Annotated in this window: 50 protein-coding genes and 2 tRNA genes (2 of these 52 running past the window's edge); 22 read left to right on the top strand and 30 right to left on the bottom strand. The window is 43.7% G+C overall.

The features are described from left to right. Nucleotides 1–683 carry the 3' portion of an arsenic resistance protein gene (locus VPNCDNU1_RS07200; RefSeq protein WP_201797114.1) on the top strand. 301 nt of this gene lie to the left of the window's left edge, so only the last 683 of its 984 coding nucleotides appear in the window; the start codon falls outside the window, past its left edge; it ends in the stop codon at nt 681–683. Nucleotides 684–746: 63 nt separating this feature from the next. Here VPNCDNU1_RS07200 and VPNCDNU1_RS07195 read toward each other — a convergent pair whose 3' ends face one another. Beyond that, the gene (locus tag VPNCDNU1_RS07195; RefSeq protein ID WP_022550693.1) at nt 747–1,079 is read right to left on the bottom strand and encodes a YnfA family protein; all 333 of its coding nucleotides are present in this window, start codon (nt 1,077–1,079) and stop codon (nt 747–749) included. Between the two features lie 207 nt (nt 1,080–1,286). Next, nucleotides 1,287–2,231, bottom strand: a complete 945-nt coding sequence (locus tag VPNCDNU1_RS07190) for a LysR family transcriptional regulator (RefSeq protein ID WP_104399749.1) — start codon at nt 2,229–2,231, stop codon at nt 1,287–1,289. A 119-nt stretch (nt 2,232–2,350) separates the two neighbouring features. Between VPNCDNU1_RS07190 and VPNCDNU1_RS07185 the strand changes: the two genes are divergently transcribed. Then, nucleotides 2,351–3,037, top strand: coding sequence for a DJ-1/PfpI family protein (locus VPNCDNU1_RS07185; RefSeq protein ID WP_104399748.1), 687 nt, complete (start codon nt 2,351–2,353; stop codon nt 3,035–3,037). Between the two features lie 83 nt (nt 3,038–3,120). Here the strand turns inward: VPNCDNU1_RS07185 and VPNCDNU1_RS07180 are convergent, their stop codons facing one another. After that, nucleotides 3,121–3,573, bottom strand: a complete 453-nt coding sequence (locus tag VPNCDNU1_RS07180; RefSeq protein ID WP_104399747.1) for a GyrI-like domain-containing protein — start codon at nt 3,571–3,573, stop codon at nt 3,121–3,123. Between the two features lie 119 nt (nt 3,574–3,692). On the opposite strand from VPNCDNU1_RS07180, the gene VPNCDNU1_RS07175 reads away from it, so the two are divergent. Continuing rightward, the gene (locus tag VPNCDNU1_RS07175; protein WP_104399746.1) at nt 3,693–3,869 is read left to right on the top strand and encodes a DUF6435 family protein; all 177 of its coding nucleotides are present in this window, start codon (nt 3,693–3,695) and stop codon (nt 3,867–3,869) included. A gap of 127 nt (nt 3,870–3,996) precedes the next feature. On the opposite strand, the gene VPNCDNU1_RS07170 is transcribed toward VPNCDNU1_RS07175, so the two are convergent. The 11 genes from VPNCDNU1_RS07170 to VPNCDNU1_RS07120 form a co-directional block, all read right to left on the bottom strand. Further along, nucleotides 3,997–4,902 carry an AraC family transcriptional regulator gene (locus VPNCDNU1_RS07170; protein ID WP_104399745.1) on the bottom strand — a complete coding sequence of 302 codons (906 nt, stop codon included), beginning with the start codon at nt 4,900–4,902 and terminating at the stop codon, nt 3,997–3,999. Next, the gene (xylB, locus tag VPNCDNU1_RS07165; RefSeq protein ID WP_104399744.1) at nt 4,889–6,382 is read right to left on the bottom strand and encodes a xylulokinase; all 1,494 of its coding nucleotides are present in this window, start codon (nt 6,380–6,382) and stop codon (nt 4,889–4,891) included. Before xylB ends, VPNCDNU1_RS07170 begins: the two co-directional genes overlap by 14 nt. A 41-nt stretch (nt 6,383–6,423) precedes the next feature. Beyond that, nucleotides 6,424–7,233, bottom strand: a complete 810-nt coding sequence (locus VPNCDNU1_RS07160; RefSeq protein WP_104399743.1) for an L-iditol 2-dehydrogenase — start codon at nt 7,231–7,233, stop codon at nt 6,424–6,426. Continuing rightward, complete coding sequence (locus tag VPNCDNU1_RS07155) at nt 7,230–8,609, bottom strand: mannitol dehydrogenase family protein (RefSeq protein WP_104399742.1); 1,380 nt, start codon at nt 8,607–8,609, stop codon at nt 7,230–7,232. The genes VPNCDNU1_RS07160 and VPNCDNU1_RS07155 overlap by 4 nt, the downstream gene beginning before the upstream one ends. After that, nucleotides 8,599–9,708, bottom strand: a complete 1,110-nt coding sequence (locus VPNCDNU1_RS07150; protein ID WP_104399741.1) for an ABC transporter ATP-binding protein — start codon at nt 9,706–9,708, stop codon at nt 8,599–8,601. Before VPNCDNU1_RS07150 ends, VPNCDNU1_RS07155 begins: the two co-directional genes overlap by 11 nt. Next, the gene (locus VPNCDNU1_RS07145; protein WP_104399740.1) at nt 9,705–10,517 is read right to left on the bottom strand and encodes a carbohydrate ABC transporter permease; all 813 of its coding nucleotides are present in this window, start codon (nt 10,515–10,517) and stop codon (nt 9,705–9,707) included. Before VPNCDNU1_RS07145 ends, VPNCDNU1_RS07150 begins: the two co-directional genes overlap by 4 nt. A gap of 8 nt (nt 10,518–10,525) precedes the next feature. After that, nucleotides 10,526–11,386, bottom strand: a complete 861-nt coding sequence (locus VPNCDNU1_RS07140; RefSeq protein ID WP_104399739.1) for a carbohydrate ABC transporter permease — start codon at nt 11,384–11,386, stop codon at nt 10,526–10,528. Between the two features lie 92 nt (nt 11,387–11,478). After that, the gene (locus VPNCDNU1_RS07135) at nt 11,479–12,792 is read right to left on the bottom strand and encodes an ABC transporter substrate-binding protein (RefSeq protein WP_104399738.1); all 1,314 of its coding nucleotides are present in this window, start codon (nt 12,790–12,792) and stop codon (nt 11,479–11,481) included. Between the two features lie 335 nt (nt 12,793–13,127). Next, nucleotides 13,128–14,720 carry an ABC-F family ATPase gene (locus VPNCDNU1_RS07130; protein WP_104399737.1) on the bottom strand — a complete coding sequence of 531 codons (1,593 nt, stop codon included), beginning with the start codon at nt 14,718–14,720 and terminating at the stop codon, nt 13,128–13,130. 138 nt (nt 14,721–14,858) lie between these two features. Next, complete coding sequence (locus VPNCDNU1_RS07125; RefSeq protein WP_104399736.1) at nt 14,859–16,895, bottom strand: sensor histidine kinase; 2,037 nt, start codon at nt 16,893–16,895, stop codon at nt 14,859–14,861. Further along, nucleotides 16,885–18,372: a sigma-54-dependent transcriptional regulator gene (locus tag VPNCDNU1_RS07120; RefSeq protein WP_174715129.1), complete on the bottom strand. Its 1,488-nt coding sequence runs from the start codon at nt 18,370–18,372 to the stop codon at nt 16,885–16,887. Before VPNCDNU1_RS07120 ends, VPNCDNU1_RS07125 begins: the two co-directional genes overlap by 11 nt. A 317-nt stretch (nt 18,373–18,689) precedes the next feature. Between VPNCDNU1_RS07120 and VPNCDNU1_RS07115 the strand changes: the two genes are divergently transcribed. The 6 genes from VPNCDNU1_RS07115 to VPNCDNU1_RS07090 all read left to right on the top strand — a co-directional run bounded on the left by VPNCDNU1_RS07115 (nt 18,690) and on the right by VPNCDNU1_RS07090 (nt 23,708). Further along, nucleotides 18,690–19,541 (top strand): substrate-binding domain-containing protein, encoded by an 852-nt coding sequence (locus VPNCDNU1_RS07115; RefSeq protein WP_104399735.1) that lies wholly within the window; start codon nt 18,690–18,692, stop codon nt 19,539–19,541. Between the two features lie 2 nt (nt 19,542–19,543). Continuing rightward, nucleotides 19,544–20,242 (top strand): ABC transporter permease, encoded by a 699-nt coding sequence (locus VPNCDNU1_RS07110; protein WP_104399734.1) that lies wholly within the window; start codon nt 19,544–19,546, stop codon nt 20,240–20,242. An 11-nt stretch (nt 20,243–20,253) separates the two neighbouring features. Next, nucleotides 20,254–20,958: an energy-coupling factor ABC transporter ATP-binding protein gene (locus tag VPNCDNU1_RS07105; protein WP_104399733.1), complete on the top strand. Its 705-nt coding sequence runs from the start codon at nt 20,254–20,256 to the stop codon at nt 20,956–20,958. Next, nucleotides 20,936–21,520, top strand: coding sequence for a molybdenum cofactor guanylyltransferase MobA (mobA, locus tag VPNCDNU1_RS07100; RefSeq protein ID WP_104399732.1), 585 nt, complete (start codon nt 20,936–20,938; stop codon nt 21,518–21,520). The genes VPNCDNU1_RS07105 and mobA overlap by 23 nt, the downstream gene beginning before the upstream one ends. Continuing rightward, entirely contained in the window at nt 21,517–23,331 is a 1,815-nt protein-coding gene (locus VPNCDNU1_RS07095) for a bifunctional molybdopterin-guanine dinucleotide biosynthesis adaptor protein MobB/molybdopterin molybdotransferase MoeA (protein WP_104399731.1), read from the top strand. Before mobA ends, VPNCDNU1_RS07095 begins: the two co-directional genes overlap by 4 nt. A 110-nt stretch (nt 23,332–23,441) precedes the next feature. Beyond that, nucleotides 23,442–23,708 (top strand): DUF2960 domain-containing protein, encoded by a 267-nt coding sequence (locus tag VPNCDNU1_RS07090; protein WP_104399730.1) that lies wholly within the window; start codon nt 23,442–23,444, stop codon nt 23,706–23,708. An 89-nt stretch (nt 23,709–23,797) separates the two neighbouring features. Here VPNCDNU1_RS07090 and VPNCDNU1_RS07085 read toward each other — a convergent pair whose 3' ends face one another. The 5 genes from VPNCDNU1_RS07085 to VPNCDNU1_RS07065 form a co-directional block, all read right to left on the bottom strand. Next, nucleotides 23,798–24,100, bottom strand: a complete 303-nt coding sequence (locus VPNCDNU1_RS07085) for a c-type cytochrome (protein ID WP_104399729.1) — start codon at nt 24,098–24,100, stop codon at nt 23,798–23,800. A gap of 63 nt (nt 24,101–24,163) precedes the next feature. Beyond that, nucleotides 24,164–26,860: an arsenate reductase (azurin) large subunit gene (locus tag VPNCDNU1_RS07080; RefSeq protein ID WP_104399728.1), complete on the bottom strand. Its 2,697-nt coding sequence runs from the start codon at nt 26,858–26,860 to the stop codon at nt 24,164–24,166. 2 nt (nt 26,861–26,862) lie between these two features. Beyond that, on the bottom strand, nt 26,863–27,462 hold the full coding sequence (locus VPNCDNU1_RS07075) for an arsenate reductase (azurin) small subunit (protein WP_104399727.1): 600 nt from the start codon (nt 27,460–27,462) through the stop codon (nt 26,863–26,865). Then, nucleotides 27,459–28,676 carry a cytochrome-c peroxidase gene (locus VPNCDNU1_RS07070; protein ID WP_104399726.1) on the bottom strand — a complete coding sequence of 406 codons (1,218 nt, stop codon included), beginning with the start codon at nt 28,674–28,676 and terminating at the stop codon, nt 27,459–27,461. Before VPNCDNU1_RS07070 ends, VPNCDNU1_RS07075 begins: the two co-directional genes overlap by 4 nt. Before the next feature lie 10 nt (nt 28,677–28,686). Further along, the gene (locus VPNCDNU1_RS07065; RefSeq protein ID WP_237324103.1) at nt 28,687–29,769 is read right to left on the bottom strand and encodes a cytochrome-c peroxidase; all 1,083 of its coding nucleotides are present in this window, start codon (nt 29,767–29,769) and stop codon (nt 28,687–28,689) included. Nucleotides 29,770–30,161: 392 nt separating this feature from the next. Here VPNCDNU1_RS07065 and VPNCDNU1_RS07060 point away from each other — a divergent pair, with 392 nt between their 5' ends. The 3 genes from VPNCDNU1_RS07060 to VPNCDNU1_RS07050 all read left to right on the top strand — a co-directional run bounded on the left by VPNCDNU1_RS07060 (nt 30,162) and on the right by VPNCDNU1_RS07050 (nt 36,446). Then, nucleotides 30,162–32,456, top strand: a complete 2,295-nt coding sequence (locus VPNCDNU1_RS07060) for a HEAT repeat domain-containing protein (protein ID WP_104399724.1) — start codon at nt 30,162–30,164, stop codon at nt 32,454–32,456. A gap of 134 nt (nt 32,457–32,590) precedes the next feature. Beyond that, nucleotides 32,591–35,113, top strand: coding sequence for a PAS domain S-box protein (locus VPNCDNU1_RS07055; RefSeq protein ID WP_104399858.1), 2,523 nt, complete (start codon nt 32,591–32,593; stop codon nt 35,111–35,113). A gap of 4 nt (nt 35,114–35,117) precedes the next feature. Then, on the top strand, nt 35,118–36,446 hold the full coding sequence (locus VPNCDNU1_RS07050; RefSeq protein ID WP_104399723.1) for a sigma-54-dependent transcriptional regulator: 1,329 nt from the start codon (nt 35,118–35,120) through the stop codon (nt 36,444–36,446). 113 nt (nt 36,447–36,559) lie between these two features. Here VPNCDNU1_RS07050 and nagK read toward each other — a convergent pair whose 3' ends face one another. Then, entirely contained in the window at nt 36,560–37,468 is a 909-nt protein-coding gene (gene nagK / locus VPNCDNU1_RS07045; protein WP_101113902.1) for an N-acetylglucosamine kinase, read from the bottom strand. 165 nt (nt 37,469–37,633) lie between these two features. Continuing rightward, nucleotides 37,634–38,464, bottom strand: coding sequence for a tRNA-uridine aminocarboxypropyltransferase (locus VPNCDNU1_RS07040; RefSeq protein WP_104399722.1), 831 nt, complete (start codon nt 38,462–38,464; stop codon nt 37,634–37,636). 116 nt (nt 38,465–38,580) lie between these two features. Between VPNCDNU1_RS07040 and VPNCDNU1_RS07035 the strand changes: the two genes are divergently transcribed. After that, the gene (locus tag VPNCDNU1_RS07035; protein WP_104399721.1) at nt 38,581–39,369 is read left to right on the top strand and encodes a sterol desaturase family protein; all 789 of its coding nucleotides are present in this window, start codon (nt 38,581–38,583) and stop codon (nt 39,367–39,369) included. Between the two features lie 307 nt (nt 39,370–39,676). Here the strand turns inward: VPNCDNU1_RS07035 and VPNCDNU1_RS07025 are convergent, their stop codons facing one another. Next, nucleotides 39,677–41,710, bottom strand: a complete 2,034-nt coding sequence (locus VPNCDNU1_RS07025) for a methyl-accepting chemotaxis protein (RefSeq protein WP_104399720.1) — start codon at nt 41,708–41,710, stop codon at nt 39,677–39,679. A 108-nt stretch (nt 41,711–41,818) separates the two neighbouring features. Between VPNCDNU1_RS07025 and VPNCDNU1_RS07020 the strand changes: the two genes are divergently transcribed. Then, nucleotides 41,819–42,307 (top strand): NlpC/P60 family protein, encoded by a 489-nt coding sequence (locus VPNCDNU1_RS07020; RefSeq protein ID WP_104399719.1) that lies wholly within the window; start codon nt 41,819–41,821, stop codon nt 42,305–42,307. A gap of 120 nt (nt 42,308–42,427) precedes the next feature. On the opposite strand, the gene VPNCDNU1_RS07015 is transcribed toward VPNCDNU1_RS07020, so the two are convergent. The 3 genes from VPNCDNU1_RS07015 to VPNCDNU1_RS07005 form a co-directional block, all read right to left on the bottom strand. Beyond that, entirely contained in the window at nt 42,428–42,772 is a 345-nt protein-coding gene (locus VPNCDNU1_RS07015) for a DUF3802 family protein (protein ID WP_104399718.1), read from the bottom strand. A gap of 138 nt (nt 42,773–42,910) precedes the next feature. Beyond that, complete coding sequence (locus VPNCDNU1_RS07010; RefSeq protein ID WP_104399717.1) at nt 42,911–43,867, bottom strand: sensor domain-containing diguanylate cyclase; 957 nt, start codon at nt 43,865–43,867, stop codon at nt 42,911–42,913. Continuing rightward, entirely contained in the window at nt 43,867–44,829 is a 963-nt protein-coding gene (locus VPNCDNU1_RS07005) for a response regulator (protein ID WP_104399716.1), read from the bottom strand. Before VPNCDNU1_RS07005 ends, VPNCDNU1_RS07010 begins: the two co-directional genes overlap by 1 nt. A gap of 259 nt (nt 44,830–45,088) precedes the next feature. Here VPNCDNU1_RS07005 and VPNCDNU1_RS07000 point away from each other — a divergent pair, with 259 nt between their 5' ends. After that, nucleotides 45,089–45,949 (top strand): fructosamine kinase family protein, encoded by an 861-nt coding sequence (locus VPNCDNU1_RS07000; protein ID WP_104399715.1) that lies wholly within the window; start codon nt 45,089–45,091, stop codon nt 45,947–45,949. A gap of 375 nt (nt 45,950–46,324) precedes the next feature. Next, nucleotides 46,325–46,528 (top strand): CPXCG motif-containing cysteine-rich protein, encoded by a 204-nt coding sequence (locus tag VPNCDNU1_RS06995; protein ID WP_101113796.1) that lies wholly within the window; start codon nt 46,325–46,327, stop codon nt 46,526–46,528. 115 nt (nt 46,529–46,643) lie between these two features. Here the strand turns inward: VPNCDNU1_RS06995 and VPNCDNU1_RS06990 are convergent, their stop codons facing one another. Then, entirely contained in the window at nt 46,644–47,252 is a 609-nt protein-coding gene (locus VPNCDNU1_RS06990; protein ID WP_104399714.1) for a riboflavin synthase subunit alpha, read from the bottom strand. Nucleotides 47,253–47,354: 102 nt separating this feature from the next. On the opposite strand from VPNCDNU1_RS06990, the gene VPNCDNU1_RS06985 reads away from it, so the two are divergent. Both VPNCDNU1_RS06985 and VPNCDNU1_RS06980 read left to right on the top strand, forming a co-directional pair. Next, nucleotides 47,355–48,725: an MATE family efflux transporter gene (locus VPNCDNU1_RS06985; protein ID WP_104399713.1), complete on the top strand. Its 1,371-nt coding sequence runs from the start codon at nt 47,355–47,357 to the stop codon at nt 48,723–48,725. Between the two features lie 123 nt (nt 48,726–48,848). Next, entirely contained in the window at nt 48,849–49,862 is a 1,014-nt protein-coding gene (locus VPNCDNU1_RS06980) for a DUF3080 domain-containing protein (RefSeq protein ID WP_104399712.1), read from the top strand. A gap of 15 nt (nt 49,863–49,877) precedes the next feature. On the opposite strand, the gene VPNCDNU1_RS06975 is transcribed toward VPNCDNU1_RS06980, so the two are convergent. After that, nucleotides 49,878–50,720 (bottom strand): DNA ligase, encoded by an 843-nt coding sequence (locus tag VPNCDNU1_RS06975; RefSeq protein WP_104399711.1) that lies wholly within the window; start codon nt 50,718–50,720, stop codon nt 49,878–49,880. 522 nt (nt 50,721–51,242) lie between these two features. Between VPNCDNU1_RS06975 and VPNCDNU1_RS06970 the strand changes: the two genes are divergently transcribed. Together VPNCDNU1_RS06970 and VPNCDNU1_RS06965 are read left to right on the top strand one after the other, a co-directional pair. After that, entirely contained in the window at nt 51,243–53,198 is a 1,956-nt protein-coding gene (locus VPNCDNU1_RS06970; RefSeq protein ID WP_104399710.1) for a hypothetical protein, read from the top strand. Nucleotides 53,199–53,424: 226 nt separating this feature from the next. Beyond that, a complete protein-coding gene (locus VPNCDNU1_RS06965) occupies nt 53,425–53,664 on the top strand; it encodes an RNA recognition motif domain-containing protein (protein ID WP_104399709.1) in 240 nt (79 codons plus the stop codon). Nucleotides 53,665–53,748: 84 nt separating this feature from the next. On the opposite strand, the gene VPNCDNU1_RS06960 is transcribed toward VPNCDNU1_RS06965, so the two are convergent. The 3 genes from VPNCDNU1_RS06960 to VPNCDNU1_RS06950 form a co-directional block, all read right to left on the bottom strand. Continuing rightward, nucleotides 53,749–54,117 (bottom strand): hypothetical protein, encoded by a 369-nt coding sequence (locus tag VPNCDNU1_RS06960; protein WP_104399708.1) that lies wholly within the window; start codon nt 54,115–54,117, stop codon nt 53,749–53,751. A gap of 213 nt (nt 54,118–54,330) precedes the next feature. Beyond that, nucleotides 54,331–54,407 (bottom strand) — tRNA-Val (locus VPNCDNU1_RS06955). Between the two features lie 53 nt (nt 54,408–54,460). After that, a tRNA-Val gene (locus tag VPNCDNU1_RS06950) sits at nt 54,461–54,537 on the bottom strand. A 322-nt stretch (nt 54,538–54,859) separates the two neighbouring features. Here VPNCDNU1_RS06950 and VPNCDNU1_RS06945 point away from each other — a divergent pair. Continuing rightward, on the top strand, nt 54,860–57,193 hold the full coding sequence (locus tag VPNCDNU1_RS06945; protein ID WP_104399707.1) for a GGDEF domain-containing phosphodiesterase: 2,334 nt from the start codon (nt 54,860–54,862) through the stop codon (nt 57,191–57,193). Continuing rightward, nucleotides 57,180–57,671 carry the 5' portion of a GGDEF domain-containing protein gene (locus VPNCDNU1_RS06940; protein WP_104399706.1) on the top strand. The gene runs 522 nt beyond the window's last position, so only the first 492 of its 1,014 coding nucleotides appear in the window; its start codon is at nt 57,180–57,182; the stop codon falls past the right edge of the window. Before VPNCDNU1_RS06945 ends, VPNCDNU1_RS06940 begins: the two co-directional genes overlap by 14 nt.

The raw sequence follows: 57,671 nt of genomic DNA, 5'->3' as shown, positions 1-57,671 counted from the left end.
AAGCGCTGTTTTATACAGGTCTTGTCATTTACTTTATGGCGCCATGCACCGACTGGTATTTGGGCTTTACACGCCTTGCTAAAGGTAACGTAGAATTGGGAGCTACTTTGCTGCCAATCAATATGGTGAGCCAGCTTGTTTTGTTCCCAGTCTATCTACTTGCGTTCAATACAGTTATTGAATACAAAATTGACTTAACAGTTCTGCTTGAATGGTTTATCAAACCTTTGATCGCTGCCACTGTTTTGCGATTTGTTCTGCATCGCTTTATCGATAAATTATTGCCTATCTGTAATGCATTGATTCCGTTGGTGTTGATGCTTTTGGTTGGCCAGATATTTGCTGCCAACATCAACCAGCTAGCGGCACACTTGTCTATTGTTCCTCTATTGCTTCTTGCGATTTTCGTGTTCTTCATAGTGACATTTGCATTAGGAGAACTGGCGGCGAAGTTTGCAAAGCTAGAGTACACAGAGCATTGTTTGCTCACCTTCACCACCGGAGCAAGAAATGCACCTCTGATGCTTGGTTTAACAACGGTAGCCATTCCTGAACAACCGCTGATTTACGCGACCATCACGATCGGAATGCTGATTGAGTTCCCTCATTTAACCGCATTGAAAGCGATATTCCTGAAGCGTTTTAAATCAGAATCGTCCAGTAATTTAGCAACGTCCAGTTAAATACTAGAGAAGTCAATGAAGCCGCTTACGTTTGTTTAGCAAAGGGTAAGCGGCTTTTTACCATCACGCAGCTCTTGGAGCAAACATGATGATTGCCATACCTAACAGTGCGACTGACACCCCGACAATATCCCAAAGTGTTGGTCGGATCCCATCAACTAGCCACAGCCACACGATGGCAACAAAAATGTAAACACCGCCGTAAGCCGCGTAAACCCTGCCTGCCGCAGTCGGGTGAAGAGATAACAACCAAGCAAATAGAGCCAGGAAAATAGCGGCAGGTACCAAAAGCCAAACTGACTTATCTTCTTTTAGCCATAAATATGGCAAATAACATCCTAGTATTTCTGCAATCGCTGTGACAAAGAACAAGCCAAGTGTTTTTACTTCTAGCAACCGAATTTCCTCAATTTTTTAACACTGTTCATTCAACAATCATTTTGGTTTCGCCAGTGTTATGGACACTAGACCAAATAGTTCTGATGATCATCCATTGATTAACCCAATCTAATCGGAATCGAAGAGTAAGTGAAATAGCTTTACATTGGCGTGACTAAAAAGCACGACACTTAGGGTGCTCTTCTGCAAAGAAACGATATCCCATCAAGGTCGAACAGGTTTCAGAGCGCTAACCCAAGTGTGACGTGGGCTTTCGCCTTGATCCTGTATTGCCTCAACCACAAAATCTACAAATAGCTTTACCCGCAATGGAAGAAGTTCCCGCCGATGATAGAGAATGTAGACCCCTTCGTCTGCGGACCGAATACCAGGGAATAACGGGAGCAGTTCGCCACTGTTGATCCAGTCTCGGGCGATAAAATGCGGAATCTGCGTCAGTCCAAGCCCTTGAGCACAAAGTTCTGCCATCGATTCTCCGTCGTTAACGATTATATTCTTCTCTATTGCTTGTGCTTGAGCTTCATCTTCAGGAGAGAGTTTTAGCCCAAGTATCTTTCCCGTTTGCTTATAGCGAAAGCGAATCCAAGTATGCTGATGAAAATCCTCTGGTCCAATGGGTGTTCCGTATTGGTCGAGATACTCTTTACTTGCACAAATAAGGAAATCAATCGGGCTTAATTGCCTGGCAATTAACTGGCGATCCTGTACCGATCCGGAACGAATAGAGACATCAATGCCCTGCTCTATCATATCGACATAGGAATCGTCGTAATGAATTTCTAAATCTATGCTGGGGTATTGTTGGCGAAACTGCTTAAGTAAAGGCTGGATATAGCGGCGGCCATAAGAAACAGGAAAATTGAGTTTTAGCGTACCCGACGGCGAACTATTCAGATGCTGTAACTTTTCCTCACAGGCGATAAGTTCATCTAACACCAGCTTTGCTGTACGCGCATATTGGTGACCTGCCGATGTCAGGCTGAGTTGACGTGTTGACCGTTGAAACAACTGCACACCAATTTCAGCCTCTAACCTATGCAGAGCTTTGCTCACCGTTGATGGATCGGTGCCGTATTTTTTCGCGGCACCAGCGAAACTCCCTCTCTCTAATGTTGCAACGAAAAAGCGCAACGAGCGTATTTTGTCCATATCAAGTCTGTATCCATTCGTGAATTATATTCACTTTAGATGATAGAAGTTGGCACTTCAATCATCTAAATCGTTCGCTAAGATGGTTACAGCTATTTACTAAATTAAAGGATGACAAAATGTTTGATGGCAAATTGAAGGGTCGTATCGGAGCTCTGTTCACCGTTTTTCTCGCATTGTTTGTCTTGGTACCTACGGCATCAGCCGAAAAAAAGAAAATAGGTATCTTGGTCTATGATGGTGTGCTCACCTCGGACGTTACGGCACCACTTGAAGTGTTTGGTGTTGCAAGTCGACTAACATGGTTCAGTGACTATGAAGCGGTCACTATTTCTGTCAGCGACAAACCCATAGTCACCACTGAGGAAGGCTTAAAAATTGGTGTTGATGCATGGATTGGACAATTACCAGAGGTTGATGCGTTAATCGTCACATCGAGCTACGACATGGATCCGTTGATCGAAAACAAAGTGCTGATCGACTATATCGCTTCCACGTCAAAAAAAGCGGAATGGATGGCAAGTAATTGTTCTGGTGCTTACCTGTTGGCAGAAGCTGGTTTGCTGAATGGTAAACAAGCAACCACTTGGGCTGGTGGTGAAAAAGATTTTCAACGTGACTATCCAAAAGTGAAGGTATTGAGCGACACAAACTATGTCGTCGATGGAAATGTCCTCACATCCAATGGCAGTCTGGTGAGTTATCAGGCAGCGCTAAAGCTTTTGAATTTAATGACTTCACAATCTAAAGCTCAGGAAGTGGCTGATGCACTGCAGTATTCTCGCTTCTCTCATCAAACTTTTTAAGTGCTGATATTTGTTAGCGTAAAGAGAAGGTGCAGAACCTTCTCTTTAAATCTGTTCCCAAAAAGCGCATCCACAAAGTGTCCTTATTCCTTTTTGATAATAGGCACCCACCAACGAACGCCCATTTCACTGAAATGCCTGTACGGCATAGGAAAATAAGCGACAACATCGGGCTTGTCTCCATCCCTTTCGTAACCCGTAGCAGAAAACCATTCACCATAAATATACCTGTTTGTTTTCATAGCACTTCGATAAGTGCACTCAAACTCGGCATAAGTGGCAGTTGGCACTGTATGAACTTCAAATTCTTCTGAGTTGCTATCGGGAATAAACTCTACACCAAGTAGATCTAAAAATTCATCGAGTTTGTCTGCTTCACTAGGGAAATACACGGTGAGAAGCGGAGCGCCGGTTATTGTCCCCGGTCTGCCATTAGTCAACTGGCAGAGCGCTTTATACTCATTGCTTCCCTTAACGCCTTCTGTTGCAGCAAAAATAATGAGTACTACCCAGCCGATGAATGCCTCAACATGCAACGATACTTCCCTTTAACGCGGAAATGTTGAAAACCACAGTAACCTAGATTTTAGATTCGATTGAACCATTGCCTATAGCCGTGCGTAATATAAACAACCAATTTGATACGGACCTAAATATGTTTTCATTTTTTAAGAATAACTCGGCTAAAAAGCTCAAAAAACGGCACTCGATGCTCCTTGAGCAGGCAATGCAAGCTCAAAGGCGCGGAGACATCCGATCTTACTCATTACTAACTGCCGAAGCCGAAGAGGTTTTTGAGAAAATTAAAGGAATGAGCAACTCTAGTTCCTAAACTATTGCATAGCCAAAACGGACGGAGCCTTCTTAAATAATGTGGTTGATAGAAGCCCTGCTACATCATTTAAATCAAGAAAATTCGGCTTTGGCTATCTAGCCTCAGTGCATGAAAGTACTGAAACCTAGCCATCCACTGTATTTTTCTTTCTATACGCTAACGGGGTAAGACCTTTAATTCTTCTGAATTGGCGGCTGAAATTCGCTAAATTGGTGAAGCCAACCTGTTTGCTAATGTCAGCAATACTGTCTTTTGATTCAATCAGTTTGATGCATGCTCGCTGCACACGAATTCGGTTAACAAAATCGGTGAATCGGTGCCCTGTAGACTTATGGAAAAAGCGGGAAAAGTAGGACTCCGTCATGTCGATTAGATCCGCGACCTCTTTCACTTTGATCGGTTTTTTGTAGTTCAACATGACAAAATCGAGCACCAAATTGATTTTGCTGTTCATCATCTCCGAATCTTTCTTCAGCGTAGGCGGCAGTGTCGATAATATTCGCGTTTTTTGAACGTTTAAGAACACCATGAATTTCAAAAAGTTAATCAGCTTTTCTACACCCTGAGAGCAGCGGACGGCATTCATGTATTCCATGCTGACTTCCATTGGAACATCAATGAACTCGATACCCATTTTAGCTTGCTCTATTAGCCGCAAAAACTGAGAAAGTTCTGGGAAAATTTGTGTTGCTCGTTGAATGAGTTCGGGTTCAAAAAGAATCACCATATCGCGCAACTTGTGCGTTTCTCCTTCTGATAAATAACTTACCCAGTTATGAGGCAACCAAGGACCAACAAGCGTTAAGTGACCAGGAGAAAAAGGTCCTACATGATTACCTATCATCGCTTTCCCAGTGGTTTTAACGATAAGGTGTAATTCGTACTGTTCATGGACGTGCCACTTTATTCTGTGGTGAGGAACGCCGTGCTCGGTATAACCCACCGACTCTTTATCGAATTCAACAAATTCCCAAACAGGGCGTTCGCCGATACTTTCGTGGTTAAAGGGCTTAATTTCATACGTCGACATACGAAGCTCCTACTCTATTCGAACGTACAGATTCATATTCTTTATACAGCGTTCGAAATTCTTCATATTTTTTGTGATACACGTTGGCACAACTTGGATCGGGTGTGATTTCTTCAATCACCTTTGGTGAAGTGCAAACCGACTCGACTGAATCTCCGGTGTGGCAAATTTTAGCGAGCCTAGCCGCGCCAAACGCAGGACCGCTTTCACCACCTTCATATCGAATGATTTTTACGTTTAGGATATTGGCGACAATTTGTAACCATAAACGGCTTTTGGCTCCGCCTCCTATTGCACCAAGGTATTCCACTTGCGTACCACTTTCTTTGATCGCGTTTTGGCAATCCAATAAGGAAAACGCAACGCCTTCAAGAATGGCTTGCACCATATGATGCCCCTGCGTTGCCCAAGTCATATGGTGAAAGCTTGCAGTGGCAAACGGGTTATTGTGAGGGGTTCTTTCACCCATCAAGTAAGGAAGAAACAAAGTAGGCTGAGCTGGATCGTAGTGTGATTCAAGGTCGTTAATCAGCTCACCAATATCTTGCTGCGTGAGGTCTGCAAACCATTTTAGAGGGCTAGCACCGTTGAGCATGCACGCCATTTGAAACCAGCGGTTTGGAATAGCATGCGCAAAAGAATGGACCAATGCAGCCGGATACGGCTTATAGGTGTCGGTCGTAACAAAATACTGTGCAGACGTGCCCAATGAGATAAACGCATCACCTTGATTGATCGCCCCAATTCCCAAAGCGCCACAGGCAGCGTCTCCCCCACCTGCGCATACCATAACATCTGTGTTGAGTGCCGTAATTTCTGCCGCCTGCTGGGTTAGATTCCCCGTGGATTCTGTGCCTTCTTTTAAAGCGACCATCAAGTCTTGTGAAATACCTGAAAGAGTAAGCATTTCATCTGACCAGCAACGGTTTGCTTCATCAAGCCACAAGGTTCCCGCAGCATCGCTCATGTCGGTCGCCAATGTGCCTGTAAGCTTAAAACGTACATAATCCTTTGGAAGCATCAAGTAGCGAACGGATTTCAACACCTCGGGTTCGTTTTCTGCCATCCAGCGAAGTTTGGGGGCGGTAAACCCCGACATTACTGGGACACCCGCAATCATCCCTAGGTCTGGATTTTCTTCATTCATGGCAGCGGCATCAAGGTGTGAACGGCCATCGTTCCACAAAATTGCTGGGCGTACAGGCTCGAATGACTCGTTGAGCATCACCGCACCATGCATCTGCCCAGAAAGCCCAATGCATTTGATGTCACTAAATGGCGCAGGGTATTGGCTCTTCAGATCTTGCATAGTGCGTAGCGTGGCATCCCACCATAAGTCGGGCTCCTGCTCTGACCATAACGGATGAGGCGTTGATGCTGGGTAGGACTCGCTCGTTGAATCCACCACTTGCCCGTTTTCATCCATTAACAAGCTTTTAACTGAAGATGTACCAATATCAATCCCTAAATAGTGCGCCATTATCCTTCCTTTTGTTTTGGGTATTGCGTTATATCGTTCGGCTAATTCATCGCATTCCCGCCGTCGACATTAAATGTCTGAGCGGTAATATAGTCTGCCATCGGTGATGCCAAGAACAACGCCATACCGGCCATGTCTGCTGGGAGCCCCATCCTACCGAGTGGCACCTCTTCCCCAACTAACCGCTTCTTCTCACCAAGTGGGCGGTTTTCGTATTTCGCAAATAGGCTGTCGACGTGTTCCCACATTGGGGTATCAACAACGCCTGGAGATATACCATTCACGTTAATTCCCAGCTCTGCCATTGCCAACCCAGCGGACTGGGTATAGCTGATAACAGCCGCTTTGGTGGCGCAGTAATGAGCAACAAGTGGCTCACCTCGCCTACCAGCTTGGGAAGCCATATTGATCACTTTGCCTCCTTGCCCTGCCGATACCATTTCTTTTAATACCGCCTGCATGACAAAAAACATCCCTTTCACGTTTACGTTGTACAGTTTGTCGAATTGCTCTGGGCTTGAATCTAGGATAGGTCCCATATCAAAAATAGCCGCGTTATTGAACAATATATCTATACCGCCAAATTGCGCTTTTGTCTGAGAGATAGCTAACTCAATTTGATTAATGTCTGTCACATCTGTTGAACAGTACTGCACAGAGTTGGGATATTCTTGCATCAGTGTTTGCAACTCAGGTGATGGGGTTTCACCGAGATCCAATACCATGCACCTTGCACCATTTGATGCATAGATTTCACAAACCGATAGCCCAATTCCGCCATTTGCGCCACTGAGTAATGCCACTTTGTCATTAAGGATGAGTTGATCATTTTGATACGCGGTAATAGTCATTGTTGCTCCTCATACTCTTTGGAGAGGTCTTGGATCTTAGCTCGCATCTGCTCGGAAAAATTAGGGTATTGCGTGGTTAACCCTTGCCAAATATCTTCATTTTTCAAAAATATAGTTACGGGGTCACTACTTTCAAGCCATTGTTTTGCCTTGTTGAAGTGCGGATCTTTGTAGTTAAACGCCAATTTTCCATTATGGAATCTTTCAAGAAAACAGTACCAGTGAGCAATCAACTCGATCGCATATTTAGGCATGTGATTTCTTTCTAAATTGAAGCGCACAGTGGGTAATATGAACTGTGGGAACTTGCTTACGCTGTCCATTGCAATGCGCTCAATCGAATCGGCTATGTGGCTGTTACCAAATCGTTCTACGATTTTTTGGCGGTATTGCTCTAAATCCACTGGTGGGTTCGCGATGGTTGGGATTACTTCTGTTTGATGGTATCCCTTCAGCCATTCAGCCAATTCGCCATCAAACATGTTTTCATCGAACGTTTGATAACCCCTAAGTGCGCCCACATAAGAAAGCAAAAAGTGCCCACCATTTAAAATACGAATTTTGGTTTCTTCAAACTCGTGCACTTGGTTGGAAAAAGTGACGCCTACTTTTTCTAATGATGGGAAATCAGCAGCAAATTTGTCTTCGATAACCCACTGTTCAAAATCCTCTCCCATAATTGGACATTCGTCTTTTTCACCGACGACCATAGAAAGTTCTTGCGCTAAGTTCGTGGGTGGAACAGGTGTGATCCTATCCACCATACAACAAGGAAAGGTGGTGTGTTTGTTAACCCACTCCAACAATTCGTTATCTTGTGTTGCGGTAAGGTATTGCTTAAACGCGTTCTCCAACACGGTTCCGTTATCGCGTAAGTTGTCACAAGTCAGTACCGTGATCGCACCTGCATTCGATGTTGCTCGGGTTTCTAACGCATGCTTCAAATAGCCGTACACAGTTTTCGGTTGATCTTGATGGGCAATATCCCACGCCACTTCTGGGTCATTTAGGTTCAGATCGTTAGTATCCGTTAGGTAATACCCTCCTTCCGTAACCGTAATGGTGAGCGTTTTTGTGTCTTTGTCGGTGAATAGTTCATCAATAACACTAAGATTATCTGACGCATCAACAACACACTCTAACGCCTCAATTTTTCGGATTTCGATATCACCATAGGCGGATATTTTCTTTAGATGATAGTGCCCATTCTGTTTGCCGAGCACTTCAATCAAACCGCGAGATTCTGGGCGTAGATTTACACCGGTGTAATGCCATCTCTCGCTGGGCTCAACCAATCGGTTATAGCGGTCGATGTAATACGCTTGGTGACCTCGAAAAAACGATCCGACACCAAAATGAATAAGTCTATTTGGCATGATCGCTCTCCTCATAAATATTTAAGGCGAGATCATTGCCATCGAACAAATACACTTGATGTTTATCGAGATACAAACCCACTTCTTGCCCTAACGTTGGGCTATCTGCTGGAGTATGTTTTGCCACGACTGTTTCGCCATTTTCAATGCGGACGTAACTTAAGGTTTCCGAGCCGAGTTGTTCAATGACTTCCACAACACCAGAAATATCACCTTGCATTGGGTCGGTTAGCTTGACCGATTCTGGTCTAATTCCAAGCGTTTTGGCTCCTAAAACACCACCACTGTATTTATGTACAGGTAGCTGCATTCTCGCATTTTCAGTTAACTGCACGGTCAATTCTTGCGCTTCTACATGCGCTGTTCCCATACCCAATATATTCATTTTGGGCGTACCAATGAATGAAGCAACAAATAGGTTCGCTGGTTGGTGATAGAGCTCTAAAGGTGTTCCAATTTGAGCGACTTCCCCCTCTTTCATGATCACCACTTTGTCCGCTAAAGTCATGGCTTCGACCTGATCATGCGTTACGTAGATCATGGTGGTACCTAACTCATGATGCAGCCTAGAAAGCTCTATTCGCATTTCTACACGCAAAGCTGCATCTAAGTTAGACAAAGGCTCGTCAAACAAAAATACTTTGGGGTTACGAACAATCGCCCGACCAATGGCAACACGCTGTCTTTGCCCGCCCGACAGCGCTTTGGGTTTTCTATCGAGCAAGGGCTCAAGTTTCAGCGCTTTCGCGACTTTCAGTACTTTGGATTCAATTTCATCTTTTGGCGTGTTCGCCAATTTCAATGCAAAACCCATGTTTTCTTTAACCGACATGTGTGGGTAAAGCGCGTAGCTTTGAAACACCATGGCAAGGTTTCTCTTGGAAGGATGTGTCTCAGTGATGAGTTCTCCGTCCAAATGAATGCCGCCAGCGGACGACTCTTCTAACCCTGCGATGGTGCGCAGTAAAGTGGATTTTCCGCACCCAGACGGACCAACGAAAACAACAAACTCGCCTTTTTTGATCTCGAAGTTAATGTTTTTCAGCGCCAGTGCGTCGCCGTATTTTTTATCTAGTTGGTTAACGGTTAAATAACTCATTTTACTGCTCCGAACGTCAATCCTTGTACGAGTTGTTTCTGACAGAACCAGCCGAGCACGACAATAGGTGCACAAGCAAGAGTGGATGCTGCCGATAGTTTTGCCCAAAACAGTCCTTCTGGGCTGGAGTAAGTGGAAATCATTGTGGCAAGTGTGCCTGCATCTGCAGAGGTTAAGTTGATGGCCCAAAAGGCTTCATTCCAACTCAAAACAATCGACAGCAATGCGGTAGAGGCAATCCCACCAAATGATAGTGGAAGCAACACATGGCGAATCTCACCTAACGTTGTCGCACCATCAAGTCGTACCGCTTCCAAAATGTCTTTTGGAATGTCTTTAAAGTACGAAAACAGCATCCAAACAATGATGGGTAAGTTAATAAGAGTGTAAATGATGGTGAGCGCTAAACTGCTGTCCAGTAACCCTGCTTCCTTACACAATATGTAGATAGGCACCAGCACCCCAACGGCGGGTAACATCTTGGTGGATAGCATCCAAAGCAACATGTCTTTAGTACGCTTTCCAGGGTAAAACGCCATTGAGTACGCAGCAGGTATGGCAATAATCAACGCCAAAATAGTGGAACCAAAAGCGGTAATCACAGAGTTTTTAGCGAATTTTAAGTAATCACTTCGTTCTTGAACGATGCCGTAGTTTTCTACCGTAGGTTCAAAAATAAACGTAGGAGGAACGGCAATGGCTTGTTGTTCGGTTTTGAACGACGTAATTAACATCATAATGATTGGGAAAAACACGATAAGCGCGATCACCCAGCTCAATATGGCTCTAAATCGATGTGTCTGATTCATAAAACCTCCTAGGCGACTAAGTTTTTGCCAATGGCACGGATTAAGAAGAACGCGACGATATTGGCGAGGATCACGGCGATCAATCCACCTGCCGACGCGACACCAACATCAAACTGCATCAAGGCTTGCGCGAAGATCAAGAACGCTAAGTTTGTTGATTCATACCCCGGTCCACCGCTGGTGGTCACGAAGATTTCCGCAAACACAGAAAGCAAAAAGATGGTTTCAATCATCATCACGACCGCTATCGGTCGAGCTAAATGTGGCAGTGTGAGGTATCGGAATATCTGGAATCCCGTTGCACCATCAAGTACGGCGGCTTCTTTTTGCTCATTGTCCATGGACTGCAACGAAGTGATAAAAATCAGCAGAGCGAACGGCATCCACTGCCAGCTCAACATCGCAATAATGGAGCCAAGCGGGTAATCGGCTAGCCAATCAATGGGTTCTAACCCAACCGATTCCCAAATAGATGCGAGTACGCCATAAACCGGATGCATCATCAGATTTTTCCAAATCAGTGCATTAACGGTCGGCATAATAAAGAACGGTGAGATGAGCAAAACGCGCACAATGCCACGCCCTTTAAAGGGTTTGTCGAGCAATACAGCAAGTAATATTGCAAATACAACCGTAACAACGAGTACCATTCCGACCAGCGTGAGCGTATTTGTGACGGCGGGCCAGAAGGCTTCATCGGTATAGAAAAATTCAAAGTTCATTCCGCCGATGTAGTTATTTTCTCCCGGATACAACAAGTTGTATCGGATGACGGAAAAGTAAATGGTCATGGATAAAGGGACTACCATCCACAGCAATAAACTGATGAAGGATGGGAATACCAATAATTTGGGTAACCACCTTTGCATAAAGACTTCCTTGTAAATACAGATATGGGGGAAAAAGTGCCCCGAAGTAAACAGGAGCGATAACGCTCCTGTTAATACTCAAACAATACTGATTACTTGTAGTAACCTGATTTACGCATTTCGCGGTCGGCGGATTTGTTTGCAGCTTTCAACGCTTGTTCCACAGTAACGTTTCCAGCTAGTGCATTCGTGAATTGCTGACCAGCAGCGATACCAATAGCTTGGAATTCAGGAATCGCAGCAAACTGAACGCCCACGTAAGGTGTTGGAAGGAGCGTACTGTTCTCTGGGTTTGCAGATTGAATGGCTTTCAGCTCTGCTTCAGCGAAAACAGCGGCTTTTTGGAACTCAGGTGATTCGTAAGTAGATTTACGAGTACCCGTTGGTACGTTTGCCCACCCATTCTCTTTCGCAACCAGTTTGATGTAGTCTTGCGATGTTGCCCATTTAACAAATTTCTCTGCTTCAACTTGGTTTTTACTTCCTGCAGGTACTGCAAGAGACCAAGCCCATAGCCAGTTTGCACCACGGTTAGTTACCGCAATTGGTGCCTGCGCAAACGCAACCTTGTCTGCGACTTTGCTCTGCTTTGGATCCGAGATAAATGAAGCAGCGATGGTGGCATCTATCCACATACCACACTTACCTTCGTTGTATAACGCTAGAATTTCGTTGAAGCTGTTAGATGTCGAGCCCGGAGGTCCATATGTTGTCAAGAGGTCGATGTAGAACGACACGGCGTGGTTCCACTCTGGAGAATTTAACTGAGGTTTCCAATCTTCATCAAACCAACGTGCACCAAACGAATTGGCCATGGTTGTGATGAATGCAGCGTTGTCGCCCCATCCAGGTTTCCCGCGAAGACAGATACCGTAAACACCGTTATCTGGATCATGAATCGCACCTACTACGTCGCGAATATGTCCCCAAGAAGCGTTATCTGGAACTGTCATGCCCGCTTTGTCGACCAAGTCTTTGCGGTACATAACCATAGAACTTTCGCCATAGAACGGAACGGCGTACATTTTTCCGTCTACCGACAATCCAGAGCGAATTGCTGGCAGAATATCGTCGGCATTATAGTTAGCATCGTCTTTTATTTCGTTGAGCCAACCTTTTTTGCCCCAAATTGGAGCTTCATACATTCCAATGGTCATGATATCGAATTGCCCACCTTTGGTGGCGATATCGGTTGTCACACGTTGGCGAAGCACTCCTTCCTCCAAGGTAACCCAATTGAGTTTGATACCTGGATTAGCCTCTTCGTATGCTGTACTAAGCTTCTGCATTTCGATCATATGACCGTTATTCACCGTCGCGATCGTTAGCTCTGTTGCGGCCATAGCGTATGTACTTGTCATAGCGGCAAGAGCGATAGAGGCAGAAAGTAATGTCCTGGATTTCATGTTCATTCCCTCGACTGTTTTTAGTTTAATGTTAAGCTCGACTTTTTAACAAGCTCGTAACAATCACAATTCAAATTTAGTCAAAAGAGAAATTATTTGATGCAGAAAAGTACTTTTTTCCACTCGAATGTACTTTTTCTGATCTAGATGTCTCGAAAATGAGATGAAAATGAAGAAATTTAAACGAAAAAAAACGCTCAAGATTTTGAGCGTTTTGATTGAATTTGAGTGTTTTAATAGCTTCGGCAGAAGATAAATAACCTCTGCAAAGATTAGATAACATTAGCAGAGGATATATAGGCAGATTTTGTTCGAAAACCGACCCTTATGCTTTTCTACTCTTCTACACCGCGAGATTTTAGGAATTCAGCGTACGTTCCCTTGAAATCTGTAATTTTGTTGTCTTTGATTTCAATGATGCGTGTTGCCAAAGAATCCACAAATACGCGGTCGTGGGATACGAAGAACAACGTGCCCTTGTATTGCTCCAGAGCGTTATTCAACGATTCGATAGATTCCATATCCATGTGGTTAGTTGGCTCATCCATTAGAAGCATGTTTGGTTTATGCATCATCAGCTTACCAAGCAACATACGGCCTTGTTCACCACCAGACAGAACTTTTACCGACTTTTTGATGTCATCTTGCGAGAACAACATACGACCCAAGAAGCTGCGAATCACTTGCTCGTCGTCGCCTTCCTGACGCCACTGCCCCATCCAATCCATGAGGTTCATGTCTTCTGCAAACTCTTCTGCGTGATCCTGAGCGTAGTAGCCTACGTTAGAGTTCTCAGACCATTTGAATTCACCGCTGCGAGGTTCAATTGCACCTGCTAGTGTATTTAGCAGCGTAGTTTTACCTACACCATTCTCACCGATAATGGCAACACGCTCTCCAACTTCAAAAATAGCGTTGAAGTCTGTGAAGAGATCATTTTCAAAGCCTTGGGTAAGGTTTTCGATGATCAATGCATTTCGGAACAGCTCTTTGGATTGCTCAAAACGAATGAATGGGTTTTGGCGGCTAGATGCTTTTACTTCATCGAGCTTAATTTTATCAATCTGTTTAGCACGAGAAGTTGCTTGTTTAGCTTTAGAAGCGTTTGCAGAGAAACGTGCAACAAACGTTTGCAGTTCTGCAATTTGCGCTTTTTTCTTCGCGTTATCCGCTAATAGGCGATCACGCACTTGCGAAGCGGCTGTCATGTATTCGTCGTAGTTACCTGGGTATACGCGCAGTTCGCCGTAATCGAGATCCGCCATGTGCGTACAAACACTGTTTAGGAAGTGGCGATCGTGCGAGATGATGATCATGGTGCAGTTACGCTCATTAAGCGTATCTTCCAACCAGCGGATAGTATCGATATCCAAGTTGTTGGTTGGTTCGTCGAGCAACATTATGTCTGGGTCTGCAAATAGGATCTGAGCCAAAAGCACACGCAGTTTCCAACCCGGCGCTACTTCACTCATCAAACCAAAATGCTGCTCTAATGGAATACCCACCGCGAGAAGAAGTTCTCCTGCTTTGGATTCGGCCATATAGCCGTCCATTTCTGCGAATTCTGTTTCAAGATCCGCAACTTTCATGCCGTCTTCTTCGCTCATTTCAGCCAAAGAGTAAATGCGGTCACGCTCTTGTTTCACTTCCCAAAGTTCTTTGTGACCCATGATAACAGTGTCGATAACTGTAAATTCTTCATAGGCAAACTGATCCTGACTCAGCTTGGCGACACGCTCATTTGGGTCGTAGCTGACGTTACCAGAAGTTTGGTCGAGTTCTCCGCTAAGGATTTTCATGAAAGTGGATTTACCACACCCATTTGCGCCAATCAGACCGTAACGGTTGCCTTCGCCAAACTTAACTGAAATGTTTTCAAATAGTGGCTTCGCGCCAAATTGCTGTGTGATATTCGCGGTAGAAATCAAAACCTAACCTCTTAGATAAAAAAACGCGGTGCAACGGTACTTGGCAACGCGGTCTGATGCAAGTGTTAATTGGGCTCTAGAGCGTCAATCTTCGCTTGGTTAGGTGTATTGCTTGTTTGGTTAAGTACGCTTGGGATCCTAGTTCATAACAACTAAATCAACGGCATTCGATTTCAACGGTAAGTAAATTGAAAATTGACTCCCTAAACCCACTTTAGACGTCACTTTAATTTCCCCACCCGTTTGGCTTAGGATACTTTGCGAAACCGATAAACCAAGCCCAGTTCCATCTCGTTTAGTTGTGTAGAACGGATCAAAAATACGTTTTAGCTGCTCGTCTGGGATTCCACATCCTTGATCGACGACATGAACAATCGCGCCTTTTGATTCTTCATCTTCATCCATCCAGTCTTCTGTGCGAATGGTGAGAACCCCTTCTCCACTCATGGCATGAATGGCGTTCATTTCTAAGTTCACTAAAATTTGCAGCAAGTGATGGCGGTTTACTTCAACAACGGACTTAGCATTCAGCTCGGTAACAAACTGAACGTCTCGCTTTTTAGCGCCTGTTTTGACTAAAGTGAGGCTCTCTTCAACGATAGGGTTAACGTGTTGCCAAGTGATTTCGTCTTGAACACCACCTTGGCGGCTGTATTGAAGTAGGCTTCGCGTGATATTTCGGATGCGATCTATTTGATCAAGGATGGTTTGAATTTCTTCTTCTATCGAATCCGCTTTATCACCAAGCGCAAACTTTAGAAGTTCTACATTCCCTAAAATTACGGCTGTTGGGTTGTTGATCTCGTGCGCAATACCCGCAGTAAGCTCACCCAGTGCAGCAAGCTTTTCATTCACCACAAGCTTATCGCGAGTTTGATTGAGTAATTGGATGTGCAATTCGAGCTGTTCCGTCTTCTCTCGAAGTTTGGCAGTACGGTTTTGGACTTTTCCTTCAAGCTGATCTGCGGCTTGGCGAATTTCAGCATTTCGCTGTGCCAGCAAATCGAGCATATTGTCGAATTGCCGTGCCAATTGGGTTAACTCGTGTTCATCATCCAGACCTAACTGGCCAATGCGCTTGTCTCGCCCAGCTTGAACAGATTTAACAACATGGTGAATCCGCTCGATTGGGTGGAACAAATCGCGAGAACCACGGTAAACAATCATGCCTGAAATTAACAACAAAGCCAGAATAGTTAAGCTGATTTCACCGAGGTTGGTAATGTAAATTTTAATGAGAGGCCAAATGAGATAGCCGGTATACAGCATGCCTATAACATCGTTGTATTGGTTATAGATGGGTTGATAAGCGGTGATGTACCAATCGTCATACACATACGCGCGATCTATCCAGTTTTCCCCCCTTTCCAAAACGGCCTGTTTCACTTGAAGCGAAACCGTTGTACCAATCGCCCTTCCTTTATGAGCTTGGCTATCCAATGGTACGTTGGTGCTGATACGTAAGTCGTCCATAAACAGAGTTACTGTTCCGATTTGTGGCTGTAGTTCGCTTGGTTTGGCATAAATTAAATCGCGAATCTGATCAACTAAACCGGTACTGTTGTTAAGCAGCAACCCGCCATCTAAATAACCCAATACGTGTTGGTCTTCATCTCTTACTGGTAATACGCTACGGCTGATTAAGCCACGAGACTCGACGCCATTTCCATTCAGCAACGGAATCTCCGCTCGAACAGCAAGATCGTCGTCGTATTCGGCCATTTGGTCTGTATTGAATACTTCGAAAAATGACGCTTTTTGCGCAAGCAGTTGATGATTCGTTGCTTTGTCTATCGGTACCCAGCGTAGAAAATCCAATTGATACTTACGCTTTTGAGACCCGACCCACTCCTCAAGCTCTAATGCATCACGGTAAACCGACATTAAACGAACTTGAAACGGATAGGAGTTTGATAAGGACTTTACGCTTTGGAATTGACGTTCCTGGAGAATTTGGATGCTATTGTCAGCAACAGAAAGTTTTTCTGACACGTTAACCAAGGCATTTTGCCACGTGTAATGTGTAGACCAATAAAATGTGATACCCACTAACGCAAGCAGAGTGAGTAGAATTGGGGCAGACGTTAAAAACAGTAAGCGATAGCGAACCATGGATTTGAGCCGCAAGCGCCATAAGGTAAAAACGTTAGAAGTTCCGGCTTTATTATTCGGCATCGTCTGATCCTTCTAGTTCCCACTCTTTGTATTTTCTTTCTAACGTTTTTCTTGCAACGCCCAACTGGCGCGAGGCAGCCGACTTATTTCCATCGTGATGGGAAACCACCTGTTTTATGTGTCTTTTTTCGACTTCTTTTAAACTCCATTCATTGGGATAGCCCAGTATTTCGTCGCTTCGGTAATCTGGTAAACTTGGTAATGTTGTTTCTAGTGACGTTGTCACCGTTATACTTGCCTGAGCAGGTTGTGAGTAATCGGCGTTTAACTCTCGCCAATGATGTGCTGGCGGTTTTCCGAGCAAAATGCAGCGCTCCATTAAGTTTTTGAGTTCACGAATGTTGCCAGGCCAATCGTAGTCGTGCATGGCGAGTATGTCTTCATGCGCCCATTTGGGTTCCGGCATTCCTAACTCTTTGGCTAGCGTTTTGGTAAAAAAAGGCACCAAATCGATTAAATCTGTTTTTCTTTCTCTTAAAGGAGGCACATCGATTTTTAATACGTTTAGCCGATAATAGAGATCTTTTCGAAACGTCCCTGCATCCACTTCATCTTTTAAGTTTCTGTTGGTTGCTGCGACAATTCGCACGTCGACGCTGATTTCTTTCTCACTGCCAACTGGGCGAATGGTTCGCTGCTCTAACACGCGTAAAAGTGAAGATTGCATGGCGATGGGCATTTCACCGATTTCATCCAAAAACAGTGTGCCCCCACTGGCGACTCTGAATAACCCTTCCCGGCTTTTTTTTGCACCAGTAAATGCCCCTGCCGTGTGACCAAACAACTCGCTTTCCAATAGCTCCGGTGCAATTGCCCCACAATTGATGGGTACAAATGGCCCCGTTCGACCACTGGCCACATGAACGCCACGAGCAACCAATTCTTTTCCGGTTCCCGATTCACCTTCAACTAAAATGGAAGCCCGCGATGGCGCAAATTGTCCCATTAACTGCTTGAGTGACTTAGTTTTTTCCGAATGACCGATCATTTCACTGCTTATGAGGCGTTTAACATCACGAGTCAGCGCATGGTGGAGCCGTTGTGATAAACGCTTGTCCATACAGCGTTGAACCGATTGCAGCATCTGTTCTAGGTTAAATGGCTTTAGTATGAAATCTGTCGCCCCCAGTTTTAATGCACTTATTGCGGTTTCCAAATCGGCATACCCTGTCATGAATATGACGTCGCAGCGACGATCATCGTCGTTGAATGCTTCTGTCCACTCGATCCCAGAGCGACCCGGTAAATTAATGTCTAGGATGATTAAGTCGTAGTGGTTTTCTTGTCGCAATTTTTCCGCTTCTTCAATGCTGCCTTGGCAGTCGACTTTAGAAAACCACTTACCCAGCGCTTTCTTCAGTATTGTCTGCATGCCCACTTCATCATCTACCACCAAAACCGAGAACGCTTGATATTTTCCGACATGATTTGGATTGGCATCTTTGTTCTGCATAAATGGATCTTGGGATACTGACATATAAGGCTCATCTTTGGGTACGGAAAAACTGGGACAGAGTGTACCAATCGAGATCAATTGGAAAACTAAGTATGTGCGACATTTTGTCCTAGCTCAAATTTTTCGGATGGGGAGCGGTCACAAAACGGATGACTTCCCTCACAGAAACAAGGGGTTTTTACTCAAATCAACTTGGCACTGGGATTGCAGTGTCTTTTTGGTATCCGTTTTTCGCGTCGATTCGCCAAGGCTATCGATTCTTTGCTTTTGGCTCGTTCAGTATAGAGCGAACGGTACAAACCAATGCATTCAAAAATTAAAATAAATGGAATTAAGTAATGAATTACACTGCGACTGCCCTCGCCATTGCAGCGACTGTTTTTGCAACAACCGTCAGTTCTAATGTATTTGCCGACCAAACAAAGCCCCATGTTCGTTTGGCCACAACAACCAGTACTTATCATTCTGGTCTTTTAGATTATCTGCTTCCTGAATTTGAAAAAGAAACCGGATACAAGGTGGATGTTATCGCTGCAGGGACGGGTAAGTCACTGCGAATGGGACAAAATGGCGATGTCGACCTAGTGATGACACATGCCCCAAAAGCCGAAGCGAGTTTTGTTGAAAAAGGTTACGGCATTTTGCCTAGAGCCCTAATGTATAACGATTTTGTTGTCGTCGGGCCGAAAGATGACCCCGCCCGAGTTTATGGAGGGGATGACGTTGCCAAAGCTTTCAAGAAAATTGCGGACACTGAATCGACGTTTGTTTCTCGTGGCGACGATTCTGGTACACACAAAAAAGAATTAAACCTGTGGGCACAAAGTACGATAGAACCTAATTTTGGCGGCTACCGTTCCGTGGGGCAAGGAATGGGACCAACATTGAATATGGCTTCTGAGATGCAGGGCTATACTTTAACGGATCGTGGCACGTGGTTGGCTTATCAAAATAAAGTTGAACTGGGTGTAGCAATTGAGGGAGATAAGCGTTTGTTCAACCCGTATCAAGTGATTCTTGTGAATCCAAAACGATACCCAGACATCAATTATCAAGGTGCGAAGGTATTCAGCGATTGGTTGGTTAACCAGAAAGGACAAGCACTCATCAATAATTTTAAGCGGCAAGGAAAACAACTTTTCGTCGCTAATGCTAAGTCGGCTACACCGACCGAGGCGGAGAGCGAGTAACTATGTCGCTTTGGCAAACCACTCTAGAAGCACTTCAGCTGCTGATCAGCTTTGACCCGCAACTGTGGACGATTGTGACGGTTTCATTCAGTGTGTCGCTTTCTGCTTTGATGCTGGTTTTGATCCCTTCGCTGCTGTTTGCTTTTATCCTCGCTTATTGTGACTTTCTTGGGCGTTGGTTGATTCTGTCTTTAGTGAATACGCTTCAGGCAGTGCCAACCGTGGTTATTGGTCTGCTTCTTTACATGATGTTATCGCGAGCCGGACCATTGGGTGATTGGCAAATGCTGTTTACGCAAAAAGCCATGATTTTCGGCCAGATGCTGATTTGTTTCCCCATTTTAGTCTCAATGATGCATGGTGCATTGCAGGCGAGTGATCGTCGGGCTTTAGAAACGTCCTTAACGTTAGGCGTTTCCATTCCCCACGTTACGTTTACTTTATTGTGGGAAAACCGATTCCCGTTAATCGCTGCGACCATTACGGCATTTTCACGAATCATTACGGAAGTCGGCTGCTCCATGATGGTCGGTGGAAATATTATGGGGGTCACGCGCAATATCCCCACAGCAATAGCAATGGAAAGCCAAAAAGGTGCATTTGCTCAAGGCGTTGCTTTGGGTATTGTTCTGCTTTGTTTGGCGCTGCTATTAAACTTCTCTCTTTCCTCAGTGCGTGGGAAAGGGTATTTGCGGACGTAGGAGGCACACGGATGACGCTTAAACTGTCTGCTCGCAATCTCTCCATGAGATTTAAAGACCGAGTACTGTTTTACATTCCTGAACTCAAAATTGGACCCAATGAAGCGGTTTATCTTCAAGGTGACAACGGTGTAGGGAAAACCACGCTGCTTAAGATCATGGCAGGCTTGATTGAGCCAACCAGTGGAGATATCGATTTCCCGTTACCTTCCTTGTTAAAGCGTATGTTAGGCGCTCGAACACGCTCCGACATTATTTACTTGCATCAGTCCCCCTATCTGTTTGATGGCTCAGTGTTTCAAAATGTTGCGTATGGCGTAAAATACGCTTCGGAGAGCAAGCAAGAAAAACGCAATAAGGTTATTACTGCGTTAAGAATGGTCGGGCTTGAAACATTGGCTGACGAGCACGTATCTTTACTTTCCGGAGGAGAAAAACAGCGCGTTGCAATGGCAAGAGCGTGGATCCTTAGCCCATCAATTTTGTTGATGGATGAGCCAAGTGCCAGTCTGGATCAAGAATCGATAGAACGATTGGTGTTAATGTCAAAAGACTTATTAAGCCGAGGCGCCAGTTTGGTGATCACCAGTCATCAAAGCAATTCGTTAACTCGGTTATGCCAAAAACAGTGGTGTATCGAAGATAAGTCCCTGACAGAAAAGCCACTATTACAATTAATACAAGAGAAACAGTATGCAATTTCCAACGCCAATTAGTTGGGTTATTTTAGCTGGCGGTAAAGCAACACGTATGGGTGGGAAAGACAAAGGGTTAATCACCCTTAATGGTCGCCCTTTGATTGAACATGTTCACACCATTTTGAGCACCCAAACGCACGATTTATTGATCAACGCCAATCGCAACATAGAGGCCTATCATGAATATGCCCCAGTTGTTGGTGATGAATTTCAAGATTTTCCAGGTCCCCTTGGTGGTATTCACGCAGGTCTAAAACATGCAAATTGTGATTGGGTCGGATTTGTTCCTTGCGATAGCCCATGTATTTCATCCGATCTTGTTGCACGTTTTCAAAACGCCATTCAAGCCGACTCTGATATTTTAGTCGCGCACGATGGTGATCATTTACAACCCGTGTTTACCCTTTTCCATAAGCGTGTTTTGCCTAAGCTCGAAGCATTCCTAAAACGCGGCGATCGTAAAATTATTCTTCTGTATCAGGAGTGTGTGACTCACCGAGTCGATTTCTCTGATGCTGCGCAATGCTTTATCAACCTGAATACCCCCGAAGAGCTGGAACAATTTGGTACTGTATTATGACAAAACCTCTTCTTACCTCATTACCCATATTGGGATTTGCGGCATACAGCGGTACAGGCAAAACAACACTGCTTGAAGCGCTTTTGCCAAAGTTGACTGAAAAAGGTATCCGCATTGGTGTACTAAAACACGCCCACCATGATTTTGATGTCGATAAACCCGGGAAAGATAGCTACCGATTGCGCAAAGCCGGCGCCAGCCAAATGCTGATTAGCTCGCGCTATCGTTACGCTTTGATGACAGAAACGCCTGAAAACGAAGCCCATTTTGAGTATTTGATTTCAAGGTTTGATCAGACTCAACTTGATTTGATATTAGTTGAAGGGTGCAAAAACATTGCTTTCCCTAAAATAGAATTAAACCGAGAAGAAGTTGGAAAACCGTGGCTTCACCCAAGCGATGAAAACATCATCGCGATTGCAGCCGACCGATCTGTTAGTGCCGGCCTTCCTCAGATGAACATCAATGATCTCGATGCGATTACAAGCTTCGTGATTGATTATGCGAACGGCAAAAGGGATGAAAAGCAAGTGCATGACTTTCAACCTTCAAGTGCCCCCGTGTCTTCAGAAGCTTCAAGTTGCTGCGATATCGTGTCTCCTGCTTTCTTATCAGTCGCGCAAGGGCGCGAAGCCATATTGTCTGCTATCTCCCCTATTTCTGAAACAACTCAGATTCATGTAGAAAAGTCGTACGGTAATGTTCTTGCACAAGCTGTGTCTTCTCCTATCAATGTTCCGGCGTACACCAATTCGGCTATGGATGGCTACGCCATTCGCAGTGAAGATATTGGAAAGGATGCATTTCAGGTAGTCAGTGAAGTCATGGCTGGCAATGCCTATATGCAGTCGCTACAAGAAGGCGAAGCGGTAAAGATCATGACGGGCGCTCCCACCCCAATTGGGGCCGATACCGTCATCATGCGTGAGCAAGCCAACCAACAAGGTGACATTGTCACATTCTCTACATCTAACATTAAAGCCGGGCAAAACGTACGCCAAGCAGGTGAAGATTTGTCTGAAGGGCAACAAGTATTTGAGGCGGGAAAACGCATCGGTTCGGCTGAAATGGGAATGATCGCATCGCTCGGAATTGACCGTTGCCATGTTGTGCGCCCTGTTCGTGTTGCGCTTTTCTCTACTGGTGATGAAGTTCAAGCGCCAGGAAACGAATTAAAAGATAATTGCATCTACGATTCCAATCGCTACACATTAAAAGGACTTCTAGAGCAACTAGGTTGTGAAGTGATGGACCTAGGTATTTTGGAAGATGAACAACAGATTATCATGCAAGCGTTGCAAGATGCTGGGGAAGCGGCGGATGCCATTATTACATCGGGAGGCGTATCTGTCGGCGATGCGGATTACATCAAGCTCGCTCTAGATGCGCTGGGCCAGATCGATTTTTGGCGTATCAGCATGCGGCCTGGTCGCCCTCTCGCATTCGGAAAAATTGCGGAGAAACCTTTCTTTGGATTACCCGGCAACCCCGTTGCTGTTATGGTTTCGTTTATTAATTTTGTGGAGCCTGCTATTCGAAAACTGCAAGGAGAGCAAAACTGGACGCCGCTTAAAGTGCAAGCCATTGCAAGTGAAAACTTGCGTTCTCGCCAAGGTAGAACCGAATTCAGCCGTGGGATTTACAATGTAAACTCTAATGGGCAATTAGAGGTAAAAACCACAGGCAAGCAAGGTTCAGGCATACTCCGCTCCATGAGTGAAGCCAATTGTTTGATCGAAATTACGCCAGAAGTGGACACGGTCAAGATAGGCGAAAGCGTCACCATTATTCCGTTGCAAGGTAGAGTGTAGAACGACATCCCCATATATGGGTATATAAGAAAAAAGGATTTGGCATCATTCATCTCAATTGATAGAGTGTGCCCAAATTACTCAGGTCAAACCCTAGCAGGCAGAAATTTATGGCTCGCACCATTATTTATACCTATAAAGATGAAGAAAAAACGCTTCTATTTTCTTATGAGAAATTTCGTTCGATTCATGAAGCCGTCGCGGATGCAGAAGGTATCGACATTTCCAATTATTTGAAGATGGAACAACAGGTAGAAGCAGTCTCCGACACGAAAGCAGTACGCGATTACCGTGATAACCATTTTAGAAAGCTTGGTTTCGGTAAAATCACACTGGCGCAAAAAGAAAATCTTGGTGTTGGTAAAAAGAAAGGTTAAGACCTGCTCCCTCATTGAGGGAATTCATCGATTCGAATGTAAAAAGTGAGCTTCCATAAGCTCACTTTTTCTTTTTTGGATGGCTCTAGTTATTTCATTGATGAATAGAACGCCGCAATGTTCTCCATATCTTGATCACTTAGCGCCGCGACCATTGCATTCATCGTTGCCTCTTTTCGCGTCCCATCTTTGAATGCTTTCATTTGTTTAACCAAATACCCCGCTTTTTGCCCTGCCAAATTTGGGTACAGTTCGGTAGGTGATATCCCATTCGCTCCATGGCACGCCATACAAGTCATCGTTTTTGCTTTTCCCGCTTCAGCATCCGCAGCCAAAACACCGTTTGATTGCATTCCAATTAGCACAACCGTTAACCCAATCATTTTCTTCATATTCACTCATTCCTTTATTAAAAAAGAAGTACCAAAGCCCCTACGCTTTGGCACTTCATTGGGTTAAACGATATTTCTTGGTGCAAAAGAGAACGCTCTAAACTCACTTTTGTATTTGGATTCACCAATTTTTTTAATATTGGCTACACCCATTTTGAAGTTGTAGTTTCCAGAAATTTGGTCAACAACCCGTGTTGTAAGCGAATTCGATGGCTGACGCATATCAATCATATTGGCGTATAGCGCGCCCTTTTTAACCGCAGGAGTGACAATAGCAACCGCAGTCACCGCCGCTTTATCCAGCTTGATATGCCCGTTTTCCATCAATTTACTAAATTGAAAGTCATCACCATGAACGCCTAAGATTGTATCTTTAAAATTCGCGACACGGTCGGAATACATCATGACCTGATCACCCGACTCGATTCCCCTAGCCTTAGCATCATCTGGGTGTATCTCAACCCAATTTTCTGGCCAACGTTGAATCACGTAGGCACGTCTTTCGACGTCATCAAAACCCGATTGCCATATTTCGTTAATTCGACCATTCGAGAACCAAAGCTCCTCGCCTTTTGGCTGTAACCACGCATAGAAATCACTAAACAGATCCCATGGGTGTTTTTGCAAATTCACCTTTCCGGTTTGGCTGTTAAATGCAGTGAGTTGTTTTTTAAGTATATTCGCACCTTGTGGTCCATCGGTTAACCCTTTTTCTGCTAATTCTATAGCATTCATCTCAGTATCATGGAGACGTTTGGTGCCGACGAGTTGTTTCGTATCGTAGTTGTAGAAAACCGGCCCTTGAATACCATCGGTGCCGTATTCGCGTAACTTTTCGTGCAACGTTTTACCTTCTGCGTGAGCCGCCACTTTGATCATGTTGAAATCTTTACGACTTCCTCGGCTAAAGCGAGACGCTTCTTCTGCGACGTCGTTGGAATTGCTCCAATCGAACCCATCGTAGCCAATTCGTCTTGCCAGTTGGCTGATGATCCACCAATCTGGCTTTGCATGACCTGGAGCATCTGCAAACTTTTGGTACAAGCGTAATCGTCGTTCTCCGTTGGCTCGCATAAAGTCTTCTTCCCCCCACGTTGCAGCAGGAAATACGATGTCTGCAAACTTAGCCCCTATTGGGTCGCGCAGGTAAATATCTTGGTTGATGACAACCATACCGCCCGAATCGGCACGTTTTTTCAGCGTATCGATGATTTCTTGCTTATCGTAGGTGTAAACCTGATGAGGATTTGCAGTCGTGAGTTCCCAAAACTTTCTTTGTAACCCTTGGCTTCCACACATTGCTTGAATCCAAGTCGTACCGATAACATGAGCAAAGCGCGTATGCCCCGAATAGAGATAACGGTCGGTATCGATGGATCGACGACGACGACCGGGCACTTTTTCAGGAGACTTGTTACGCGGTAACTTACCGCCAGACTGTCCACCTCGTTGGTGTCCGCCCATTCTGCCAATCACACGCCCTTCACGCCCTCCCGCTCCAATAATGGTTCCAAGAGAGGAAATCGCATTGGTATTCCCCGTGTTGTTCGACCAATAAAACCCTTTTTCTATTGCAATGGAGGATTTCGGACGCTTTCCGCCCTCCGGTTTTGCAAGCATTTCTGCCGCTTGATAAATTTTGTTTACGTCGATGCCCGCCATTTTAGCTGCGTATCTAGGGTCATACTCTTTTTGTTTCAAATTCCATTTTTTGTAGTCTTCAAAACCATTGGTTTGGAACTTGCCCCAAGTGGTTCGCCACTGCCATGGTGTGTTTCGTGTACCTTGCCCAAAACCTGAGCTCGATTCCCACTTATTGTTCACCCAGTTTTGAATCCATTCGCTGTCTTCCCAACCGTTTTCGAGTATGACGCGAATGATGGCCCCTACGACCAAGTTATCGGAGCCTGGGTTTAAATCGATGTGTAAGCCGCCATGCTTTTTAAGCCAAGCGATTCCTGCCGTTTCACGCGGATTCAAAATTACCGTTTTCATACCTCGCTGGACTGCGGGCATTATGTATTGTGTAAAGATGATGGTTTTCGTTTCGTACGGATCGGTACCACACAGCATGAGAGTATCCGCAGCTCCCCAATCGTCATAACTTGGCCCGAAGTTATCAAACCCAGCATCACGAAAGCCCGGTGTAGAGGTTACATCCGAAGGCGTATCGTGGAACGTAAAGTTAGCGGTGTTGATATGCCGAAGAGCGTACTTAGTAATGGCGTAGGTGTTTTCAATGTATTGATAAGAAAACGTTTTAACGCCGTAAGCGTTTGAGCCGTGGTTTTCAATTACGTGACGCCCGACTTCTGCTGCAATATCCAGCGCGAAGTCCCAAGGCACTGGCTGTAAACTACCTCCGATTCTCACCAAGGGTTGCGTTAAACGATCGCGAGTCCCTGTAGATGGGTTGTAAAGCTTTTGTGCCAGCAAGCCTCCGCGCATCGACGAATCACCGGTTTTGTTTACGGCTTTTGCGTCTTTATCGGGCACCACAATAATGTTGTGAGGTTTACCTTGATGCATAACAACATTGTGTTGCGCGGGGGCAACCCATGCTTGTAAGGGTGCGCTTGGAAAATCGATACCAAAGGCATTTTCACTCGCTTTTGACCCACCACTGTTTTGTTCTAATGGCCAGCGATAAACTTTGTAGCCGCAAGCGACAACGCAATAGTCGCAAGCGGTCGTGATCACCTCTGCGTTTTTTGGTGGCAGCGGTGCATGATCTTCTGGGATATAAAAGTTAGTCGTCATGGTTATGCCTCCTGCACCGTAATGATGTTGTCTGTTCGACCGAATAGCAGCCCCATAATGCCGACGGCGTATATGTCGTCGCCTTCTAGTTCTAGCAATACTTGAGGCAGGCTTTCGTACGCTTGTCCCGACACTATGATGCCGTGTCTTCGCATATCAAACGTTGAAAGGTGGAATGGACATTGACCCAATACTCGATGCTCATCGACTACTTTATATTGCCCGTTCAGTGGCCCTCCTTGGTGAGTACACATAAGGGAGAAACCTACAACATCCTGCTTTGGACCTAGCCCTCCGCCTGCTGGCACACCCATTTTCACCAAGATACCTTGCGAGTTCATGCCGTTATCTGGGTAATTAAAATAAACAGGCTCATTGGTTTTCAAGTCACTCAGTTTTCCTAGTAATTTACGTGGATATCCCACCACCCGAGCTTTTGTTTCCACCGCTTGTGCCGAACCCGGAAACAAAGTGATAGGCATCACACTGGCTGCGCCTGCTGTAGCGCCGGAGTACATTAGAAAATCGCGGCGCGACATCATGCATTTTTTGTGTTCCGACGCGCTTTCTGATTTTTTGGTTTTGCTTTTGTTAAAGATCATTTTTTCACCTCCGCTAATTCTTCCTCGCTGAACAAGCGTTGATATTTCGGCAACGTTGGGTAATCCATCATGATACGTTCGCCAGTGAATGCACCGAGAAAGGCAAGTAACTGCTTTTTCTCATTTGCATTTAAACCTAGCGGTTTGATCAATGTACTCTTGGTTTGAACGAAATCCGTGGTTCTTCCATCTTTTGCAACACCCCCACGGTCATAAAATTCAATAACATCCGCTAAGGTTGCAATAGTGCCATTGTGCATATAAGGCGCGGTGTATTTGGTGTATCGGATGCTAGGTGTACGGAATTTCCCTTTCATTTCTTTACGTTTACCTCGGAAATAAATGCCGGGATCCGCTTTGGTTGTGCGGTACATTTTTTCGTTGGAGCCCTTCGCGTAAAGTTCGTATCGGAAAGTGATTTGTGCCATTGGATCGCTTTCCCAACGCTTATTTGTGGGGACACCAATGTTGTAGTTTTTCTGATCGGAAGCTAACGAACCATTGTGGCAAGCAATGCATTTAGCCTTGCCTTCAAATAGTGCTTTTCCTTTTATCTGTTCATCGGTTAGTGCGCTTTCATCGCCCATTAAATAGTTATCTAGCGGTGTGTCAGTTTGAACGAGCGTTCTTTCAAACGCTGCAATGGCCTTCCATGCGTTGCTCACTTTGGGATAGTTGTCGCCAAATACCGCATTGAAGCGCTCGACATATTCAGGAACAAGAGCTAAGCGAGCTTCCATAAGGTCGTCTTCACCATTACCAGCGACACCACCTTTTGCGGCGCTTTTGGCTTGACCTTCCAATGATTTAGATGATCCTGCCCAAAATAGCTTTTGGTAATAGGCGGAGTTAATAATGGTTTGGCTATTGCGCCAGTGCACCGTACCGGGGTAACCCAGAGATAGATCAGCAGGAAAATCCCAGCCTAGTGCAGGGTTGTGACACGCTGAACAAGGAGTGGACGTATCACCGCCTAATCGACCATCAAAAAACAAGAGTTTTCCAAGCTCGACTTTCTCTGGTGTTGTTGGGTTGTCAGCCGGTGTGGGCACATCGCCTAACGGAGCAAGAGCGGGATAACTAATCCCATTCAGCACGATGGGTTTTAAACTTTTTGCTATATCATCTGCACTTTGATTGGCAAATGCTGAACTCGCGTTTGCGGTTAGCGTCAGCGTGCTAATGATAGATAAGGTGATTGCTTTAGTTTTCATCTCATCCTCCTTAATTTTTCACGTTGCGCCAATCTGAGATCAGCTGGTAGTTGTAATCATTACCCTTCCAAACATGCTTGTCTGATGTTAGAGGTTCGCTAGATAGGGATTTCAAAAAGGTCAACAAGTCCGATTGCTCTTGCGCACTCAAATTAAGAAGTTCAAGCCTCTTATCTTTATTGCTGTCTTCACCACCGCCTTGGTTATAAAATGCGATGACATCTTCTAGCGTTGCAAGCATGCCGTTATGCATATAAGGCGCGGTAAAAGTAAGCTCACGCAATGTTGGAGTAACGAATTTGCCTTTGTCGGTTCCATCCGCTTTATGCGTTTGAACATGGGCACCTACATCTCGTTTGAGGTTCATATAGTTCTCTATTCCCATAAACATATTGAACGCGATGAAAGTTTGGTGACGCATTGGGTCGCGGAAAATGTCGAGATTCTCTGGTACACCTGTGTTGTAAGGCTTCCCATCTGTAAACAACGGACCACTGTGGCAAGCACTGCACCCGCCTTTTCCTTTGAAAATTTCAAACCCTTTTTGGGCGCTAGAACTGAGTTTTTGCTGATCAAACGGCGTGGTGTTTGAAGTTAAAGTTTTTAAATATTCCGGAATGGCTTTGCGGACGCTTCCGTTTGAAGGCTCTCCGTATCCAGCCTCTTTGAACATTTTTATGTAAGTTGGATCTTGTTTTAACCGTTCTTGCATCAAACGCATGTCCATGTTCATCAACCAATCTTCTGTGATGTTTTCACGTGTCACATCATTTAGATTGGTTCCGATTCTGCCATCATGGAACCAAACCTTTTTGTAGGCAGTGTTGATTAAGGTAGGCACATTTCTAAAGCCTTTACTTCCTGTATAGGCAGGTCCAAGTGCTTCAGGGTAGGAGTATCCATTTTTAGGTTGGTGACAAGATGCGCAAGACAGCGCTGTATTTCCCGATAACCGTGTATCAAAGAATAGGCGTTTTCCCAATTCTGCTTTAGCAGCGTCGATTTTTAGCGTTGGCAGCGGACCGAAGTTAGTGGCATCGGCTTGGCTCCATGCTGAAAATGACAAACTGACTGTAGCAGCAAGGATCAACATGCTTTTCATTGTTTTGCTCCTTAGCTTCCAGCTAGAACTGCGCATTTATGTACGTCGTTAGCGCAGCATTATTATTTTTGCCATCTTCACAAGAGCATTTTTTGTTCCACTTTTATGGCGCTAATTTTTGTCTTTAAATTCAGCTTGTTAAAAGATACTTGAGCACGATCACACACCTCCTTATTGAACGTTTTGTTAAAAGTGAGTAGCTAAAACTGAACGTTTCATTCAACTACACAGCAGCGTTGTATAGGGGATTCACCGAAATAGACTTTAACTCTTTGTTTATTAGCTTTTATTTTTTGTATTTCGTTTAGGCATGGAAACTGCACATCTCACTATCATCTTCATCCTTAATAAACCTTTCATCCTTAAAAAAACGGGAAGTGATAATGAATAACCTGACTGATGTGAGCTCTCGTAGCGAAGCCAATTTACTGGAAGTTAAAAATCGCTCCGTTGAAATACTCAACCACTTTCTTGAAACTGGTGACGAAGCACTGCGTTGTTATAGCGCTAGAGCGTGCGGTGAAATCAAAACGGAAAATACGACTCAAGCACTTAACCAATGCTTATACCATCCAGATCCTGATGTGGTTATCGATGCCGCCGCTGCTTTAGCTGAAATGCAATCTGGTGATATCCACGCTATCGCGGATGTAGCACGTCATCATCCAGAAGGCGATGCTCGACTTGCTGCGCTTAAGGCGCTCGGACGCCATACGTCATTCCACCAAGTTGAATCAATAATTATAAGTTTTGCTATAGGGCGAAACGAAAGTGACGATTGGGGAGTGAGTACAGGGTGGGATGACTGGTGGGACCTACAATTGATTGCTGTAAAGATTCTATCGGAGCAACATAAACCACAATACCTCGATATTTTCCTAGACATTCTAGAGCAAGACCCAGAGCCCGAACTTGAATTCGCTCTCTATAAAGGGATAGCAAGAATAAATGCGCAATGGGTAGTATCTCAACTTCCGACAGCAAAACGCATGAAGAAGCGGAAACTGTTAAAAGCCTTAGGAGAAAACGACCAACAGCTTTCGAAAGCATTTCTATTTAAACATCTTAAAGATGAAGACTCTCTTTGCCGTTGTATCGCCATTGAAGCAATAAGCAAGCTCGGAGCGAATGAATATTTCTGGGACGTGTTGGAATGCATCAAGGATGAAAACGTCGATGTTCAGAAAAGCGCACTGTTTGCGATAGAGCAGTTCAGTGCATCGAATAGAGTCGATACTAAGCGCCTTATACAATACATTAACGGCTGTAACGAATACGCCCGAATAGAATTGTTTAAGCTTATCTGCCACGCAGATTTGTCTGGCTCGGATGTAAGAGATCTTATCGCTTTGCTTTCAGCGAATACTCCAGAGCTTGCTATCAGCTTTATAGAAAACATAAACACGGAAAGCCTCAATACCGAGCACATTACAGAATTAGAGCCACTTATTTCAGAAATTTTGACGTTCAATACGTTGGATATACACCACCATATCCGGCTGATCCGAGCACTTGATCGCTTACCATCAAGCATTGAAAGTCTACTCCCTTTACTGGAACGTCGTATCAATGAAGTCGATCAAAAACAAAACCACACATTTGAAGCCTGCATAAGGCAAGCATGTATGGACGTTGTTAGCCAATCGAATCTGCCCGCCTGTCAACACATCATTAAGACAACTCTATTTGGTCTTAATGCGTACCCTGACAAAATAGAAGTTACTCAACCTGTAGAATTGGAAGAAAGTGAACTTAACGTCCATTCTGCTTTGAAGGATCATGATGTTCCTGAGCAACTGCCCACAGAAAACGCTCCTATTTCTACGTTGAATGCTATTTTCCAAGCCAATTTGGAACAAAAGCTAGTACCAGCGCAATCAGAAGATGAGCAACAGGTCAGTATTGTTGAAATGGTTGACAACCTCGACGACCAATATGCAGAATTTGCGAGCGTTGTTAAATCAAATTTTTCCACAGCGGACAATCTGCAGCTAAATCGGAAGAAAATCGCGCGCCTACCCGAGTTTGAAAACAAAACGTTAGCATTGCGTGCCCTAGGTCAGTCTCGCCAATCAGAAGCCGTTGGTTGGATCATTGAATCCATACTCGGCGCATCTGATGAAAATATGCACGAAATTTTCCAAGCTTTGACGTTACAAATGCAACAAAATCCAAAACAGAAAGAGTGTGAAAATGGCATTGGTGCTGCTGCAAATGTGTTGATGTCAGGGCACGAGATCATTCAACAAAGTGCGTTGAAATACCTTGCTAATACAACCACATCAAAAGCCGTTACGCTGATCATTGAAGCATTAGGGAATCCGAGTGAGCACGTACGAATCGCTGCACTATATGCACTCGAAAATCACGGTAAAGCGCTGGGTCTATTATTCAAGCCCCTAGTAAAATCAGCCGCTAAAGTGGCATTGAACGATCCGGCATCCGGAGTTCGAAAGCAAGCGCTGAAGCTCGTGTGTTTGCTTTGGGAATATGGTGATGAAATATCCCCCATGTTAGACCTTGCACTGAAAGACGATGAATGCCATCCCGTCGCCGTTATCCATTTTCTATCCTTTAAATATGAAGCGCTCTATCAACTCAATCAACAAATAGGCTCATTGCCCAATTCACAGAAGCCAAATGCTATAAAATTGATTGGGGCATTAGCGAAAGCTTAAGGTGTTGCCGAAAGTATGGGGAGAAACACATATTCCATGTGCAAAAGACCATAGAATGATAATGGATATTGTGAGATCTGCGGATCTTTCAAAAGTGAATGCCTTCTGCAAGGGACGCTTCGTCAGTAAAATTTATGAAAACAGACTCCCACCGCCCAAACATTAGTGCTTTTCTAAAAGAGTGGATAGTTTGGGCGCTGCCTGTCTATATCGTTTTAGCGGTATGGATGAGCCTGCACTACTTGATCAGTATCGATAACGATAAGCAATATGCACTTCACAATGAAAGAGTGATCGTCGACCTTATCGACGAGGTACTGGGGGAAACCCTATTTCGAATGTCCGCGGATGCAAAGAACCTTAGCTATGTCACACAGAACATTGTCGAAACACAGCCTCAGCCCTATAACGCTCTAAAAGATTACTTTGTACAGTTAAGCCTAAACAACCACAGCTATGATCAAATTCGATTTATCGACACAAAAGGCTTGGAACGCCTACGTGTTAATAACATTGAAGGACACGTAACTGTCGTCCCTCCTGATCAGCTTCAAAATAAATCTCACCGATATTATTGGAAACACTCCTCTACGCTAGATGCTGGCGAAGTCTACATCTCTCCTCTCGATTTAAATGAAGAAGCTGGGGAAGTGCAAACACCTTTAAAGCCGACCATCCGTGTTGGTACCCCTGTATTTACCAGACAGGGCGCTCGATTGGGCAGCATTTTGCTGAATTACAAAGGCAACCAGTTAATCAATAAACTCTTAGCTGTTGCTCCAAGTTTCACGAACCATGTTTACTTGTATAACCCACAAGGGATTGCGGTAATTCATCCTGTCGACTCGCAAGGTAGTCGCTTCGCTGTTTCACCTAATCGGGATATTCCATCGCATATCATTGAGTCGATACTCCAGAATCGTCGAGGGCAACAATTGCAAGAAAGCAGTTATTACACCTACTCAATGATAGGTGCACCGAATAACGGCAATTGGACGATTGTATCGGTCTTCCCTATCGAGAGATTTAATCTCTCACGCCTCGATTTTCATGACCGCTATAGCATGCCCTACTTTCTGCTTTTTTTAGTTATCACTGTTGCCATCTTTCTAGTGAGTCGATTTCGTGTTCAGACTCGATTCTTGCGCCAGCAACAACGTTATGAACAACAATTTCGCCATACTTTAGAAAACATCCAACTGGCCGCTGTCAGCATTAATCAGCAAGGTAGTATTACATTCTGCAATGACTTTTTTCTCAATATGGTGGGGTATAAAAAAAGTGAGGTGGTTGGTCATAAATGGATTGAACGCTTTATCCCCGCTGAGCTTCACCAACAAGCAGAAGAAGCCTTGAATGAAGCAATAAAGCAACAAACCCACCAGCCACACAGTGAAAGCGTTGTGCTGAGTAAAACTGGGGAAATCCATTTGGTGTCGTGGACATCAACCTTCACCGAGACCAATGATCAGCAAATCTCGCTCACTTTGCTTGGTGAAGACATTACTGAACAAAAAATGGCGCAAGATAAAATTCAGCGTCTTAGCCATGCTGTTGAAAGCAGCCAAAACTCAGTAGTTATCACGGATTTAAAAGGTCGGATCCTTTATGTAAACCCTGTATTTTGCGAGCTTTCAGGCTATACGCGTGAAGAAGTGCTTAATCGCACGCCTAGCTTTCTTCAATCCGGAGAAACAGACAAAGCGGAATACCTAACCCTCTGGAAAACACTGCAAGCTGGAAAAGAGTGGCGAGGTGAATTCCACAACAGAAAGAAAAATGGAGAACTGTTCTGGGAGCGAGCTCGGATCTCCCCCGTAAAAGATATTGAAGGTCGCCTGCTCTATTATGTTGCGGTGAAACAAGATATTTCAGAAGAGAAAAGACTCGCACAAGAAGTAGAAAAGCAGACACGCGAACGCATTCATCATGAAAAACTGGCAGCAATAGGTAAAGTCGTCAGCATGATCGCACACGATCTTCGTAATCCTTTAAGCTCTATAAAAATGGTGCTTCAGATTCATGCGCGAAGCCAACAAAATGAAATGTTCGACATTTCCTTGGAGCAGGTACGCTATATGGAAGCGATACTTGAAGAATTATTGGCCTACTCAAAGCCTGATCAACTCAAACCTGATTGGATAGATTTAAATAAATTGCTCGAATCCTTAGTTGCTGGCCAACAAAAACAGGCAAAAGTTAGCAATGTAAAGATTAATTTAGCACTTCAACCTAACCTTCCTACCTTGTTTGCCGACCCTCTAAAATTAAGACAGGCTTTACAAAACCTTCTATTGAACGCTATTCAGGCGTCTCAATCTGAAACGGTGATCCAGCCTAGAGTGAAAGTGAGTTCTAATGTGATGTTTACTGAATCTGAAACCCACCTTTTGATTGATATAGTGAACAATGGCCACGTAATAGACCCATGTTTAACCGAAAAAGTATTCGAGCCCTTTTTTACGACAAAAGCCAAAGGAACGGGGCTTGGATTAGCCATTGTAAAACGCATTATTGACGCGCATACAGGAGATGTTCAACTCACCCCACTCGTGAGTGGCACGCAAGCAAGGATTCGAATACCAGCCTCACCCACAATATTAAATCAACGAAAACAAGAAAAACGAGAAGAGCATAAACAAACACAGGAAGTTTAATTTAATGAGCAAGTTGCTGATCGTCGATGACGATACTGGAATTAGCCGAACTTTACAGCTCCATTATCAATCACAAGGTTATACAGTGGAAGCTGCACACCGCGTTGATACGGGTGTAGAGATCGCCAAAAAGCTGCAACCGGACGTTATCGTTCTAGACATTCGAATGGAAGGAAAGTCCGGTATTGAAGGAATCGCCGACTTTAAATCTATTTGCCCAGATGTACGCATTATCATGATTACCGCCTACCACGATATGGAAAGCACTATCATGGCAATGCAAAAAGGGGCAGACGAATACATCCACAAACCCATCGATATTGACGAACTCGATAAAGCCGTAAGAACCGCTCTGGAGTATCACGCTTCGACCTCCAAAGATGCTGTAACGATTCCAGACACGTTAGGCCGTTCTATGGTTGGTTCATCTCATGCGATGAAAGAGATATATAAAACTATTGGTCGTGTCGCACTCACAAATGCTTCTGTCATGATTACTGGTGAATCAGGGACAGGAAAAGAGATGGTTGCGCGTGCCATTCATAACGCGGGTCGCCCCAAAGCCTCTCCATTTGTCGCGTTAAACTGCGCAGCATTAGTAGAGAACTTATTAGAATCTGAAATGTTCGGGCACAAAAAAGGGGCATTTACAGGGGCGATATCGGATCAGCCCGGAAAATTCGAACTTGCCAGTGAAGGTACTTTGTTTTTGGATGAAATTGGTGAACTCTCACCACAAATTCAAGCAAAATTACTTCGAGTTCTACAAGAAAAAGAGATGACGCCGCTGGGCGGTAAGAAGCCAATAAAAACGTCTGCCCGAATCATTTCTGCTACCAATATCGATTTTGCTCAGGCAATACAAGATAAGGCGTTTCGCGAAGACTTATTCTACCGTTTACAAGTGGTGAAAATTCATATTCCGCCACTGAGGGAGCGTCCAGAAGACTTGCAGGAATTGATTCCAGCCTTGCTTGTAAGGGCAAACAAGGAGCTGGGAACCAAAGTCACTAAAGTTGCCCTCGATGCTATGGGATTACTGTGCAGTTATCCTTGGCCTGGCAATGTTCGTGAACTAGAAAATACGCTCACCAAAGCTGTGGCGCTTTGCCCTGGAGACATTCTGACGAATGAGTTATTTGAAGAATTGAAGCAAAACTTGCCGGAAATTAAGGAGCAATACCCATCTTCATCCCTGAGTTTGCAAGACATGGAGTATCAGCATGTGTTGAACGTACTTGACTCGGTTGATGGCCATAAAGGAAAAGCGTGTGATATTTTGAAAATTAGCCGACCGAGATTACAAAGGATCTTGGAACGTCTAGAAGCTTAAATAGCTCGCCACGGGTTAAAGAACGTCCAACAAAAAAGTGAGCCTTTGAGCTCACTTTTTCATTTAGCTTAAACCGCACTTTATTTTGTGACTTAAAAAATATGGCGCTAACGTTATTTAATATTCAAAAACGCTGCACCACGTACGCCGCCCGAGTCACCGTGTTTCGCTTTAATGATCTTTGGTGGCTTTGCAACAGAAAGCAGGTATTTAGGAATACGCTTTGGCATCTCTTCGTAAATAAGTTCGAAGTTCGACAACCCACCACCCAATGCGACGACATTCGGATCGAAAGACGTAAATAAGTTACCAAGACAGATAGCCAGTAACTCCATGAATCGCTCTACATGTTCAACAGCTTTGGCTTCGCCTTCAGCATGCAGTTTGATCAATTCAACCGCTTTAATTCGCTCACCGTAGTAGTGCTCGTATAGCTGCTCGAAGCCACGACCAGACAAGTAATTATCTAAGCAGCCTTTCTTGTCGCAACCGCAGCCAAATAAAGGCGCATTTTCACCTAAATGAAACCAAGCATCGATAGGCAAGCGAGCGTGCCCTACTTCACCTGCTACGTGATTGCGCCCAGAAAACACCTTGCCATCAAAAACAAACCCACCACCAAAGCCAGTACCGAGGATCAAGCCCATTACGGCAGGCTCATCTTTTAATTCATCGTCCCATGCTTCAGACAACGCGAAGCAGTTCGCATCGTTGTCGATTTTCACTTTACGACCAATTTTCGCTTCCAGATCTTTACGTAAAGGCTTTCCTTTAGCCGCTGGCACGTTTGTTGTGAGTACCGTTCCGTCATCTGCGTCTTCCATTCCAGGAATGCCGATACCAATGGTGCCTTCTACGCCCAGTTCAGCATCATATTTGGCAACAAGCCCTGCGATAGTTTCAACCAACTTTTCATAGTCGTCACCTGGAGTGGGTACACGTTCTGTTGCTTTACGATCTAACTTTTCATTAAATGCGCCAAACTCAATTTTGGTGCCACCGACATCAAAGCCGTAGTACATGTTTCTCTCCTGAATCCCAAAAATTAATGCATGCTCGATGTAAGCAGAAGTTGCCCGATGGACAGTACGATCTGACGGAAAGAGCATAAAATTATCTAGCTACGCATTATCCATAAACTGACCGAACAGTCCGTGATACAACACAAATTAACGTTGTCAGTAAGGCTAAGTGGCGACTCTCTGCTCAATGTTTTTGGTATATTCAGCATATTTTGCCAACATTGGTTTTGATAGGTCGTGTTTTAGGCGGGTTTTACTCAGTAGGTAACCTTCTTTAAAGGCCTCAAACCAGAGTGCAAGTATTTTAGCAGAGTTTGAATCACCCAGCATGTTGATCACCAAACTAGCGACTTCTGCAGTAGCGAGGTGCTTTTCATTATCTGATTTTCTCATCATATAATTTGATACGGTGTCTGGGTTTACAGACAAAACAGGCAAGTTAGCAAGGTAATCGGACTTTCTAAACATTTTGCGAGCCTCTCTCCAGCTTCCATCAAGAAAGATGAGAAGAGGCTTCTTACCTGGAATGCTGTTCACCTCTTTTGGTATGCCTTGTACTTTTGGTATGCCTTGTTTTTTTGGTAAGGCTTCCTCTGTAAGTTTTTCTTGCTTAACAAGGTCTTCTACTTGAATGAGCCTTGATTTTTCATCGACATAGTCTTCAGGGAATATTATAACGGGTTGGTATCTGTCATCTTTTAGTAGAGTTAACAATGCCTGTTCAGGTTCAGTGCGTGACCATTGAAAAGCATGGGTATCTTTCAGGGTATCGGCGATGAGTCGCCCAGTATTACTAGGCTTAAGGATTTCGTTGTCGGACATGATGATCAACGCTGCAATATCCGATTGAATATTGGGCTGATGTGAACAAATACAATGCTTCTCTGTAACTTGGCAGAATTGACACCGCACGACTTTTGAACCACGAGCATTAAAAGGCTTGGTTGCTCTGTCGAGCCGAGATTGATAGAGGTGATGAACCTGATGTATGCGCATGGTAATGGAGCCAGTAGTACAGGAAATTTGGCAGATTATACCCAAACAACATCAAGATGCTAGATTCCGTAAGTAACCTAAACTCGAGATAAGTAAGAATATAAAGGTAGGAATGAATGGAAGATCCAGCGATTATTCGGTTGAGCTTTTTTATTGGCGGATTGATTCTTTTCGCTTGTTGGGAGTATTACGCTCCTAGAAAGTCGCTGACCCAAAGTAAATTAACTCGCTGGGGAAACAATTTAGGTTTAGTTGGGCTGAACAGTATCTGCTTGGCGGTTATCATGCCAATAGTGGCGTTTGATAGCGCATTGCAAGCCCAGCAGTTTGGATTTGGATTGTTTCATTTCTTCGAAATTCCGGCTTTAGTTAACATTCTTCTTTCGGTGTTAATTCTCGACTTTGCTATCTATGTTCAACATGTGTTGTTTCATCGTCTGCCTTTTTTATGGCGACTGCATCGAATGCATCACGCCGACCAAGATATTGATGTGACAACTGGCAGCCGGTTTCACCCGATTGAGATAATTTTGTCTATGTGGATCAAAATTGCGCTAGTCCTAGCGTTAGGGGTTTCTCCCATTGCAATTGTCGTGTTTGAAATTGTTCTTAATGTGAGCGCAATGTTCAATCACAGCAATGGAAAGCTCCCTCTTAAATTGGATTTTTGGTTGCGAAAGTTTCTTGTTACCCCTGACATGCACCGCGTTCATCATTCTGTAGAAGTGAAAGAAACCCATTCCAATTTTGGCTTTTTCTTGTCGGTATGGGACCGGTGGTTTGGCACTTACCGAGATCAACCGCAAAAAGGACACGATGAAGTTGAAATTGGGCTTCCTTTATTCAGAAAACCCAAGGAACAGCAGTTATGGAAGATGCTAACTCAACCGTTTAGGCATGATTAGGGTCTGTTGATCTTTCGCGGTTAAATTTTGTTCGAGTTCTATGCCTTTTAATCGCGACGCAAGGTGTGACGCCTAGTCATTCTAAGCAAATACCTTGCAACAAAGAGTAAAATGCATAGAAGCGAACCCTTTGGGCAGCATTTGTGGCTTATTTCTACTGCGTTATCGCTCATTGATGTAGAGCGACTACACCGAATAAGCTCTGCCTTGTATAAATCACCCACAAATTGCTGCAAAAATCATCTCGAAAGATCAACAGACCCTAGAAAGTAACGTGTAAATATCGTCCCTATTAACAAAAAGAAATTTAAGCGAAATCATACTTGTGTAACATAGCTTGCTGATGACCACCAATGTCTGCTACTTGCTCTGAACTCTTTATCATTGAATCCAATTGGATTGTGGTGTTTTCCCCAAGTTCGGATATGGATTGAATGTTGTTGTTTACATTCGTCGTTGAAAGCTCTTGCTGCTCAGTAGCTACCGATATCTGCTCTACTCGCAGCTTTATCGCCTCAACTGACACTTCTATTTTGCTGAACGTATCTTTAACATCCATGCTCGATTTCATAGCCTGAGACATTTCTTTTCGGCTTTCGATAACAGCATCTTTGGCAGCTGCAGCGGCTTGGTGTAGCGCTGCCATCATTTCTCTGATGTTCGTTGTTTGATGACTTGTATCACTTGCCAGTTTTCTTACTTCATCCGCAACAACCGCAAAACCTCTTCCCTGCTCACCTGCCCTTGCAGCTTCAATTGCAGCATTCAACGCGAGTAAATTGGTGTTTTCGGCAATGCCGCTGATCAAGTCTACGAGTTCGGTAATTTCCCGAACTTTACCGTCTAACTCTGCCATGGATTCTTCGTTCGTTGTTAGCGTTCTATCCAAACTTGCCAATCTGTGTGCATTCTCCTCTATGACTTTTCCCCCTTGAATGGAGTCAGAAGTCGCGATCCTTGATTCTTCATACGATTCAGAGGCGACCTTAGCAATTTCTCGTATCGCACTTTGCAGCTCACACACGGTGGACACCATCTCATTCAGGGAATGATTTTGTTTATCTAGACTCGCTTTTGTTTCCTCAGCCGCAGAATGGCTGACCCCAGCCGTTTGGTATAAGGTTTCACAATTTGTTGTCACCATTTTGAGTGAGTCACCCGTCGACTCGATGACTTTGTTAAGTTGCGAGGCAATTACATGCATTTCAGCGGGACCGACACGTTGAACAGATGAGTTAAATTTGTGCTCCGTCAGTAAGTTAAGTGAGCGCGTTATATTTCGGACCCCTTTATTGATCCAGCGCCTCAGAATAAAGCCTGTTAATACGATGACCAACACCAGAACCGACCCAGCAAGCATAAGCAAGAGTTGTACGTTCTCCATAGTGCGTTCTACTTCTGTTTGACTTTTTTTGATGAGCATTCGCGCGGTAGCGGAAATTTTAGCGAGCATCTCTATCGTTTGGTCGGCACTGTGCGTAACGTCTTTAATCCATCGCTTTTGGTTTTCTACATTTTCGCGTTTTACTAGAATTTGTTGCAAGACTCCCCCTTCTGAAAACCCTTCTTTCACCATTTCATAGGGTGCAGTTAAACTCGCAAACTCTTTAATGTCTGGGTACCATTCAGCGAAATCTTCATACGCTAGATTGATTCCAGCGATTCGATTCTTCATCTCTTGGTATTCCGACGTCGCTTTCTCTAGGTCCTCTGCCATCATCATCACGAGAAAAGTGCTTTCCATAGAGCTCGCGCTGGCGATAAAGCGATTAGCAGCGTCTGATGCCTCTGGGTTATCTTGAATCAAGAATGACGATACTCGGTTCATTTCAGGGCCAATTGAACTCACTCCGTACCGAAATGTGGGGATAAGATCATTTAATGTAACTTGAATAGCGAATATATCTCGTTGAACATTAAGCACTTGAATAGAGTTTTGCCTTAGTGATTCAACAGATTGGATGAGCTGCTCTTTCTGATGGTTAGAAACCACACCGCCAAAGGCATCGGAGAGGTTGAATAAGGAGTCTAGCTCCTCCTGACTTTTTATCGTAAGCGCATCCAGTTCAGATACCGCAGAGGTAAGTTCACTCTCATTTTCGCTTTGCATTCCTTGATTTAAGCGCTTAACTTGAGTCAGTATCGTTTGAGTAAGCTCTGCATTATTCATTGCTAGAGGCAGTGCCTGCTCGGATAACTGGCTAAACTCTGAACCAACGGTGTCTATTCCGTGTTGGCTGATACTTGAGAGAGAAACTACCATAAAAGTAGTAACGGCTAATACAGCTACAATGGCTTGAATTAGTGAAATTGAAATCCGGTTCGATTTGGTCTTTCGCATATGAGCGTTCCAGTAGAACTATCCTTAGTGGTCTTTATGCGAAAGAGTTTATGGCTTACTCATTACAGCCATATTTCAAAGATAATATAATCAACAATAAGAACGAGTATGTGTTTTAAAAGAGTTATTTCAACGAAACTTCTGATAGTAAGTGTGTTCTTGGCGGGTTGTTCAACGCCACGGCCTGATTTTTCAACCGACGCTTATGAGCCAAATAGTAAGCAAAGTACAGCCACGCAACGCGCGCTAAGCGATGTGTATGTTAGGTGGGAAGGCGTGCCTTATCGATTTGGGGGAAATGATCGCTATGGCATAGATTGCAGCGCGTTCACCAAAGTCGCGTTCAATGAAGCTTTTGCTATGTCTCTACCAAGAACGACGGAAAACCAAAGCAAAGTTGGAAAACAAGTTTCTTATAACGATGCCAAACCCGGTGACCTCGTTTTTTTCAAAACAGCGTACAAACAACGGCACGTTGGTGTGTACATGGGTAACAAAGCATTTATGCATGCCTCTACATCGAAGGGGGTCATTATTTCACGCTTGGATAACCCCTACTGGGCTAACGCTTTTTGGCATTTCCGAAGAGTAAATTAGCTAACCTCAGCTTTGGATAAGATCACAAAGGGGCTGGTCAAAGACCAGCCCCTTTTCGTATCCAATTAATTACATACATCTGTTCACGTATGTTTTCTTTATTGCGCCATTACGGCCAAGCTAATCGTATATTGCTACAGCTGTATCAAACAGGTTTTTAACAAGCGCGATATATTCATCTAGAAAGCCAATTTGCTCGTTTGTGGCTTTCTTGTTCCATGCGCCAGCAAGCACTTCACCTAAATCTTCAACAACAGCATCCGCTTCTTTAAGTAGTTTAAAACGTACGCTTGAATGCAATTCAGGATTTTGTTCAAAGATAGCCATAATATTGGTCGCAATGAGATCCGTAACGACATCCTCGATACTCTCATCTCCAGTATCACCTTCGACTTGGGCAAAAATGTCTAGGTTCATTGTTAAATGCTCAATAAGAGCAAGATAGCCATCAGTTTCTACTACCACTATTCGTCTCCACCGTGTTGGTGTCTTATTGCTTCTACTTAAATTCTAAGACATATCTGATGAATTTGATATAACAACAAGAACAAATGACCAACAAAAAGCACGCTTATTTGATCTCGTTACGGTTATTTAAATAGGTTAAGTATGGATTGTAGACTGATTTCGTCCATTTTGTTTTGAGCTGTATAGTGCTTTGTCAGCGGATTCTAGCCACGCTAAATAATTTTCCATTTCTGGAGTAAACTCACTGATTCCTAAGCTTACGGTAAACGAGATATCGCCTTGCTCTGTAGCCACCAGAGTTTCCTCGATACGCTTTCTGAGCCTTTCAGAAAAGTAGTAGGCTTGATCAGAGTTTGTATTGGGCAGCAACACCGTAAACTCTTCACCACCATACCGACCACAACAATCCGCCTGCCTTGCTGTCTTTTTTAACAAGTGGGCTGTTTGACGAATAACACTATCACCTGAACTGTGTCCATAGGTATCGTTGACCTTCTTAAAGTGATCAATATCGAAGATAACTAACGATGCTGGCGTATTTAAGGTTTGACACTGAATGAATTGCTCACTGAGGCACTGTTCCCAATGCGCCCGATTGTATAACCCTGTTAAACCATCTGTTCGGCTAAGGTGGCTGAGTTTTTGGTTGGTTTCTCGTAGATGCAATTTCTTTTTCGCGATATCAGACACATCGTGAATCATTAGACAGATATGAGTGACTTCACCCGTAAGAGCTTTGAGTGGCGTGATGACAACATTTTGATACATCACCGACAAACCGTTTGATACAGGGGAGAAGTTGTTGAATTCAAAAAGGTAAGGTCTGTCTTCCCAGCTTGAGAATCCTCGCATTTTGAGCTTTACCGATGCTTCAATCTTCGACTTCAGCCATTCAGAAGGAAGCTGTGGGAAGAGATCAAATAGGTTGTGCCCCATCATAATGTCGGCAGTAATGCCACTGTATGACTGCATGAAGCTATTCCACGTGCAGACATTGTAATTCCTATCGAGAACGACGAGCCCTGAATCCATGTTATCCATCACTTGTAAAGCCCAATGAAAATCTGAGATATCAAGCGTTATATCTGACATTACAGTGTCTCCAGTATACGTTTAATTTTGCCAACCGATCGCGAATCAATAAGGAATAGCACTTCACATTCAAAGTTAATTGATTCGGCAAAATACGTGTACTCAATAGTAAATAACTCGCCCATTCCACCGACATTGAGAGAATTGATTTCTTGGTGAAAATGATCGATAACCGCAGGCTGACGCAACGCAAACTGTGTACACATCTGTTCACCAAGCGAAACGAGATAAGACGCCACTAATAAATTGGCGATATTGATGACCACCTCATTGTAAGAAGATTCTTTAACCTGAAATCCAAGGCTTTGCCCCATTTCCTCTATTTGGTTGCCTCGCATACAAACTAAAGCTTCACCGTGTATGCCCCCACCAACAAAGCGTTGAGCAACTGCTATTGCGCCTTCTCTATGCAGTACATCTTCTAATGTCATGGCCAGTTCACCAGAACTTAATAAGCCGACATTGGGTATCGGGATATGGATAAACTCGCCTAAATGATCGGATATGATCGCAGCGCCTCGACCTAAAGAGATATTGGTTAGCTCTTTGAACTTTGTCATTGGATCAAGCTTAGGAAGAGGATCAGAGGAAGCGCTTTGAGAAAAGGTCAGTCCAATGCGTGGAAATAAGGGTCTGGCGATTTCAGGATTGAGAGGTTTCTCTATAAATTCATAAGCCCCAAGGTTTCGGCAACGCTCTTTTGCGGCTTGTTGTACGTCACCAGAGACAACAATAACTTTTGTCGGATAATTATTTACTGGTAGTGCGGAAAGTACTTCATAACCATCAAGAACTGGCATTGTAAGATCCAGAAACATAACGTCGATGTTCTGCACTTTCAGTATGTCCAGAGCTTCTTGACCGTCACCAGCAAACAGTATTTGTTGGTGCTCAGAATTCGCGATACAACGAGCCACTGACTTTCTAGCCAGAGCCGAATCGTCACAGATAAGTACTTTCATAACAAACGCATGGGATTATTTTCCTGAATCAACATCACACTATAGTGTATTGATTTTACAAACCTATGCTTTAGTTTAGTTTTTGTGCTCAAAATCTGAGTTGCTTCACATCTGCTAATGAAAAGAAGATCTTGATCAGATCATTTGATCTTATCGGCACCAAGTGTATCGGCTATATGTGGCATATATAACAGTAACCACAAAAAGTTATGGGCTAATATTGGTGTGAGGCTATTTAATTTATTAATAGGGACCGGATATGTGGCAATCCATTGCGCAGCAACTTTCTGAAGTACTCGTTTTTGATTACAAAATTTCCGAAAAAGTCCGTTTGAGCGGCGGTGACATTAGCCAGAGCTATATGATTAGCGATGGAGAACAACGTTATTTTATTAAAGTTAACGATCGATCATTCCTACCTCGATTTGAATTGGAATCGGAAGGTCTTACCGCTCTAAAACAATCCGACACACTGTTTTTGCCAGAAGTCGTTCACGTTGGTCATTGCAAAGATCACGCATTTCTTATCCTTAACTACATACCCTGTAAGCCCCTAGAAAGTGCCAAAGCAAGCTATCGGTTTGGTTTGCAGCTTGCTAAACACCATAGTTGGGGAGATCAACGCGAGTTTGGCTTTGATGCAGATAACTACGTTGGTGCGACGTTACAGCCTAATTCCTGGCATAAGAACTGGGCTCGTTTCTTTTCTGAACAACGTATTGGTTGGCAACTTCAATTAATGCAGGAAAAAGGCGTGGAATTTGGGCAACCGGATGAGATCGTTGCCACTGTATACGAGCGTCTTGCGACGCACCACCCTACCCCCTCTTTACTCCATGGTGACTTGTGGAGCGGAAACATATCGAATACGCCTGTCGGTCCAATGCTGTACGATCCTGCGCCTTATTGGGGAGATTCAGAATGCGACATCGCTATGACGGAGCTCTTTGGCGGATTTATGTCGGACTTTTATCAAGGCTACGAAAGCTTAAGACCACTCGATTCAGGCTATCACTCGCGTAGAGACATTTACAATCTTTACCACATTTTGAACCATTGCAACCTGTTTGGTGGAAGTTATCTAGATGATGCTCAAAATATCGTAGACAGCTTACGCTAAGAAAATTCGTAGGGTTAACGGCTCAGGACATACCTATACGGCGGTGCGCTTTAGAGAACCGAATTAATTGGCTTGGTATGTCTTTCACCTTTTTTTCATTTCGGTACATAATTAATATTTCAAATTATTACGTGCTTAATTTTATATAAGATGACGAATAATTCGTCATTTCTTACTCTGTTCTTACAAATCTCTACTCTTCTTTTTCCAGCTCAGATGCATTTTTCTGACCGCCAACACGTGATCTAAGTCGTTTTTCTTTGAAAATTTGCACTTAAGCATGTTTCATACTTAATTCAATTCGATTAGTAAGGCAAAGAGCTAGTATGAATAAGAATTCATCAGGGGATTCTAAGTGATGTAAGGAAGGGTGTTATGAAAAATTACACAGAGAAAAGTGTAAAGTGTCCACATTGTGGATACACAATAGGCATTACCTTGGACTCATCAAATGGCAGCCAAGATTTTTACGATGACTGCCCGGCTTGTTGTCATGCAATTCATTTGAATATGTTTGTCGACGAGCAGCATGATAAGGTGCAGTTAACCGTCGATGCCGATGACGAACAAATATTCTAAATTCATAAGTTTAAGACTGTTTTTCATCGTTTCAATCGCATCAAGAAGTAAAAGCGCACTGAATTGAATTCAGTGCGCTTTTTTCATAATCATATAAAATTCAATATATTACAAATTAATTTCGATTTGCTAACACTCTTTCTACTGTATCGACAATTGCTTGTGTTTGTGGGTCAAACTCTATATTAACCAGCTCTCCGATTGTGCGATTTCCAAAAAGAGTACGCGTTAATGTTTCTGGAATAAGGTGAACACAGAATGCGTTGCCTTTCACGCTGCCAATAGTGAGTGAACAACCATCAATGCCAATGTAGCCCTTTTCCAATACGTAGCGCATTTGATCAGGCTCTAGCTCAAACCAGATGGTTCGATTGTTTTCTGTGCTTTCAATGTCAGAAATTTTGGCGACAGTCGAAATATGTCCCGACATAGAATGCCCACCAATTTCGTCTCCAAACTTTGCAGCTCTTTCTACATTTATGCTGTCGCCTGCTTGGCATGTACCTAAATTGGTTAGCTTTAATGTTGCTTGCATTAGATCAAACCACACATGGCTGCCTTCTACTCTTGTTACGGTCAGGCAACATCCGTTATGTGCCACTGACGCGCCAATTTGTAAGTTTTCACCTAAACTGCCATTCAGCTCAACAATGTGAGTTTGGAATTCCTTTTTCTTTTCTATCGATATGATCTTCGCTGTACCTTGTACAATCCCAGTAAACATTTGGCTCTCTTTTCTATACTCAACAAAGTTATTGGTATCTTACGATCAATTCTTTATTATGCGCCACTCTATCCCGATTTATATGCAGTATCGGAGTAATCTGTGCATCGTTATCAAAAAGAAGCCTCTCAGTTAATTAAGTTAGCCACTCCTGTCCTTATTGCGTCCGTTGCCCAAACAGGTATGGGTTTTGTCGACACGGTAATGGCTGGTGGCGTCAGCCCAACAGACATGGCTGCAGTTGCTATTGCGACGAGCGTCTGGTTACCCTCCATCTTGTTTGGTATTGGTCTTCTCATGGCACTCGTTCCCGTAGTAGCACAATTAAATGGCTCCAGCCGTCAGGTGAAGATACCTTTTGAGATTCAGCAAGGGATCTATTTATCCTTGCTACTGTCGATCCCTATTATTGGCGTGCTTTTTCAAACTCAGCAAATTCTTGATTGGATGCAAGTTGAAGCGCTCATGGCAGAAAAAGCGAATGGGTACATGTACGCTGTAATGCTTGCAGTGCCGGCATTTCTATTATTTCAAACACTGCGTAGCCTTACTGATGGATTGTCTTTAACAAAGCCTGCAATGGTTATCGGCTTTGTTGGCTTGCTGCTTAACATTCCACTTAACTGGATATTCGTCTACGGTAAGTTTGGAGCGCCTGCGTTGGGCGGTGTTGGCTGTGGTGTTGCTACAACCATTGTGTACTGGATCATGTTCGGCATGATGTATTTTTATGTCGCGAACGCAAAGAAGCTCCGTCATATCAATCTTTTTGGCGCGTTTCATCCACCACAATGGAAAGCGCAGCTTCGCTTATTTAAATTAGGTTTACCTGTTGCGGCAGCATTGTTCTTTGAGGTGACCCTGTTTGCAGTGGTTGCTTTGTTAATAGCGCCTCTAGGACCAACAACGGTCGCTTCCCATCAAGTCGCTATTAACTTTTCCACTCTAGTCTTTATGCTTCCCATGAGTATCGGTGCAGCGGTGAGCATTCGAGTTGGACACAAGCTTGGGGAAAAGAGCACGGAAGGCGCAACGATTGCGTCTCGTGTCGGTATTATTGTTGGCTTAATCACAGCGTGTTTCACAGCATTGATGACCATCGTTTTTAGAGAACAAATATCTCTGCTCTATACCGACAACCGAGAAGTGGTCTCTGTTGCAAGTGCCCTATTGGTATACGCAGCGGTATACCAGTGCACGGATTCAATCCAAGTTATTGCCGCTGGAGCATTGCGTGGCTACAAAGACATGAAAGCTATTTTTAACCGAACGTTCATCGCGTATTGGGTTCTCGGGTTACCAGCGGGATACATTTTAGGCATGACGGACTGGGTTACCGAACCTATGGGAGCAACGGGTTTCTGGATTGGCTTTATTATTGGGTTGAGTTCTGCTGCCATTATGCTCGGACTTCGTCTCCATTGGATGCACAAGCAACCCGATGATGTTCAGCTGGCGTTTTCGTCGCGTTAGAACACTGAAAACTTACGATAACAACAATGCCCAGATAATCTGGGCATTGTTGTTTTTATTGATGTATCTTTGCGTTTAGCACGTACTAGAATTGCGTTCTTAACAAGTTTATTCGAGGAAAATATGTCGTCGCGCACACTGGCTATCGTATGTGTAACAATGCTTTCAGGGTGTACCGATCCTGTACTTTCCATGTATGACGATTACATAACTCGCATAGCGCGAGTTCAGGATGTGACATCTCTAAGCGCACCAGATACCGTTTTTGTTAGCTTGCCAGACAAAAAGCTTCTCCAAACCCCCATTCCACGTATTTCCATTGGATTGCTCGAATCTTATGAATTAAGACGCTGCGGACTTTTTGAACTGATAGCAGAAAGGAATTCATCACTCGGTAAAGTTCAAGATGAATTTCATCAACTTGATTACGAAACTCGATTTTTAACTGGCGTAGACAAATGCTTGAATCATCCCGATATATCCGAAGAGGTTCAACGCAAGCTCAGCAAAGCTTACACCGAAAAGAAAGAGCATTACCCGCTACACCTGCAACATGTTATTACTCAAAGCGAAGCTTGGCGTACACAGCTGAGTGGTAATGATTGGTTGCCTACTAACGGTGCTTTCGGGTTAACTGAGCTTAACCTCGCGCTTAAACCGTTTTACCAAATTACACTGCAATTGTCTGATGCCTCAAATGGCGAAGAGCATAATACGGTGAACGAATTTTTAGTTACGCCGTCGCAGAAAGTAATAGAAACGACGAATGTCATTGGCTCTCTCAGCTTTAGCTTAATTAATAGTACCCAGTGGCTCCATCAAGCAACTGAACAACTGAATCAATTTGATGAAAACATTCGCTGTGGAGAGAAACGTGATAATACCCAGTTCACGTATATGAAAAACGTGTTTCAAAACCAGTATGTCGAGAAAATTCAACCGTATTTATCAAGGCTTGATACAACATACAGGAAACTGAATGTCGAGCTGGTGGTTATTCTGCAAAAGGCCAATGAAAGCTACCCAAACTTTTACGATATAGAGCAACATCATAAGCGGTTCAAAACAGCGACACTCGCCCATGTAAAATACTGGCAAGGGCTTTTTGCCAGATGCGGAGATGCGCCAGGTTCTTAAGCTCGATCGTATTATCTACTCTACTCTTTCACGTAAAAAACGGGCAAATCGAGGCTTTCCTGACTCAGTACGTCCGTTGAAACGGTAAGTGATCGTTGCACCAATGGGTAATGGTTGTTTCCTCATTGAATCTTTTAGCCCGCTTCCAATGTAAAACTCTTTACCGTTAGCACAACGCACTAGATATGACCCCAACATTCCGTGGTACTTTCCTTCTCCCGGTTTGTATCCAATGATTGTCGCTTCCGCATCTTCGTATTTTTTGAGCTTAAGTAAATCGTCTGAACGTCCTGCTCGGTAGCTTTTGCTCACCTTTCGAAGCATTAAACCTTCGCCATAATTATCATCGACTCTGTCCAGCATTTTCATTAGTTGGGAATGGTTAGATGCGGAAATGTGCTCTACATATTGGACGTGGTGTTGATCAACGGTTTTTACCCAATTCTTAATGTCGTAATACCGTTTTGCGTAGTCACCAGCAGAGTGAGGCAAGTCGAAGATCATAAATTGAATGTTTTTCCATGCGGTGTCAGATGGAGTTTTGTCCATAACCGTTTGCTGAACAACATGGAACTTCCCTCTTCCAGCCCATAACTCGCCTTCCATTTTTAACGAAGGGAGCCCTTCGGTGAACCAAGCAGGCGCGTGAATCTTGGTACCTTTACGTGTGTAAAGCGATGTACCGTCCCACACAGCGCGAATACCATCCAATTTTTCTGATACCCAGTATTCATCTAGATTAATTTCCGACGAATAGTCATTGGCAAGTAACAACGCGGGTTCTGCTGGTCTTTGTGCGATCGCCGATGCACCAGATAACGCAGCAAAAATAACGCACGCTAAAATCCTTTTTCTCATTTCTTCCCCTTATATAACCCACTTGAATTCAGTCACTTGAACAAATTGGGCTACTCAGGGTATTTGTATCAAATTGCTCGCTATTTTCGCGATGTGTTCATCTTGTATATGCGAGCTGATCACTTCAATACGTTAAGATGGATGTCATCAGTTGCAAAAAGTTCAGAGAGCAATCACTTTTTATCTTCAAGGTGTCATTCATCATCAATGCATATTGATGTTATCGAAACAGTCATCCCCCCCATTTCCGGTTCTTAAAAGTGCATATTGTGATATCCATTCCTGTTAATTTTTTAAATATTTTCTTACTCAGTTAGTCACCTGTTTTCTTGTGATACCCATCCAATAACTCCCATATTTATTAGAGGGTTAACCTATTCCCCCTTCCACGAGGCTACCAGTTTACGCCCCTATCAGACTAGCCAGAACTGCTAACAATAGAATTAAGTTTTCGTGTATTTACTTGCGCTACCCATTGCATTTCTAATCGTGGGGAAATTAATGTTCAATCAGGAATAAACGATGATAAATACCAAAAAACTGATTATTGTCTCGGCAATACTAAGCTCCTTTAGCACCTTCGCTAACAGTAATACAATTCATTTTCCGGGCAGTGAAACAAACCAGCCAAGTGCAGAGAGATCAGATGTAAACACGATATCTGTAAGCCAATACTATTCACAAAATGGTGCAACGCCGCTCGGTCGAAAAACACTCGAACTTGAATATGAGAAACAATCTGATGGCACTTATCTGTATTACTTTTTACGTGATGGTGTTAAGAAAAAAATCGTTCCAGCTCTCATGACTGAATTCTTGGCAGCATTTCGAGCGGAATTCCAGCCACCAAGTAATACGCGTGAATATTTTTCTTGGCTAAACGCTGTAAAAAACTACTCGTTTGATTTACTGCCTTCGAACTCTGTTGAACTCCCCAACCCTTCTCCAGTTCCACCAACTCAGGCAGTAACAGTTTCTACCGGATTGAAGGTTGGTCCTGCAACAGAGGGGCTTAATACAACGCTGGATAATTTCGACGTTAATCTTCGCTTAGAATCGGTCACAACCATATTGGATCTCATCGCGCTTTCTGAGCAACTTGGTACAAACGTCAACATATATTCCCACAAAGAAAGCAACCCGAAAAAAGACCAACTGCTTACCGCTGGCATTCAAAATCTTCAAGCAGAAACTGGGCGCGATTATTCTCGTTTCTACACAATCATTGAAACAGATAACGGTCCTAATAGCTCATGGGTTGAAGATGCTCGAATCATGAGTCGCGATGGGAAAACGGTCTATATCCCTGCGGATATTTCGGGGAAGGCTTCCAACGACGCACAAAGGTTTATCCAAACCCATTTGCCTAAAAGCAATGCGAATTTTGGTCTTGAGGGAAATACTAAACGTGATGTCGGGCTGACAGTAGATTACGGCGGGCAACACAACCGCACAATTAAGAACCTCGAAAGTACACACAGCCCTATCACTATTTATCGAGGAAACAGTTACATTGAAGGCGGCAATTTGCTTTCTGGCACTATGCAAAACGGTAACCCGTATGCCGTCATTGGTACAGATTCAGTGGTGTTAACTGCTCAACATATGAGTGAAAAATACCTTAACTCATCTGATCTAGCCCCTTCATTCTCTCCAGAAAGTATCGCAGCAAGAATAGCAAAGCTAGCCACTGATGAACGAGATCCATCGTTTCAATACACACTAGGAAAACTAACCAAAATTCACAATAGCCTTGGTGATCAAGCACTTCGTACTATGACGCGAGAAATGTTAGCGAAGGAAGATCTCGCTAAGGACATTATTGCGGCAGATATAGGGCTAGTTAGAAGTGCGATAGCCTTTGTTCCTCAACCAGGCTTCCACTTAGACATGAAAATGCGACCTTTAGAAAACGGTGATATTTTAGTCAATGATGAAACCGAAAATCAGAAGCTCTTGTCACAAGCACTTAGGTACGCCACAACCGACGTGGAGCGTACCCAACTTAACGACATGCTGGCACAATCTCGAATCCAGCAAGAAAGTTCGAAATACTACACACCTTTAATTGAGGCTGAGTTAAGGAAGATTGGGCTTAACCCCATCTCCTCTCCAGGCGTGTTCGAAGGTAAGTCAGCTGTACAACCGGGCGGAATTGCAAACTTCATGAACAGTGTGCTTGTGGACAATAACGGGCAGAAACTTTACCTGACGAACCATGCAAGAAACTCGGCACTGCGTAAAGCGTTCCAGGAACACATGAGCGTGCTTGGCTTTGAAACTAAGTTCTTAGGCGAGAGTACACCAATGATTGCGCAAAACCCGCTAATGTTGTTTGGGTACGCACAATATCTAGTTGGTAAGAACTTCGGAACTCAAAAGGAAATGGAAAACGTGATAAAAAATATGACCGAAGCTGAATTCAACCTGGCTGTACGTTCTGGTGGGCTGGACTGCTTAGAGGTTCATTACCCATAACTTCTTGCAGCTGATGTTAAAAAATCAAAAACAGAAAGGCTTTGCAACACGCAAAGCCTTTTAAGATCAACATGTTTAAACCGTACTCTTTTATCCGGTGACTTTAATCCATGTGCGACTAAACTCTGTCATCAAACTTGCTTCAAGTACTGTAGAAAATCATTCCTTGGTTTTAGTCAAATTAGCTGCGACAATCCACGCGCAATCAATACACCAATGGATACTTATGAAACTTTTAGTTCGCAACCTCGCTCGTTCTACTTCAGAGCAAGACATCCGAGTTCTATTTTCTGCTCATGGCGCTGTTGCGGAATGCAATCTAGTATTAGATCAAGAAACGGGACACTCAAAGGGTTTTGCATTCGTTGAAATGCCGAACCATGACGAAGCAAAAACAGCAATCAATGCGCTCAATATGACAAGCGTTGATAAAAGTAAGATTCGCGTTAAGCGAGCAGAAAGCTAGAACATCAAGTCAAAAGCCAACCGTAGTTCTCGTTGGCTTTTGGTTATTTGAATGACGTATTCAATCGTATTTCCCGTGGTTAACTTAGGTTCCAAGAAGTGCCAACACACTTACGGCAAGAAATACAATCCAAGATAAATGACGCCCTTTTGAACCAAACAATGCTATCAAAAAGTGGATGAAAAACGTCATGGCAATAATTTGACCAATCACTTCCTTCGAGATTGATGGCTGAACCGTTACCAATAGAATGACCGCGAACCCTAACCAAGCAACTGATGTAACATGCCATGCAAAGCGGAGCGTCTTTTTAGTAAACTCATCGCTGCCCAATGTTTTAGGCAGATCATCTCGCTTAAAAAGACGAATTAAGATGTATCGCTCCCCTAAGTATGAATGCGCAAAGGCAACCATAACCAATAAAAAAGCCCCAAGATAAATAAGTGTCTCCATCGAACCCTCAACTTACTCTTTTCACGCCAAATCGACCTTTCGCTGCTGTACGTTAGCACTATCTATGTAAATTCAGATTAATAATTTAAATACAGCTGATACTCACAGTCATTCTGATGTGGTTAGTCGTAAGTAATGCAGAGAAAAGCAAAGAAGATGAACAAATTGCAGATACAAAAAAGCCTGCTTTTAAAGCAGGCTTTTTTGTTAATTTGGTGGGTCCGGGCGAACTCGAATCGCCGACCCCCGCCATGTCAAGGCGGTACTCTAACCAACTGAGCTACGGACCCAAATTTTATCTTTCATAAAAATGGTTTTGAAACCCTAATTATGAAGAAAGGAATGGTGCGTCCGAGTGAACTCGAATCACCGACCCCCGCCATGTCAAGGCGGTACTCTAACCAACTGAGCTACGGACGCATTCCCTTGGAACGAGGAGGATATTACCCATTGCAGCTCAGGGGTGCAAGTGGAAATTTTAGGTTTTTGAACTGGTTGGCGTCTTTGTCATCAGGTTGGTTACAAAATGATCCAGCCAGCACACCAATACGGCATTTGATCTGTACAAAATGGAGCGCGTTCCGGCTTGAGTAATCAATAGAAAGGCAGCAGATAAAATGTAGGGCTTAATATGTTGCGACCAAGCTGACCAAAACAAGCTGTTTGTATAACAGGCTTTTCCAATTGGCCGAAAGTTCTCTCTATAATTCTGCCGCGACCTTGCTTTATAGGATGTATAGCGATGCCTACTCTTTTGATCTCGTTGTTTTTCACAATATGTACGCTGTCTGTATTTTCTCAATTTAATCTTGAACATCAGCGTGTTGTACATAACAAAACCAGTTTTGGGAGTTTAGCAACCGATCATGTGTTTCCAAGAAGTGATGAACAATGGGAGCGAAAAGGTCAATGTGCGCCAAGCAATGTTGAAAGTTGTTGGTTTCGCTTGGATATTTTGGAGTACGAGAAAGATCTTTACTCTATGTACCTTGTAAACCGGACACTTTCTCAAGGCACCGTTTACTATTTATCTCAAAAAGCGTTGGTCAAACAGCATGAGTTCGACAACATGCGCTCAATCAGTTTGGATAAACATTTTGTTTATGACCAAATATACCTAAAAGCGCCTGAAGGTCAGTTCGCCATTTTTAACGCTCTTTTGATCAAAAATGATGACTTGTTTGATCAATTAATAGCGAGAGATACTTTCGTTGTCGCCCTTATGACGGCATTTGCGGTTCTCTGCCTTTTTTATGCACGATTCAAATGGTATGAAAGCAAGCTGTCATCGGTTGCCTGCCTCGTCTATATGGTGACATTTACCGCCTTTTGCTTTTATGGTTTTGGTTTTTTGCCACTCAGCCATATCAGCGAGGTTGGTATCTCTAACAGTCCTTGGCTTGGTAGCGACCTACTCTACTCTTGCTATATCATTTCAATTTTTTCATTTCATTTAACCATCTATTGCAAGGAAACAGGAAAGATTGGCTCAAAACATACCGTGGTTATCATTTCAGTCATCACGACGCAAATTGTGGTGCTCAATCTTTTTCAAGCCAGTGAACTCAACTTGTTTATTAACATGCTGGCAGGCGTTTTGGTTTTCTACCATCTAATTTCACACAAAGATACACGCTACAAACCCTTCATTATTAGTATGTACGCCGCTTGCTTTGGCATCTCATTGCTGATTGCTATCGCCAGTTACCGCAATACCGACATCACGAAGTACATATTTCTAATTCAGACAATGTATTACCTATTTCACGTGTTGATCATAACGCTCTGCATATACGAGTTAGCTGATATGCGTGTTGTAAACTTCAATGATTACTCTGTGCGAAAAGGGAGTAGAAACATAGACCCATTAACCGGTCTACTGGATGCAAAAATTCTTGAAAGTAAGGGGCAATTACCCTCAAGAAAATTTATATATTTTATCGATATTAAAAACATCGACACAATCAATCGACGTCATGGTAGGGCGTTTGGCAATCATGTGTTAATCAAGTTATCACGTGAGTTAAAACAGATAGCGTTGATGAATACTGGGAATTTGTATCGTGTGAAGTCTTCCAGCTTCCTACTGATAACAGACATGTCATCATCTAAAAAACTTATAAGCCTGTTTGAAGATAACTTAAATTACTCGACTGAAACAAAGATAGACATTTGTTTTGGGCGTTATGAGGCTAAAACTGCTGATTCCTATAAAGACTGCCTTTTCAAAGTACAGTTTTGCTGCAAAAACGCCTTTGATTCCAATCTGCTCTATAAAGACTGGAATGAAGAAGATCATTTTATGATCTATTGCTTACCCGAACGGAAAGGCGACGCTATAGCCCTTATACAATCCCCTAGTCTTAAATGTTATGCACAACACATATTTCCAATAACGGAACACAGCTATAGGCGAAAATACGAAACCTTGTGTCGACTTCACTACGGCACCCAATTTCCACGAATCATACCCGCCCCTCAATTATTGAAGGTAGTGCATTTTCACGGTATTGAGTCGGTTTTAGACGCAGCCATGCTAACGAAATCGGCTGAAGTTCTCGCTAAATTCAAAGAGGTGGAACTGTCCGTCAACGTTACACCTAGCTCTCTTCTTAATACCAATATCCTTACGTACTTACATTCCCTACCTCATGAAATGCGTATCAGGTTGTGCTTGGAATTAACGGAACAAGCATTCTATTCCATGGATGACGATTTCTCTTCAGCATTACAGAACCTCAGAAAAACGGGTGTAAAGATAGCTTTGGATGATTTTGGATCGGGGTTTTCTAGCTACGCCACTCTTTCAAAAGAGATATTTGATTTCATAAAGATCGATGGCTCATTGGTTCAAAACGTTGAACATTCCAAGTTTAAACAAAAAATGATCGCATCCATTGTAGAACTTGCCGCACTTAACGGTTCTCAAGTTGTAGCGGAATTTGTTGAAACGGAAACAGAACGTTCCATTCTAAAACAGCTGGGTGTGCAGTTCGGACAAGGCTACCTTATTCACAAACCTCAGCCTATTGAAAACGTTCTAGAAAACGGAGAGTACATCGATGAGTCAGCATAAAGAGATTGAAAACTTCCGTGAGCGGGTTTTCATTCGGCTATCGACTGTTTTAGGAATGGTTTGTATTCCTTTAGCCATTCTCAATTACGTTTTGAAAGACTACGCTCTCTTCACATTTCAGGTGGCATACAGCATTATCGCGCTTATTACGCGGTTTAAGTTCGACGTTTCATCAAACAAAAAGAACATCATTCGCGCCCATACACTGATGTTTAGTGTCGTGATTCTCTACGCGACTGTTACAAAACCGGTAGAAGAAGGCGTTTTTCAATGGACCATATGCTTACCGCCGATCTACTATTTTCTACTCGGTAAAAAAGAAGGCAGTTTCAGTTCTGGCTTCTATTTAGCCATTACGATTGTCGCTCTGCTATTTTACTGGGATAACACACTAAGCATTACCATAGTCAACTTCGTTTTTGCTTATGCTCTATCGGCTTCAATTTGTTTTACCTACGAGTGCAAACGAAATAACCAC

It is taken from the genome of Vibrio penaeicida, from assembly GCF_002933855.1.
GTDB classification, from domain to species: Bacteria; Pseudomonadota; Gammaproteobacteria; order Enterobacterales; family Vibrionaceae; genus Vibrio; species Vibrio penaeicida_A.
This window is presented reverse-complemented; position numbering and strand designations above follow the sequence as displayed.

What these genes read in the sequence shown, in the direction of transcription:
- VPNCDNU1_RS07190 (WP_104399749.1), bottom strand. Translation starts at nt 2,231, where the DNA reads ATGGACAAAATACGCTCGTTGCGCTTTTTCGTTGCAACATTAGAGAGA.
- VPNCDNU1_RS07185 (WP_104399748.1), top strand. Translation starts at nt 2,351, where the DNA reads ATGTTTGATGGCAAATTGAAGGGTCGTATCGGAGCTCTGTTCACCGTT.
- VPNCDNU1_RS07175 (WP_104399746.1), top strand. Translation starts at nt 3,693, where the DNA reads ATGTTTTCATTTTTTAAGAATAACTCGGCTAAAAAGCTCAAAAAACGG.
- VPNCDNU1_RS07170 (WP_104399745.1), bottom strand. Translation starts at nt 4,902, where the DNA reads ATGTCGACGTATGAAATTAAGCCCTTTAACCACGAAAGTATCGGCGAA.
- xylB (WP_104399744.1), bottom strand. Translation starts at nt 6,382, where the DNA reads ATGGCGCACTATTTAGGGATTGATATTGGTACATCTTCAGTTAAAAGC.
- VPNCDNU1_RS07160 (WP_104399743.1), bottom strand. Translation starts at nt 7,233, where the DNA reads ATGACTATTACCGCGTATCAAAATGATCAACTCATCCTTAATGACAAA.
- VPNCDNU1_RS07155 (WP_104399742.1), bottom strand. Translation starts at nt 8,609, where the DNA reads ATGCCAAATAGACTTATTCATTTTGGTGTCGGATCGTTTTTTCGAGGT.
- VPNCDNU1_RS07150 (WP_104399741.1), bottom strand. Translation starts at nt 9,708, where the DNA reads ATGAGTTATTTAACCGTTAACCAACTAGATAAAAAATACGGCGACGCA.
- VPNCDNU1_RS07145 (WP_104399740.1), bottom strand. Translation starts at nt 10,517, where the DNA reads ATGAATCAGACACATCGATTTAGAGCCATATTGAGCTGGGTGATCGCG.
- VPNCDNU1_RS07140 (WP_104399739.1), bottom strand. Translation starts at nt 11,386, where the DNA reads ATGCAAAGGTGGTTACCCAAATTATTGGTATTCCCATCCTTCATCAGT.
- VPNCDNU1_RS07135 (WP_104399738.1), bottom strand. Translation starts at nt 12,792, where the DNA reads ATGAAATCCAGGACATTACTTTCTGCCTCTATCGCTCTTGCCGCTATG.
- VPNCDNU1_RS07125 (WP_104399736.1), bottom strand. Translation starts at nt 16,895, where the DNA reads ATGCCGAATAATAAAGCCGGAACTTCTAACGTTTTTACCTTATGGCGC.
- VPNCDNU1_RS07120 (WP_174715129.1), bottom strand. Translation starts at nt 18,372, where the DNA reads ATGTCAGTATCCCAAGATCCATTTATGCAGAACAAAGATGCCAATCCA.
- VPNCDNU1_RS07115 (WP_104399735.1), top strand. Translation starts at nt 18,690, where the DNA reads ATGAATTACACTGCGACTGCCCTCGCCATTGCAGCGACTGTTTTTGCA.
- VPNCDNU1_RS07110 (WP_104399734.1), top strand. Translation starts at nt 19,544, where the DNA reads ATGTCGCTTTGGCAAACCACTCTAGAAGCACTTCAGCTGCTGATCAGC.
- VPNCDNU1_RS07105 (WP_104399733.1), top strand. Translation starts at nt 20,254, where the DNA reads ATGACGCTTAAACTGTCTGCTCGCAATCTCTCCATGAGATTTAAAGAC.
- mobA (WP_104399732.1), top strand. Translation starts at nt 20,936, where the DNA reads ATGCAATTTCCAACGCCAATTAGTTGGGTTATTTTAGCTGGCGGTAAA.
- VPNCDNU1_RS07095 (WP_104399731.1), top strand. Translation starts at nt 21,517, where the DNA reads ATGACAAAACCTCTTCTTACCTCATTACCCATATTGGGATTTGCGGCA.
- VPNCDNU1_RS07090 (WP_104399730.1), top strand. Translation starts at nt 23,442, where the DNA reads ATGGCTCGCACCATTATTTATACCTATAAAGATGAAGAAAAAACGCTT.
- VPNCDNU1_RS07085 (WP_104399729.1), bottom strand. Translation starts at nt 24,100, where the DNA reads ATGAAGAAAATGATTGGGTTAACGGTTGTGCTAATTGGAATGCAATCA.
- VPNCDNU1_RS07080 (WP_104399728.1), bottom strand. Translation starts at nt 26,860, where the DNA reads ATGACGACTAACTTTTATATCCCAGAAGATCATGCACCGCTGCCACCA.
- VPNCDNU1_RS07075 (WP_104399727.1), bottom strand. Translation starts at nt 27,462, where the DNA reads ATGATCTTTAACAAAAGCAAAACCAAAAAATCAGAAAGCGCGTCGGAA.
- VPNCDNU1_RS07070 (WP_104399726.1), bottom strand. Translation starts at nt 28,676, where the DNA reads ATGAAAACTAAAGCAATCACCTTATCTATCATTAGCACGCTGACGCTA.
- VPNCDNU1_RS07065 (WP_237324103.1), bottom strand. Translation starts at nt 29,769, where the DNA reads ATGTTGATCCTTGCTGCTACAGTCAGTTTGTCATTTTCAGCATGGAGC.
- VPNCDNU1_RS07060 (WP_104399724.1), top strand. Translation starts at nt 30,162, where the DNA reads ATGAATAACCTGACTGATGTGAGCTCTCGTAGCGAAGCCAATTTACTG.
- VPNCDNU1_RS07055 (WP_104399858.1), top strand. Translation starts at nt 32,591, where the DNA reads ATGAAAACAGACTCCCACCGCCCAAACATTAGTGCTTTTCTAAAAGAG.
- VPNCDNU1_RS07050 (WP_104399723.1), top strand. Translation starts at nt 35,118, where the DNA reads ATGAGCAAGTTGCTGATCGTCGATGACGATACTGGAATTAGCCGAACT.
- nagK (WP_101113902.1), bottom strand. Translation starts at nt 37,468, where the DNA reads ATGTACTACGGCTTTGATGTCGGTGGCACCAAAATTGAGTTTGGCGCA.
- VPNCDNU1_RS07040 (WP_104399722.1), bottom strand. Translation starts at nt 38,464, where the DNA reads ATGCGCATACATCAGGTTCATCACCTCTATCAATCTCGGCTCGACAGA.
- VPNCDNU1_RS07035 (WP_104399721.1), top strand. Translation starts at nt 38,581, where the DNA reads ATGGAAGATCCAGCGATTATTCGGTTGAGCTTTTTTATTGGCGGATTG.
- VPNCDNU1_RS07025 (WP_104399720.1), bottom strand. Translation starts at nt 41,710, where the DNA reads ATGCGAAAGACCAAATCGAACCGGATTTCAATTTCACTAATTCAAGCC.
- VPNCDNU1_RS07020 (WP_104399719.1), top strand. Translation starts at nt 41,819, where the DNA reads ATGTGTTTTAAAAGAGTTATTTCAACGAAACTTCTGATAGTAAGTGTG.
- VPNCDNU1_RS07010 (WP_104399717.1), bottom strand. Translation starts at nt 43,867, where the DNA reads ATGTCAGATATAACGCTTGATATCTCAGATTTTCATTGGGCTTTACAA.
- VPNCDNU1_RS07005 (WP_104399716.1), bottom strand. Translation starts at nt 44,829, where the DNA reads ATGAAAGTACTTATCTGTGACGATTCGGCTCTGGCTAGAAAGTCAGTG.
- VPNCDNU1_RS07000 (WP_104399715.1), top strand. Translation starts at nt 45,089, where the DNA reads ATGTGGCAATCCATTGCGCAGCAACTTTCTGAAGTACTCGTTTTTGAT.
- VPNCDNU1_RS06995 (WP_101113796.1), top strand. Translation starts at nt 46,325, where the DNA reads ATGAAAAATTACACAGAGAAAAGTGTAAAGTGTCCACATTGTGGATAC.
- VPNCDNU1_RS06990 (WP_104399714.1), bottom strand. Translation starts at nt 47,252, where the DNA reads ATGTTTACTGGGATTGTACAAGGTACAGCGAAGATCATATCGATAGAA.
- VPNCDNU1_RS06980 (WP_104399712.1), top strand. Translation starts at nt 48,849, where the DNA reads ATGTCGTCGCGCACACTGGCTATCGTATGTGTAACAATGCTTTCAGGG.
- VPNCDNU1_RS06975 (WP_104399711.1), bottom strand. Translation starts at nt 50,720, where the DNA reads ATGAGAAAAAGGATTTTAGCGTGCGTTATTTTTGCTGCGTTATCTGGT.
- VPNCDNU1_RS06970 (WP_104399710.1), top strand. Translation starts at nt 51,243, where the DNA reads ATGATAAATACCAAAAAACTGATTATTGTCTCGGCAATACTAAGCTCC.
- VPNCDNU1_RS06965 (WP_104399709.1), top strand. Translation starts at nt 53,425, where the DNA reads ATGAAACTTTTAGTTCGCAACCTCGCTCGTTCTACTTCAGAGCAAGAC.
- VPNCDNU1_RS06960 (WP_104399708.1), bottom strand. Translation starts at nt 54,117, where the DNA reads ATGGAGACACTTATTTATCTTGGGGCTTTTTTATTGGTTATGGTTGCC.
- VPNCDNU1_RS06945 (WP_104399707.1), top strand. Translation starts at nt 54,860, where the DNA reads ATGCCTACTCTTTTGATCTCGTTGTTTTTCACAATATGTACGCTGTCT.